General features: G+C 61.5%; 55 protein-coding genes and 1 pseudogene (2 of these 56 running past the window's edge). 16 read left to right on the forward strand and 40 right to left on the reverse strand.

The annotated features are described in order from the left end of the window. Positions 1–1458 carry the 5' portion of a M13 family metallopeptidase gene (locus BLS51_RS24015; RefSeq protein WP_090190226.1) on the reverse strand. It extends 567 nt beyond the left edge of the window, so only the first 1458 of its 2025 coding nucleotides appear in the window; it begins with the start codon at positions 1456–1458; its stop codon lies off the left edge, out of view. A 155-nt stretch (positions 1459–1613) separates the two neighbouring features. Between BLS51_RS24015 and BLS51_RS24020 the strand changes: the two genes are divergently transcribed. Continuing rightward, positions 1614–2558, forward strand: a complete 945-nt coding sequence (locus BLS51_RS24020; RefSeq protein ID WP_090190228.1) for a dihydrodipicolinate synthase family protein — start codon at positions 1614–1616, stop codon at positions 2556–2558. After that, the gene (locus BLS51_RS24025; protein WP_090190230.1) at positions 2555–3223 is read left to right on the forward strand and encodes a GntR family transcriptional regulator; all 669 of its coding nucleotides are present in this window, start codon (positions 2555–2557) and stop codon (positions 3221–3223) included. Before BLS51_RS24020 ends, BLS51_RS24025 begins: the two co-directional genes overlap by 4 nt. On the opposite strand, the gene BLS51_RS24030 is transcribed toward BLS51_RS24025, so the two are convergent. Both BLS51_RS24030 and BLS51_RS24035 read right to left on the reverse strand, forming a co-directional pair. After that, positions 3220–5142 (reverse strand): hypothetical protein, encoded by a 1923-nt coding sequence (locus tag BLS51_RS24030; RefSeq protein WP_090190232.1) that lies wholly within the window; start codon positions 5140–5142, stop codon positions 3220–3222. The two genes, BLS51_RS24025 and BLS51_RS24030, sit on opposite strands and share 4 nt — an antisense overlap. A 52-nt stretch (positions 5143–5194) precedes the next feature. Then, positions 5195–5404: a hypothetical protein gene (locus BLS51_RS24035; protein ID WP_090190234.1), complete on the reverse strand. Its 210-nt coding sequence runs from the start codon at positions 5402–5404 to the stop codon at positions 5195–5197. Between BLS51_RS24035 and BLS51_RS30675 the strand changes: the two are divergent. After that, positions 5391–5639 (forward strand): annotated as a pseudogene (locus BLS51_RS30675) (SEL1-like repeat protein); the annotation flags it as partial. The gene BLS51_RS24035 and the pseudogene BLS51_RS30675 overlap by 14 nt on opposite strands. 44 nt (positions 5640–5683) lie before the next feature. Then, positions 5684–5836 carry a hypothetical protein gene (locus BLS51_RS29830; RefSeq protein WP_175472674.1) on the forward strand — a complete coding sequence of 51 codons (153 nt, stop codon included), beginning with the start codon at positions 5684–5686 and terminating at the stop codon, positions 5834–5836. Positions 5837–5870: 34 nt separating this feature from the next. Here the strand turns inward: BLS51_RS29830 and BLS51_RS24040 are convergent, their stop codons facing one another. From BLS51_RS24040 to BLS51_RS24105, 14 genes are all read right to left on the reverse strand, one after another. Continuing rightward, positions 5871–6644, reverse strand: coding sequence for an enoyl-CoA hydratase (locus tag BLS51_RS24040; protein WP_090190236.1), 774 nt, complete (start codon positions 6642–6644; stop codon positions 5871–5873). A 56-nt stretch (positions 6645–6700) separates the two neighbouring features. Continuing rightward, the gene (locus BLS51_RS24045) at positions 6701–7897 is read right to left on the reverse strand and encodes an acetyl-CoA C-acyltransferase (RefSeq protein ID WP_090190238.1); all 1197 of its coding nucleotides are present in this window, start codon (positions 7895–7897) and stop codon (positions 6701–6703) included. A gap of 11 nt (positions 7898–7908) precedes the next feature. Beyond that, the gene (locus BLS51_RS24050) at positions 7909–10311 is read right to left on the reverse strand and encodes a 3-hydroxyacyl-CoA dehydrogenase/enoyl-CoA hydratase family protein (protein ID WP_090190241.1); all 2403 of its coding nucleotides are present in this window, start codon (positions 10309–10311) and stop codon (positions 7909–7911) included. A gap of 12 nt (positions 10312–10323) precedes the next feature. After that, entirely contained in the window at positions 10324–12114 is a 1791-nt protein-coding gene (locus tag BLS51_RS24055; protein WP_090190244.1) for an acyl-CoA dehydrogenase C-terminal domain-containing protein, read from the reverse strand. A gap of 35 nt (positions 12115–12149) precedes the next feature. Further along, positions 12150–12752 (reverse strand): TetR/AcrR family transcriptional regulator, encoded by a 603-nt coding sequence (locus BLS51_RS24060; protein ID WP_090190246.1) that lies wholly within the window; start codon positions 12750–12752, stop codon positions 12150–12152. Positions 12753–12960: 208 nt separating this feature from the next. Further along, positions 12961–13332: an RNA-binding S4 domain-containing protein gene (locus BLS51_RS24065; RefSeq protein WP_090190248.1), complete on the reverse strand. Its 372-nt coding sequence runs from the start codon at positions 13330–13332 to the stop codon at positions 12961–12963. After that, positions 13329–14492, reverse strand: a complete 1164-nt coding sequence (gene clsB / locus BLS51_RS24070; protein WP_090190250.1) for a cardiolipin synthase ClsB — start codon at positions 14490–14492, stop codon at positions 13329–13331. Before clsB ends, BLS51_RS24065 begins: the two co-directional genes overlap by 4 nt. A 9-nt stretch (positions 14493–14501) precedes the next feature. Further along, positions 14502–15320, reverse strand: coding sequence for an endonuclease/exonuclease/phosphatase family protein (locus tag BLS51_RS24075; protein WP_090190252.1), 819 nt, complete (start codon positions 15318–15320; stop codon positions 14502–14504). Between the two features lie 63 nt (positions 15321–15383). Further along, positions 15384–15656: a DUF2442 domain-containing protein gene (locus BLS51_RS24080; RefSeq protein WP_090190255.1), complete on the reverse strand. Its 273-nt coding sequence runs from the start codon at positions 15654–15656 to the stop codon at positions 15384–15386. Further along, entirely contained in the window at positions 15634–15873 is a 240-nt protein-coding gene (locus tag BLS51_RS30680; RefSeq protein ID WP_090190258.1) for a DUF4160 domain-containing protein, read from the reverse strand. Before BLS51_RS30680 ends, BLS51_RS24080 begins: the two co-directional genes overlap by 23 nt. A gap of 74 nt (positions 15874–15947) precedes the next feature. Next, positions 15948–16400, reverse strand: a complete 453-nt coding sequence (nudB, locus tag BLS51_RS24090) for a dihydroneopterin triphosphate diphosphatase (protein ID WP_090190260.1) — start codon at positions 16398–16400, stop codon at positions 15948–15950. A 48-nt stretch (positions 16401–16448) separates the two neighbouring features. Next, entirely contained in the window at positions 16449–18248 is a 1800-nt protein-coding gene (gene aspS, locus BLS51_RS24095) for an aspartate--tRNA ligase (protein ID WP_175472677.1), read from the reverse strand. A gap of 37 nt (positions 18249–18285) precedes the next feature. Next, complete coding sequence (locus BLS51_RS24100) at positions 18286–18918, reverse strand: DUF502 domain-containing protein (RefSeq protein WP_090190265.1); 633 nt, start codon at positions 18916–18918, stop codon at positions 18286–18288. 28 nt (positions 18919–18946) lie between these two features. After that, complete coding sequence (locus tag BLS51_RS24105; protein ID WP_090190267.1) at positions 18947–19231, reverse strand: FmdB family zinc ribbon protein; 285 nt, start codon at positions 19229–19231, stop codon at positions 18947–18949. Between the two features lie 244 nt (positions 19232–19475). Between BLS51_RS24105 and BLS51_RS24110 the strand changes: the two genes are divergently transcribed. Both BLS51_RS24110 and BLS51_RS24115 read left to right on the forward strand, forming a co-directional pair. After that, positions 19476–19682: a hypothetical protein gene (locus BLS51_RS24110; RefSeq protein ID WP_090190269.1), complete on the forward strand. Its 207-nt coding sequence runs from the start codon at positions 19476–19478 to the stop codon at positions 19680–19682. A 20-nt stretch (positions 19683–19702) separates the two neighbouring features. Continuing rightward, positions 19703–20065 carry a PEP-CTERM sorting domain-containing protein gene (locus BLS51_RS24115; protein ID WP_090190271.1) on the forward strand — a complete coding sequence of 121 codons (363 nt, stop codon included), beginning with the start codon at positions 19703–19705 and terminating at the stop codon, positions 20063–20065. On the opposite strand, the gene BLS51_RS24120 is transcribed toward BLS51_RS24115, so the two are convergent. From BLS51_RS24120 to BLS51_RS24155, 8 genes are all read right to left on the reverse strand, one after another. Then, the gene (locus tag BLS51_RS24120; protein ID WP_090190273.1) at positions 20060–20653 is read right to left on the reverse strand and encodes a methyltransferase domain-containing protein; all 594 of its coding nucleotides are present in this window, start codon (positions 20651–20653) and stop codon (positions 20060–20062) included. The genes BLS51_RS24115 and BLS51_RS24120 overlap by 6 nt on opposite strands. Positions 20654–20658: 5 nt before the next feature. Continuing rightward, entirely contained in the window at positions 20659–22227 is a 1569-nt protein-coding gene (gene ubiB, locus BLS51_RS24125) for a ubiquinone biosynthesis regulatory protein kinase UbiB (RefSeq protein WP_090190275.1), read from the reverse strand. Next, complete coding sequence (locus BLS51_RS24130; protein WP_090190277.1) at positions 22224–22832, reverse strand: ubiquinone biosynthesis accessory factor UbiJ; 609 nt, start codon at positions 22830–22832, stop codon at positions 22224–22226. The genes ubiB and BLS51_RS24130 overlap by 4 nt, the downstream gene beginning before the upstream one ends. A gap of 80 nt (positions 22833–22912) precedes the next feature. Continuing rightward, positions 22913–23818 carry a Tim44 domain-containing protein gene (locus BLS51_RS24135; protein ID WP_090190279.1) on the reverse strand — a complete coding sequence of 302 codons (906 nt, stop codon included), beginning with the start codon at positions 23816–23818 and terminating at the stop codon, positions 22913–22915. A gap of 23 nt (positions 23819–23841) precedes the next feature. After that, on the reverse strand, positions 23842–24576 hold the full coding sequence (gene ubiE, locus BLS51_RS24140; RefSeq protein WP_090190281.1) for a bifunctional demethylmenaquinone methyltransferase/2-methoxy-6-polyprenyl-1,4-benzoquinol methylase UbiE: 735 nt from the start codon (positions 24574–24576) through the stop codon (positions 23842–23844). 63 nt (positions 24577–24639) lie between these two features. After that, entirely contained in the window at positions 24640–25977 is a 1338-nt protein-coding gene (locus BLS51_RS24145; protein ID WP_090190283.1) for an alpha/beta hydrolase family protein, read from the reverse strand. Between the two features lie 8 nt (positions 25978–25985). Continuing rightward, a complete protein-coding gene (locus BLS51_RS24150) occupies positions 25986–27251 on the reverse strand; it encodes an LLM class flavin-dependent oxidoreductase (protein WP_090190285.1) in 1266 nt (421 codons plus the stop codon). After that, positions 27251–29485, reverse strand: coding sequence for a TonB-dependent receptor (locus BLS51_RS24155; RefSeq protein WP_090190287.1), 2235 nt, complete (start codon positions 29483–29485; stop codon positions 27251–27253). The genes BLS51_RS24150 and BLS51_RS24155 overlap by 1 nt, the downstream gene beginning before the upstream one ends. A gap of 201 nt (positions 29486–29686) precedes the next feature. On the opposite strand from BLS51_RS24155, the gene BLS51_RS24160 reads away from it, so the two are divergent. From BLS51_RS24160 to BLS51_RS24170, 4 genes are all read left to right on the forward strand, one after another. Further along, a complete protein-coding gene (locus tag BLS51_RS24160; RefSeq protein WP_090190289.1) occupies positions 29687–30739 on the forward strand; it encodes a LacI family DNA-binding transcriptional regulator in 1053 nt (350 codons plus the stop codon). A gap of 8 nt (positions 30740–30747) precedes the next feature. Continuing rightward, positions 30748–31653, forward strand: a complete 906-nt coding sequence (locus BLS51_RS24165) for a sulfonate ABC transporter substrate-binding protein (protein WP_090190394.1) — start codon at positions 30748–30750, stop codon at positions 31651–31653. A 67-nt stretch (positions 31654–31720) separates the two neighbouring features. After that, positions 31721–32245 (forward strand): PIN domain-containing protein, encoded by a 525-nt coding sequence (locus BLS51_RS29560; protein WP_139168781.1) that lies wholly within the window; start codon positions 31721–31723, stop codon positions 32243–32245. A gap of 13 nt (positions 32246–32258) precedes the next feature. Beyond that, entirely contained in the window at positions 32259–32483 is a 225-nt protein-coding gene (locus tag BLS51_RS24170) for a hypothetical protein (RefSeq protein ID WP_139168782.1), read from the forward strand. Here BLS51_RS24170 and BLS51_RS24175 read toward each other — a convergent pair. The 4 genes from BLS51_RS24175 to BLS51_RS24190 all read right to left on the reverse strand — a co-directional run bounded on the left by BLS51_RS24175 (position 32480) and on the right by BLS51_RS24190 (position 38101). Further along, the gene (locus BLS51_RS24175; protein WP_090190293.1) at positions 32480–32935 is read right to left on the reverse strand and encodes a gamma-butyrobetaine hydroxylase family protein; all 456 of its coding nucleotides are present in this window, start codon (positions 32933–32935) and stop codon (positions 32480–32482) included. The two genes, BLS51_RS24170 and BLS51_RS24175, sit on opposite strands and share 4 nt — an antisense overlap. Then, the gene (locus BLS51_RS24180) at positions 32932–33375 is read right to left on the reverse strand and encodes an HIT family protein (protein ID WP_090190295.1); all 444 of its coding nucleotides are present in this window, start codon (positions 33373–33375) and stop codon (positions 32932–32934) included. Before BLS51_RS24180 ends, BLS51_RS24175 begins: the two co-directional genes overlap by 4 nt. 2 nt (positions 33376–33377) lie before the next feature. Beyond that, positions 33378–37388 carry a DUF3683 domain-containing protein gene (locus BLS51_RS24185; RefSeq protein ID WP_090190297.1) on the reverse strand — a complete coding sequence of 1337 codons (4011 nt, stop codon included), beginning with the start codon at positions 37386–37388 and terminating at the stop codon, positions 33378–33380. A 221-nt stretch (positions 37389–37609) separates the two neighbouring features. Next, the gene (locus tag BLS51_RS24190) at positions 37610–38101 is read right to left on the reverse strand and encodes a YqaA family protein (RefSeq protein WP_090190397.1); all 492 of its coding nucleotides are present in this window, start codon (positions 38099–38101) and stop codon (positions 37610–37612) included. A 163-nt stretch (positions 38102–38264) separates the two neighbouring features. Between BLS51_RS24190 and ilvA the strand changes: the two genes are divergently transcribed. From ilvA to rapZ, 5 genes are all read left to right on the forward strand, one after another. Next, a complete protein-coding gene (gene ilvA / locus BLS51_RS24195; RefSeq protein ID WP_090190299.1) occupies positions 38265–39800 on the forward strand; it encodes a threonine ammonia-lyase, biosynthetic in 1536 nt (511 codons plus the stop codon). Between the two features lie 63 nt (positions 39801–39863). Then, positions 39864–40697: an NADPH-dependent 7-cyano-7-deazaguanine reductase QueF gene (gene queF / locus BLS51_RS24200; RefSeq protein WP_090190302.1), complete on the forward strand. Its 834-nt coding sequence runs from the start codon at positions 39864–39866 to the stop codon at positions 40695–40697. 304 nt (positions 40698–41001) lie between these two features. After that, a complete protein-coding gene (locus BLS51_RS24205; protein WP_090190304.1) occupies positions 41002–41484 on the forward strand; it encodes a PTS sugar transporter subunit IIA in 483 nt (160 codons plus the stop codon). Between the two features lie 21 nt (positions 41485–41505). Further along, positions 41506–42441 carry an HPr(Ser) kinase/phosphatase gene (gene hprK, locus BLS51_RS24210; protein ID WP_090190307.1) on the forward strand — a complete coding sequence of 312 codons (936 nt, stop codon included), beginning with the start codon at positions 41506–41508 and terminating at the stop codon, positions 42439–42441. A gap of 150 nt (positions 42442–42591) precedes the next feature. After that, on the forward strand, positions 42592–43452 hold the full coding sequence (rapZ, locus tag BLS51_RS24215; protein WP_090190309.1) for an RNase adapter RapZ: 861 nt from the start codon (positions 42592–42594) through the stop codon (positions 43450–43452). Here rapZ and BLS51_RS24220 read toward each other — a convergent pair whose 3' ends face one another. From BLS51_RS24220 to BLS51_RS24265, 10 genes are all read right to left on the reverse strand, one after another. Further along, complete coding sequence (locus BLS51_RS24220; RefSeq protein WP_090190311.1) at positions 43453–44514, reverse strand: enoyl-CoA hydratase/isomerase family protein; 1062 nt, start codon at positions 44512–44514, stop codon at positions 43453–43455. Between the two features lie 9 nt (positions 44515–44523). Then, positions 44524–45423, reverse strand: a complete 900-nt coding sequence (locus BLS51_RS24225) for an alginate lyase family protein (RefSeq protein ID WP_090190313.1) — start codon at positions 45421–45423, stop codon at positions 44524–44526. A 10-nt stretch (positions 45424–45433) separates the two neighbouring features. Next, positions 45434–48328, reverse strand: a complete 2895-nt coding sequence (locus BLS51_RS24230; protein ID WP_090190315.1) for a TonB-dependent receptor — start codon at positions 48326–48328, stop codon at positions 45434–45436. Between the two features lie 201 nt (positions 48329–48529). Then, on the reverse strand, positions 48530–48886 hold the full coding sequence (hpf, locus tag BLS51_RS24235; protein ID WP_090190317.1) for a ribosome hibernation-promoting factor, HPF/YfiA family: 357 nt from the start codon (positions 48884–48886) through the stop codon (positions 48530–48532). 76 nt (positions 48887–48962) lie between these two features. Next, the gene (locus tag BLS51_RS24240; protein WP_090190319.1) at positions 48963–50438 is read right to left on the reverse strand and encodes an RNA polymerase factor sigma-54; all 1476 of its coding nucleotides are present in this window, start codon (positions 50436–50438) and stop codon (positions 48963–48965) included. A gap of 7 nt (positions 50439–50445) precedes the next feature. Continuing rightward, positions 50446–51198, reverse strand: a complete 753-nt coding sequence (lptB, locus tag BLS51_RS24245) for an LPS export ABC transporter ATP-binding protein (RefSeq protein WP_090190322.1) — start codon at positions 51196–51198, stop codon at positions 50446–50448. 1 nt (position 51199) lies between these two features. After that, positions 51200–51784 (reverse strand): lipopolysaccharide transport periplasmic protein LptA, encoded by a 585-nt coding sequence (gene lptA, locus BLS51_RS24250; protein ID WP_090190399.1) that lies wholly within the window; start codon positions 51782–51784, stop codon positions 51200–51202. A gap of 17 nt (positions 51785–51801) precedes the next feature. Continuing rightward, a complete protein-coding gene (lptC, locus tag BLS51_RS24255; protein WP_090190325.1) occupies positions 51802–52395 on the reverse strand; it encodes an LPS export ABC transporter periplasmic protein LptC in 594 nt (197 codons plus the stop codon). 13 nt (positions 52396–52408) lie between these two features. Next, positions 52409–52936, reverse strand: coding sequence for a KdsC family phosphatase (locus tag BLS51_RS24260; RefSeq protein WP_175472675.1), 528 nt, complete (start codon positions 52934–52936; stop codon positions 52409–52411). Then, positions 52936–53925, reverse strand: coding sequence for a KpsF/GutQ family sugar-phosphate isomerase (locus BLS51_RS24265; protein WP_090190330.1), 990 nt, complete (start codon positions 53923–53925; stop codon positions 52936–52938). Before BLS51_RS24265 ends, BLS51_RS24260 begins: the two co-directional genes overlap by 1 nt. Before the next feature lie 126 nt (positions 53926–54051). On the opposite strand from BLS51_RS24265, the gene BLS51_RS24270 reads away from it, so the two are divergent. Further along, positions 54052–56034: a monovalent cation:proton antiporter family protein gene (locus BLS51_RS24270; RefSeq protein WP_090190332.1), complete on the forward strand. Its 1983-nt coding sequence runs from the start codon at positions 54052–54054 to the stop codon at positions 56032–56034. Here the strand turns inward: BLS51_RS24270 and BLS51_RS24275 are convergent, their stop codons facing one another. Then, on the reverse strand, positions 56035–56431 hold the 3' portion of the coding sequence (locus BLS51_RS24275; protein WP_090190335.1) for an L-dopachrome tautomerase-related protein. 707 nt of this gene lie beyond the right edge of the window; 397 of the gene's 1104 nt are visible here — the last part of the coding sequence; the start codon falls outside the window, past its right edge; the stop codon is at positions 56035–56037.

A 56431-nucleotide genomic window follows, 5' to 3' on the forward strand; every position in this document is an offset into this window, starting at 1 on the left:
GATCGCGGCTGGAATGGTGATCGCATTCAGCAGCGGGCTATAGCTGGCGTTGACGGTTTGCGGCGTCATCGACCACTCGTCGCGGTCGACCGGCTTGCCCAGCTTGTCCAGGTTGTTCTGACGGCTCCACGCACGCGCTGCCTTGACGTTGACGATCAGGTCATGCGGGCTGGTTTTCATCGCGCTGTAGTCGCGCCATTTTTCCGGATAGGCGATCTTCGGTTTCAGCGCCGCCAGCTTGGCTTGCGCTTCCTTCCTGGTTTCCGCTCCCATCCAGTCCAGCTTGTCGATGCCGTCCTTGAACGAGGCGACGAAGTTGTTGAACATGGCCATCACGCGCGGCTTGGTTTCCGGCGGCAGGTAGGTCTGCACATACAGCTTGCCGACCGCGTCGCTCAGCGAGGCGTCGGTGAAGCGCAGCGCCAGTTGCCACTGCGGTTCGCTTTGCGGCACACCGCGCAGCACTGTGCCTTCAAAGGCAAAGCGCTCTTTCACGCTGGCGCTGTCCAGGAACGACGCGTAGCTTTCGATGATGCGCCAGTTGAAGTAGCTCTTCCACGCATCCAGCGGCACATCGGCCAGGTTCTGCGACAGGCCGCTCAGGAAGCTCGGCTGGCGCACCACGGCCGACGCGGCTTTGGGCGCGAAGCCGGCGGCAGCAAAGTAAGCGTTCCAGTCGAATGCCGGTGCCAGCTCGCTGAACCTGGCAAATTCAACGCGGTTGTACGACTTGACCGGATCGCGCATCTGCACGCGGGTCCATTGGGCGGCGGCCAGGCGGGTTTCGATGTCCAGCACTTGCGCGGCGTGGGTGGCGCTGTCCTTGTCGCCGCTCATCGCCAGCATGGTGGCGATGTGCTGCTGGTACTTGGCGCGCACGCCTTTCAGCTTGACGTCATCGTCCTTCAGATAATAATCGCGGTCAGGCAAACCCAGACCGGACTGGTTGATGCTGACGGTGTACTGTTCCGGGTCCTGCGCATCCGGCGACACGCCGGCCGAGAACGGCGTCTGCACGCCGTTGCGTTGCAGGTAGGCGAACAGCGCTGGCAGCTCCTGCTTGTCCTTCAGCGACGCGACGCGGGCCAGGTCGGCGCGTAGCGGCTTGAAACCGGCGGCATTGCGTGCCTTCTCGTTCAGGAAGCTGGTGTAGAGGTCGGCGATCTTGTGCGTTTCGCTGCCTGCCTTGCCAGGATGCTTGACGGCGGACTCCATCACGGAGCGCAACTGGCCCTGGGCGATTTCACGCAATTCGATATATGTGCCCCAGGTCGACTTGTCGGCCGGGATCTCGGTGTTGCGCACCCAGATGCCATTTACATAGCCATAGAAATCGTCCTGCGGACGCACCGCGGTATCCAGGGTTTTCAGATCGATACCGGACAGCTGCTGCGCATGCGACGGGGCGGAGAAGACCAGCAAGGCGCAGCAGGCGGCGCTGATGAGCGAACGTTTCACAGGAACTCCCTTATAGGAAAAACAATTACTTATTAAAAATCAGCATGTTACATGACTAAATCTGCACACCACAACTTTATATTGTATAAAATATCCAAAGATAACGTATGATCGCCGTGCCTCCTCTCCACCCATCCACCGATTAAGGACACACCATGAGCGACAATATTTTCACCGGCACCATCCCGGCCCTGATGACGCCTTGCAAGGCAGACCGCACCCCTGACTTCGATGCGCTGGTCAAAAAAGGCCGTGAGCTGATCGATGCCGGCATGAGCGCCGTGGTGTATTGCGGTTCGATGGGCGACTGGCCGCTGCTGACCGAAGCGCAGCGCCAGGAAGGCGTGGCGCGCCTGGTGGCGGCCGGCGTGCCGGTGATCGTCGGCACCGGCGCGGTGAACTCAAAAGAAGCCGTGTCGCACGCGGCGCACGCCGCCAAGGTTGGCGCGCACGGCCTGATGGTGATTCCACGCGTACTGTCGCGCGGCTCGTCGCCTGCGGCGCAAAAAGCGCACTTCTCGGCTATCCTGGCAGCGGCGCCCAAGCTGCCGGCAGTGATCTACAACAGCCCATATTACGGTTTCGCCACCCGCGCCGACCTGTTCTTCGAGCTGCGCGCCAAGCATGCCAACCTGATCGGCTTCAAGGAATTCGGCGGTGCCGCCGACCTGCGCTATGCGGCGGAGCACATCACCAGCCAGGACGACAATGTCACGTTGATGGTGGGCGTGGATACCCAGGTGTTCCACGGCTTCGTCAACTGCGGCGCGACCGGTGCCATCACCGGCATCGGCAATGCGCTGCCGCGCGAGGTGCTGCAACTGGTGTCGCTGTCGCGCAAAGCCGCCGCCGGCGATGCGGTGGCGCGTCGTCAGGCACGCGAGCTGGAAGCCGCGCTGCTGGTGCTGTCGTCGTTCGACGAAGGCACCGACCTGGTGCTGTTCTACAAATACCTGATGGTGCTGAACGGCGATACCGAATACACGCTGCACTTCTACGAAACCGATGAGCTGAGCGCCAGCCAGCGCCGCTATGCCGAAACCCAGTACGCGCTGTTCCGCACCTGGTACGCGAACTGGTCGAAAGACGTGGCTGCGTGAAAGGCTTTGCAGTCACCACCGTTGCGGAGCAGGCGGCAGACGCCCTGCGCCGCAAGATCATGTCGGGCGAACTGCTGGAAGGCGTTTCGCTGCGACAGGATGCGCTCGCCGCCGAATTCGGCATCAGCCGGATACCGGTGCGCGAGGCGCTGGTGCAGCTGGAAGGCGAGGGATTGGTGAAAATCATCCCGCACAAGGGCGCGGTGGTGTCCGGGCTGTCGATCGATGAGATCAGCGAGCTGTTCATGCTGCGCAGCCTGCTGGAGCCGCTGCTTCTGAAAAAGTCCGCGCCCCGGCTGACGGCGGAAGACTACGCCGAGCTGGACGCCATTCTGGCCGAATACAAGGTCGAGCTGCATGCCCAGCATACGACCCGCTGGGGCGAGTTCAACACCCGCCTGCACGACGTGCTGCTGTCGCGCGCGGAACAGCCGCGCACCGCCGCCATCGTCGCCACGCTGCTGCAACAAACCGACCGCTACACGCGCATGCAATTATCGCTGAGCGCCGACAGCATCCGGCAGGCGCAACAGGAACACGAAGAACTGGTAAACCTGTGCCGCACCGGCGACGTGCGCGCCGCCGCAGCACTGCTGAAACGCCACATCGAACACGCCTGCAAGGACCTGGAACGTTTCATCCTGTCGCAGCGCCGTCCGGCTTAATCGCGGAACGTAACGCCGCGCACGAACAGACCCAATACCCGGCTGTCAGGCCCAAGGCCGAGCGCGACCGGCGAGACGGCGTCCGGCATGTCGAGCCGGATCTCGACCTCATCGTCGCCGGTATCGCGCAGTGGCAGCGTGACGATCTGATGCTGGCTGCCGGCGTACACCGCCTGTTGCGGCGGCAGGCCATCCGCACTCAGCGTCACGCGCTGGCGCGACAGGTCGGCGCGGAAAGCCAGCGCCTTCAGCTCCAGATGGCGCGGCGCCTTGCCATGGACCTTGAGGCGCGGACAACGGATCTGCGCTTCGCGCACATAGGTCCAGGCGCCCCCCTGCTCCTGGCCACTGAAGCCGGTCAGCACACAGCTGAGGAATTTATTGGCGTCGGTGAAGTCGATATACGGACTGGACGCGCCATAACGGCGCAGGCAGGCGCCGTCCAGCGCCACCAGCCCGTTGTGCCCCGCACCCACCCTGCAGGCCGGCACCACGTCGTAGCGACCATTCTCCGCCGTGATCAGGCGGGCGACGGTCGACCAGTTCTCGATACGATGCTCGAACAGCAGGCTGGCCGCGTTGGAATTTTCCATCCGCGACGCGTGCAGGCCCGCGATCGAATACATGTATTCGATCACACCGGGCAGATCGCCCACCCCCATCATGTAATCGTCCTTGTGCGGCCCGGCGGGTCCAAGCCGCTCCTTCAAGGCCAGCACCGACTGCTCCACCGCCACCAGCGCGCTGGTCTGGAAACGCGCCGGCTGCCATGCCACCGCCAGACAGGCGACCGTCGTCAGCAACGCCGGCAGCAGGCAGTACTGCAACCTTGCCGGCCAGTCACGGCCGGGGTCCGCCTGGCGCCGGCGAAACAGCAACAAACCCGGCAACACAGCCAGCTCCAGCAGCGCCACCGTATTCAGTGCATACGCATATTTGCGCAATGCGTATTCCGAGGCGAAGCCCAGCTTGAGCGACACGCATTGCAGCAGCGCCAGGCCGCACACCGCCAGGCTATACAGCGCAACGAATTTCAGCGGCAGCCAGGCGTGGTCATCGCGCCGGCGCTGCCAGGCGGCCAGCATGCCCACCGCCGCCGCCGCCAGTAGCACGCAGAGCCATGGCATGACAGCGGCATTGAAATAAGCCAGCTCGATCCAGCCATTGTTACGGCTGATGTCGCGCATGGTGGCGAAACCGGGGTGACTGATCAGCGCGCCCAAGGCGCATAGCAGCAGGCCAGCGCCGGCCGCGCCGTGCGCCAGCAGGCCGGGTTGCCGCGCGCGCCACAGCACCAGACTATCCGTCACGACCATCCAACCCATCAACATCAACAAGATCAGGGCCGGCAGCAAATGCACACCGGCCAGCACATAGACCGCCGGTATCAGCACGGCATAGCGCAACCAGGGGGCGACACCCTGGCGCTCCAGATACATACTGGCCAGCACCATGGCAACGGCCAGCGCTTGCCCCACGATCTGCGGATAGAAGAAACTCTTGATCAACTCATCGCCGTGCAGCGGCAATCCCCAGCGATAGTGGTTGAGCGCCAGCAGCGCGATGATCACGACCGCCGCCACGGCGGCGATGCGTCGCGGCAGCGTGGCGACCAGCCACATCAGCCCGCCCCACAGCCCCACCTGCGCCAGCACCGCCAGCACCTGCATGCCCATCAGGGGCGAGCCGAACCAGGTTCCCGCCAGCGCCGCCATCTGGTGGCTCAGGCGCGGATAGGTATTCATTTCGCCCAGACTGGGATCGGCAGGGAAAGGGCCATTCTGGAATTCCGTCAGGCGCACCACCAGCGCATAGTGGTGCGCCATGTCGACAGACTCGCTCCGGATACCGTCAACGAAGATGCCGGTCAGGATAGCCAGCACCAGCAACAGCAGTCCGGCGCGGAGCAGACGTAACAAAAGAGGAGAGGATGGAGCCATGCAGCGCATTATAACAAAGACAATCTTGCGTTCACGCCGCGAAAACGGAACCCGACACGGCAACCCCGGTCGTCAAGATCACCGGCACCACGCCGACGCCCACCGGCGAAAGCCCGCGCGTGTTCGCCGCCAAGCAGAGCGCCTTGCGCGGCACGCTGGCATTCAACTGCGGCATGGACAGCGCGTACTTCTCGGAATACGACGAGGCCGACATGATGCTGCAGCAGATGGAAACCGACAAGATCGGTTATCCGGAAGCGGCGGTGCTGCCGGCCAAGCTGAGTCTCAATGGCCTCGGCATGCCGCGCAACACCAGGGAGGCGCTGGACTGGCTCGACAAGGCCACGCTGGTGCGCTACGACACCGGGCGCGATACGCTGCATTTCAATCCGAAAAATCCGGACGCGGTGAATGGCCGGATCGAAGCCGCCATGCTGCTGGCCGAGCTGAAGCGGGGCGGCGCCGACGGCGTCCAGAAAGATCCGTCAGCTGCGCGCAAGTGGTACGTTGACGCCGCCGAATGGGGCTATGTGCCGGCGCTCATACGCTGGGGCTGGCGAGCCAGGAAGGCAGCTTCGGCCCCAAGGATATCAGGCAGGCGCTGGCCTACTTCACGGAGGCGGCGCAAGCCGGCTATGCGCCGGCGCACTGTACTTCTGCGAAGGCGGCTTGATTATCGCTGCTCTGCGCTACCTGCCACACTAAACTCAAGCGAACTGGGTGAAGTCCGGTTTGCGTTTCTGGAAGAAGGCCATGAAGGCTTCCTTGGCTTCCGGCGCGGTCAGCATGTTGCCGAAGTGGATGTTTTCAGCGGCAATGGCTGCACTGGTTGGCGCTTTGCGGGCGGCTTTCATCAGTTCTTTCGTGACGCGGATCGAGCTGGCTGGCAAGGCGACCAGTTTGGCGGCCTGGCCTTCGGCGAAGACGCGCAGTTCGTCGACTGGCAACACTTTCGAGATCAGGCCCATCTCCAGTGCTTCCTGTGCGCCGAAGGCTTCGCCCAGCATCAGCTTCTCGGCCGCGCGTGGGTAGCCGGCGATCTGCGTCAGCAGCAGGCTGGAGGCGAACTCGGGGCACAGGCCCAGCTGCACGAATGGCATCGAGAACTTGGCGTTGTCGGCGGCGTAGACCAGGTCGCAGTGCATCAGCAGCGTGGTGCCGATGCCGACCGCGTTGCCGGCCACCGCAGCCACCACCGGCTTGGTGGCGCCGCTCAGCGCCATCATGAATTTGTAGACGGAACGGTCTTCAATCGCGCCGCCAGCCGGGGCGGTTTTCATGAAGTCTTCCAGGTCGTTGCCGGCGGTGAAAATCTCTGGCTTGCCAACCAGCAGGATGGCGCGCACGGCGGTGTCGGTTTCGGCGGCGGTCAGCGCATCGGCCATGGTTTGATACATGGCGGCGGTGATCGCGTTCTTGCGTTCAGGACGGTTGAATTCCAGCGTCAGGATGCCGTTTTCAATGCTGCTTAAAATTTCCATGTGTGTCTCCAAATGACAAGGGCGCCGCAGCGCCCTTGATTATCGCGGTGTCGTGATTACACGCGCTCGATGATGCCGGCTGCGCCCATGCCTGCGCCTACGCACATGGTGACCATGCCGTATTTCAGGTTGTTGCGACGCAGTGCGTGCACCACGGTCGCAGCGCGGATCGCGCCGGTGGCGCCCAGCGGGTGACCCAGCGCGATCGCGCCGCCCATCGGGTTGACCTTGGCTGGGTCCAGGCCCAGATCGCGGATCACGGCCAGCGCCTGCGCGGCAAACGCTTCGTTCAGCTCGATCCAGTCCAGCTGGTCCTGGGTGATGCCGGCAGCTTTCAGCGCATCCGGAATCGCGAACTTCGGACCGATGCCCATGATCTCTGGCGGCACGCCTTTGACAGCGAACGACGAGAACTTGGCCAGCGGCGTCAGGTTGTGTTCTTTCAGGATTTTCTCGGAGACCACCAGCAGCGCACCAGCGCCGTCGGACATCTGCGAGCTGTTACCAGCAGTCACGGAGCCTTTGGCGGCGAACACCGGCTTCAGCTTGCCCAGGGTTTCCAGGCTGGTTTCCGGACGCGCGCCTTCGTCGGTATCGACGGTGCGGGTTTTCACCTTGATCTCGCCGGTAGCCAGGTCTGGCGTGCGGGTGATGATCTCGACTGGCGTGGTTTCATCCTTGAAGAAACCGGCTTGCTGCGCGGCGACAGCACGGCGGTGCGATTCAACCGAGAACGCATCCTGGTCTTCACGCGACACCTTCCACTGCTCGGCCACTTTTTCAGCGGTCAGGCCCATGCCGTATGCCATGCCGACGTTTTCGTCGGTGAACATATTCAGGTTCATCGATGGGTGATGGCCCATCATTGGTACCATCGACATCGACTCCACGCCGCCAGCCAGCATCACGTCGGCTTCGCCAACGCGGATGCGGTCAGCCGCCATCGCCAGGGCGGTGATGCCCGAAGCGCAGTAACGGTTGATGGTGACGCCGCCGACAGTCTTCGGCAGGCCGGCCAGCAGCACCGATTGACGGGCGATGTTGAAGCCCTGCTCCGCTTCCGGGAACGAGCAGCCGATGATGGCGTCGGTGATCAGCGCCGGGTCCAGGCCAGGCGCCTGTGCCAGTGCCGACTGGATCACGCGCACCAGCAGATCGTCCGGGCGGGTTTTGTTGAACATGCCGCGCGGCGCCTTGCCGATCGGGGTGCGGGTCGCGGCGACGATGTATGCGTCTTGAACTTGTTTGCTCATTGTCTTATTCCTTAGTTGCGGACTGGCTTACCGGTTTGCAGCATGCCCATGATGCGCTCCTGGGTTTTCGGATGGTTCAGCAGCTCCAGGAAGGCTTTGCGTTCCATGTCCAGCAGCCACTGTTCGCTCACGAACGAACCCTGATCGATATCGCCACCACTGACGATTTGCGCGATCATGTCGCCCAGCTTGAAGTCGTGGGCGGAGATGAAGCCGCCGTCACGCATATTCACCAGTTGCGCCTTGATGGTGCCCCAGCCGTAGCGGCCGGTCACCTGGATCGGCGCTTTCAGCGGCGCGCGGTAGCCCTTGTCGAACATGGCGCGCGCTTCGGTCTTGGCCACGTACAGCAGTTCGTACGGGTTGAAGACGATGACGTCGTCTTCTTTCAGGTAACCCATCGCTTGCGCTTCCAGTGCCGATTTCGACACGTTCGCGGTGGCCGCGTTGGTGAAGCCGGTTTTCAGGAATTGCAGGATGTCGGTGCCCTTGGCTTCCTTGTAGGCGCGCTGCGCCGCTTCTTTCAGGCCGCCGCCGGCAGGGATCAGGCCCACGCCCACTTCCACCAGGCCGATGTACGATTCGATCGAGGCCACGCGTTTCGACGCGTGCAGCGCCATTTCGCAGCCGCCGCCCAGTGCGATGCCGGCTACCGCCGCCACCACTGGCACGTTCGAATATTTCATCGCCATGAAGGTGTCTTGCAGTTCCTTGATGATCGGATCGACTGCCTTGGCGCCGCCGCTCATAAAGGCTGGCAGTGCCGATTGCAGGTCGGCGCCGGCCGAGAAGGCGCCGCCGTCGGCTGCGTCCGCGCTCCAGATCACCAGGCCCTTGAAGTTTTTCTCGGCTTCGGCCAATGCTTTCCTGAAGCCGGCGATGACGCCTGGGCTGATCACGTGCAGCTTGGTTTTCAGCGAGATGACCAGGATGTCGTCGCCCGAGTGCCACAGGCGCACATCGTCGTCTTCATGCACGGTGGTGCCGGCCTTGCGGCCGTCGATTTCACCCGAGCCCAGTACCGGCGCACGGAATTCCTGACGCTTGTACACCGCCAGTTCCGAACGCGGCACGAACGATTTCGAGACGGCCGACCACGAACCTTCCGGCGTGTGGACGCCGCCTTTTTCAGCGACCGGGCCTTCGAACACCCATGCCGGCAGCGGCGCCGAGCACAGTGCCTGGCCAGCGTCGATGTCTTCTTTCACCCACTGGGCGACTTGCGTCCAGCCCGATGCCTGCCAGGTTTCGAACGGACCAACGGTCCAGCCGAAGCCCCAGCGCATGGCGAAGTCGATATCGCGCGCGTTGTCGGCAATGCTTTCCAGGTGCACGGCGATGTAGTGGAAGGCGTCGCGGAAGATCGCCCACAGGAACTGCGCCTGTGGGTTGGTCGATTCGCGCATCGCTTTCATTTTCTTGACCGGATCTTTTTCCTTCAGGATGCGGGCGACGATGTCGGCTGCCTTGGCGCCACCAGCGACGTATTCACCGGTGGCGAAGTCCAGGCGTTGAATCTCTTTGCCTACTTTTTTGTAGAAGCCGGCGCCGGTCTTCTGACCCAGCGCGCCCTTCTCGACCAGCTTGGCCAGCACTTCAGGCGTTTTGTAGACGGCTGCGAACGGATCGTTCGGCAGGTAGTCCTGCATGGTCTTGATCACGTGACCCATGGTGTCCAGGCCGACCACGTCAGCGGTGCGGAAGGTACCCGACTTGGCGCGGCCCAGCTTGGCGCCGGTCAGGTCATCGACCACGTCGACCGACAGGCCGAATTTTTCAGCTTCGTGAACGATGGCCAGGATGCCGAACACGCCAACACGGTTGGCGATGAAGTTCGGGGTGTCCTTGGCGCGGACCACGCCCTTGCCCAGGGTCGAGGTCAGGAAGCCTTCCAGCTGGTCGGCGATCTCTGGCTTGGTGTCCGGGGTCGGGATGATTTCCACCAGGTGCATATAGCGCGGCGGGTTGAAGAAGTGCACGCCGCAGAAACGCGCTTTCAGTTCCGCGTCGAAGCCTTCGGCCAGCTTGCCGATCGACAGGCCCGAGGTGTTCGAGGCGAAGATGGCGTTAGGTGCAATGTGCGGTGCAACTTTCTTGTACAGGTCATGTTTCCAGTCCAGGCGCTCGGCGATCGCTTCGATGATCAGGTCGCACTCGGCCAGCTTGGCCAGGTCGTCTTCATAGTTGGCGACTTCGATCAGTGCAGCGTGGTCCTTGTTGCCCAGCGGCGCAGGCGACAGCTTCTTCAGGCCTTCAATGGCTTTCAGCACGATGCCGTTCTTCGGCGTCCCCTCTTTTCCTGGCAAATCAAACAGCACCACAGGCACTTTGGCGTTGACGCAATGCGCGGCGATCTGCGCACCCATCACGCCGGCACCCAGCACGGCTACTTTTTTAACGATGAAATTGGTCATTGTCGTTTCCTCTTAAAACAGGTCGGCGTCGAGTGCCATCAGGTTGGCGGAGCCCGAGCGTGCCTGGCGGATCAGGGTTGCGGTTTCTGGTTGCAGGCGGGCGAAGTAGAAGCGCGCGGTCGCCAGCTTGGTTTTGTAGAAGGTGTCGCTGCTATCCTGTTTTTCCAGCGCGATCTTCGCCATTTGCGCGAAGAAGTAGCTGTACACCAGGTGGCCAACCACGCGCAGATAAGGCACGGCGGCGGCGCCCACTTCGTCGGCGTTCTGGAAGGCCTTCATGCCGATTTCCATGGTCAGCTTGGTGACTTTGTCGCCCAGGTCGCCCAGCGGGGTGATGAATTCGCTCAGGTTTTCATCCAGGCCGTTCTCTTCCACGAAGGCTTTGATCTTCTCGCCGAACTTGCGCAGCTTGGCGCCGTTGTCACCCAGGATCTTGCGGCCCAGCAGGTCCAGCGACTGGATGGTGTTGGTGCCTTCGTAGATCAGGTTGATACGCGCGTCACGCACGTACTGCTCCATGCCCCACTCGCTGATGTAGCCGTGGCCGCCGTACACTTGCATCGCTTCCGAAGTGGCGATCCAGGCGTTGTCGGTGATGAAGGCCTTGATGATCGGGGTCAGCAGCGCGACTTCGTCGCCGGCTTCCTTGCGCACATCTTCGTCAGGGTGATGCAGTTCGCGGTCGATCTGCAGCGCCACGTACGAGGTGAAAGCGCGTGCACCTTCAGCGTAGGCACGGCCGGTCAGCAGCATGCGGCGCACGTCGGCATGGACGATGATCGGATCGGCTGGCTTCTCCGGATTTTTCGGGCCGGTCAGCGAGCGCATCTGGATGCGGTCCTTGGCATACACCACGGCGTTCTGGTACGCCACTTCGGTCAGGCCCAGCGACTGCATGCCCACGCCCAGACGGGCAGCGTTCATGAACACGAACATCGCGTTCAGGCCTTTGTTCGGCTGGCCGATGATCCAGCCCTTGGCGCCGTCCAGATTCATCTGGCAGGTCGAGTTGCCGTGGATGCCCATTTTTTCTTCGATCGCGCCGCAGGTGATCGGGTTGCGTTCGCCAACCGAACCGTCAGCGTTCGGCAGAAACTTCGGCACCAGGAACAGCGAAATGCCTTTCGAGCCTTCCGGTGCATCTGGAACACGTGCCAGCACCAGGTGCAGGATGTTTTCCGACATATCGTGTTCGCCGGCCGAGATGAAGATCTTGTTGCCGGTGATCAGCCACGAGCCGTCAGCCTGTGGCAGCGCTTTCGAGCGCAGCATGCCCAGGTCGGTGCCGCAGTGCGGTTCGGTCAGGCACATGGTGCCGGTCCACTCGCCCGATACCAGTTTCGGCAGATAGGTTTTCTTTTGTTCGTCGGTGCCGTGTTCTTTCAGGCACTCGTAGGCGCCGTGCGACAGGCCAGGATACATGGTCCAGGCCTGGTTGGCCGAGTTCAGCATCTCGTAGAACGAGTTGTTCATCACCACCGGCAGGCCCTGGCCGCCGTATTCAGGATCGCAGGCCAGCGCTGCCCAGCCGCCGTCAACGTATTGCTTGTAGGCTTCCTTGAAGCCCTTAGGAGTGGTCACCGACTTGGTCGCGCCATCGTAGTGGCAGCCTTCGCGGTCGCCGCTGTGGTTCAGCGGGAACAGCACTTCGGAGGTGAATTTGCCGCCTTCTTCCAGCACCTGGTTGATGATGTCGGCATCGATTTCCGAGTAGTTAGGCAGCGTTTTCAGTTCATCTTCCACCTTCAGCAGCTCGTGCAGAACGAATTGCATATCCCGGATTGGCGCGACGTATTGACCCATGGTTTTCTCCTGATGACTACTGTAGTTTGATTTGATTAATTCAATGTGACTGCGTTGCGATACGTTTCCAGCACGCGCTCAAAGCCCTTGCCAGCCCGCTCCAGGCTGCCAGGGATGCGCATGAAGCGGCCGTCGTGATGCAGGGCCAGGATCAGGCCGTACATCTCGTAGACCAGCTGCTGCGGGTCGGTGTCCTGCTTCAGGTCGCCGCATTCGACGCACTGCTGCACGCAGCGCAGCAGCGCACCCTGCCAGGCGCCGACCATGGCCATCAGCTCTTCGCGGATCGGGCCCGGGCGGTCGTCATATTCAACCGCGCCGCTGATATAGATGCAGCCCGACGCTACTTCCACGCTGACCCGCTTGACCCAGCGCGCAAACATCGCCTGCAGGCGCTGGATGCCGCGCGGCTCTTTCACGCTGGGGAAGAACACTTCCTGCTCGAAACGGTGGTGATACAGCTTCAGCACTTCCAACTGCAAATCTTCACGCGATCCGAAGTGCGCAAACACACCGGATTTGCTCATGTTCATCTTATCTGCCAACAATCCAATGGTCAGACCTTCCAGACCATCACGGCTGGCCAGATCCAGCGCCATATCCAGGATCGCTGCGCGGGTTAACTCGCCTTTGCGCATAAATTTAGTTGAGGTATTAATAAGATGTCATCCCGAAGTAAGTTTTATTAAAATCTTGGAGAAGGATTATTCTCCTCCAGATAAATTTACTCCGTGTGAAAAGAATTGCGAACGCTCGTACTATTATCCACTTGCGGGTGAATGTCAAACAGTACCTTTAGAGGTGAGGTTCTATTGCTGCGACGCAGCATGCGGATGAGAAACTAAGTTAGAGCTTGTCCAATTCGCGGCGGTCGCGTTTGGTGGGGCGGCCCTTGATGGTGGTGCCTGGTTCGCGGTACAAACGGCGGTTTTCCGCCTGGGCGGCGCGGCGGGCGACGCTGACGTCGGTTTCTTCGTAGAGATTGCGGGCGACCGGTGCCGGGCCGCGCACATCGGACAGGCCCATGACGTCGACTTCCCACTGGTCGGCGCCGTTGTCGATTTCCAGCACATCGCCCAGCTTGACGTTGCGCGCCGGCTTGGCGCGGTCGCCGTTGACGATCACCCGGCCCAGCGAGATGGCGTCGGTGGCCAGCGAACGGGTTTTAAAGAAGCGCGCTGCCCACAGCCATTTATCCAGTCGTACACCTTCGCTCACGCGTATTTCCCCACTGCGAACACCCGCATTAATAACTTGTACAACACAAACGCAATCTCGTAGCCGATGCGGCGCACGTGGCCGACGTGCTCGAAGTCATCATAGGTGATGACCTTGCCGTCGGCAATCGCCGCCTCGATATGCTGGCGCAGGCTCTGCGCGAACGCCGCATCCTTGATCACCACATTGGCTTCCTGGTTGAGGAACAGGCTCAGCCCATCTACATTGCTGGAGCCGACCGTGGCCCAGTCGTCGTCGATGACGGCGACCTTGGCATGCAACTGCGTCTTGTGATATTCCACCACTTTGACGCCGGCCGCAAGCAGCTTCGGGTAGAAAGAGTGCGCCACCGCATCCTGCAGCCAGATTTCGCCGACGCCGATCAGCAGCACCACCTCGACGCCGCGCTCGGCGGCCGAGGTCAGCGCGCGGCGGAATTTGCGGCTGGGGGCGAAATACGGATTGGCCAGCAGCACGCTCTTGCGCGCCTGGCCCAGCGCCTTCAGATAGGCGCGCTGGATCGTATGCCGGTTGCGCAGGTTGTCGCGCACCACGAAGCCGGCCTGCACCGCATGGGCGGCGGCGATCTTCTCGACCTTGCGCATGTCGCGATACAGGCCGATACGCTTGATCAGGCTGAGCTTGCCGAGGCGACGCCATTGGGTGACGGCCTCCAGCTGGATCTCGGCCACCAGCGGGCCGCGCACTTGCACCGCGAAATCCCAGCGCGGCGCCGACAATGCCTTGCTGTGATCGTAATCGCAGAACATATCGTCGTTGATGTTGATGCCGCCGACGTAGGCCACAGCACGGTCCACCACGCAGATTTTGCGATGCGTGCGCGTGACACCACGCTTGAACCAGGGATTGAAGCGGCGATGCTCGACGCCGCCGGCGGTCAGCTCGTCGTGCATGCTGTTGATCTGGCGGCGGCCGGTGCCCCACCAGTCGGTGATCACACGCACCTGGACACCCCGCTGGGCGGCGCGGATCAGCGCGGCGACGACACTCTTGCCGGTCTCGTCGCCAGCGAAGATATAAGTCTCGAAATAGACTTCATATTGCGCAGCATCGATGGCAGCGATCAGCGCCGGGAAATAATCGGTGCCGGTGTGAAGCAGCGTGACGTCGTTATCGGCAATAAAATTGACTGGGCGCATAGTTGGCGCTCACGCCAGCGTCAGCGAGGCGACGATGGGAGCGTGGTCTGATAGCTTGGCCCAGAGACTACCATGCATTACCTCGGCCGTGTCCACCTTGAAGCCGCGCACATAGATGCGGTCCAGGCGGAAGAACGGCAGCGCGGCCGGGAAGGTGCGGGCCGGAATGATGCTGCTCTTGCGGCGCAGCTTGCGCATGATCTCGCCCAGCGCGGTATTCGAGCCTTCGATCTCATCGAATGCCTCGACCACGCCCAGCGCGTTGTACAGCTCATTGCTGAGGGTGTTGCGCCAGTCGTTGAAATCGCCGGCGATCACCACCGGCTCACCGTTCGGCGCGGTTTCCTTGACCGCGTTGATCAGCGCCTGGGTCTGGCGCCGGCGGCCGCTCTCGAACAGGCCCAGGTGGACCACATAGCAATGCACCGGCCCATGCGGCGTATCCAGCACACAGTGCAGGATGCCGCGCTGTTCATAGGCATGATCGGAAACATCGCGATTCAACTGGCTGGCGATCGGGAAGGCGCTGAGCAGCGCATTGCCGTGGTGGCCATGATCGTAGATCGCATTCATGCCATAGGCGGCATGCAAGTGGCGCGACTCGCCGGCAAAATATTCATGCTGCGCTGCAGCGGGCCAATGCTTGTGGCCGAGGTGCTCGGCGCCGTACTTGGCCGCCTTCATATCATGCTTGCCCTGCACTTCTTGCAAAAAAACCACATCGGCATCAAACATGCCGATGGCCTGTTTCAGCGCCAGCACACGCGGTTCCGCACGAATGCTGGAAACGCCCTTGTGGATGTTATAGGTAGCAACACGGATCTTCATGCGACATATTCTACCCCCACCGCAGCAAACGCGACGTGCGCAGCCGCACATAGCAAAAGCCGCCTATGAACGCGCGTTAGTGCGATAACCCGTTGCCGGCAGCCCGCGCAACATGCCTTCCACGCTTAAATCCTCGTCTAACTGCTCCCAATGCACACCATAGCCCGCACCGCTAATTTCCCAAGCCAGCAACTGCTGGGGCTGTGCGTTGCTTAATCTGGGATACCAAGCCAAAGGCGTGCTAATTCGGCGCCCGTCCATCAGGTGCACGGTAATGTCGAAGGTATCGAACGAGACGTGCTTGATGCGTTCGTCAGGGGGCATTGAAATATTCATTCCACCTCCTCAGAAATTCCAATCGGTATGCAGAAATAATACGCGCAATTTCACGCAACTCAAGCGATGTGAAGTGATGATTTCTCACTACCGTAATGCTCTCCAACCAAAACTTTGCAGAACATCCATTCTTATCTACATGCACATGTGGCGGCTCGCCCAATTCGTGGCTGTAGAAATAAAATCGGTATCCCTTGAGTTTCAGCAACTGCGGCATGACACCACCCGAAAATCGAACGCAATAACCGAGTATGTGACTGTCCACAGTGCTGCAACTTGATACGAATCAGGCTAACGGATCTGCTGTGGGAGCCGGAGGATGGCTTCAGCGTTGGAGGATGAGAAGCATTTGTCGGCGGCTTCCAGATGCGGCAGCCAGAGGTGGTTCAGGTGTTCGCGCGGGCTGAGCGTGATGGCGATGTCGCGCGGGACTTCGACGCTGAAAACGTGCTCGGTGTTTTGCGTGACGCCAGGCGCGTAGCGGTGCCGCCAGACAGGGTAGATTTCGTAGATGTTGGACAGCCGCCAGTCGCGCAGCACGATGGTCTTGCCATCGGCGACGATGCCGGTTTCTTCAAACAACTCGCGCGCGGCGGTTTCCAGCAGCGGTTCGTCGACGGCGTCCAGCGAGCCGGTCACCGATTGCCAATAGCCCGGCCTGTCGGCGCGCTCGATCAGCAGCACTTGCAGGTCGGCCGTGTGGATCACCACCAGCACCGATACGGGTATCTTGTAAGGCTTCATGGGCACGATAAAAGAAAAGGCGCCGCAGCGCCTTTCCCATGTGACTGCTTAGCCGGCAACTTTCGGCTCGGCAGTGCGCAGACGGATGTGCAGCTCTTTCAGCTGCTTCTCGTCGACTTCCGAAGGGGCTTGCGTCAGCAGATCCTGCGCACGCTGGGTTTTCGGGAAGGCGATCACGTCGCGGATCGAGTCCGACTTGGTCATCAGCGTGACGATACGGTCCAGGCCGAATGCCAGGCCGCCGTGCGGTGGCGCGCCGTATTGCAGCGCGTCCAGCAGGAAGCCGAACTTCAGGCGGGCTTCGTCAGCGTCGATCTTCAGCGCGCGGAACACTTTCGACTGCACTTCTTCGCGGTGGATACGGATCGAACCGCCGCCCAGTTCCCAGCCGTTCAGCACCATGTCGTAGGCCTTGGCGATGCAAGCGCCCGGATTGGTTTCCAGCCAGTCTTCGTGGCCGTCTTTTGGCGCGGTGAACGGGTGGTGGGTTGCGGTCCAGCGATCCGACTCTTCGTCGTATTCGAACATCGGGAAGTCGATCACCCACAGCGGTGCCCAGACGTCGTCGAACAGGCCGGCGTTCTTGCCGAATTCCGAGTGGCCGATCTTCACGCGCAGCGCGCCGATGGCGTCGTTGACTACCTTGGCCTTGTCCGCACCGAAGAAGATCAGGTCGCCGTCTTCGGCGCCGGTCAGTTCCAGGATCTTGGCCAGGGTTGCATCGTCGATGGTTTTGACGATCGGCGATTGCAGACCGTCACGGCCTTTGGCTTTTTCGTTGACCTTGATGTAAGCCAGGCCGCGCGCGCCGTAGATGGCGACGAACTGGGTGTAGGCATCGATTTCCGAACGCGGCATCGACGCGCCTTTTGGCACGCGCAGGCCGACCACGCGGCCGTTCGGCAGGTTGGCGGCGCTATTGAAGATCTTGAACTCGACGTTTTTGACCACGTCGGTCAGTTCGGTGAACTGCAGCTTGACGCGCATGTCCGGCTTGTCCGAACCGTAGCTGCCCATGGCTTCGGCGAAGTCCATCACCGGGAATGGGTTAGGCAGGTCGACGTCCATGGTGTTCTTGAACGTTTTGCGTATCATGTCTTCGAACAGGTCGCGGATTTCCTGTTCGGTCAGGAACGAGGTTTCGCAGTCGATCTGGGTGAATTCCGGCTGGCGGTCAGCGCGCAGGTCTTCGTCGCGGAAGCACTTGGTGATCTGGTAGTAACGGTCGAAGTTGGCCACCATCAGCAGCTGCTTGAACAGCTGTGGCGATTGCGGCAGCGCGAAGAAGTTGCCGGCGTTGACACGCGATGGCACCAGGTAGTCGCGCGCGCCTTCCGGGGTCGACTTGGTCAGCATCGGGGTTTCGATGTCGATGAAGCCCAGATCGTCCAGGTACTTGCGCACTTCCATGGTCACCTTGTAGCGCAGGCGCAGATTGTTCTGCATCTGCGGACGGCGCAGGTCCAGCACGCGGTGGGTCAGGCGGGTGGTTTCCGACAGGTTGTCGTCGTCCAGCTGGAACGGCACGGCCACCGAGGCGTTCAGCACTTCCAGCTCGGAGCAGATCACTTCGATCTTGCCGGATTTCAGGTTGTTGTTGACGGTGCCGGCCAGGCGGTCCTTGACCACGCCGGTGACGCGCAGGCAGAACTCGTTACGCACGGCTTCGGCGGCCTTGAATACTTCAGCCTGTTCCGGATTGCAAACGATCTGCACCAGGCCTTCGCGGTCGCGCAGGTCGATGAAGATCACGCCGCCGTGGTCACGGCGACGATGTACCCAGCCGCACAGGCTGACAGTTTGGCCAAGCAGCGCTTCAGTGGTGAGGCCGCAGTAGTGAGTACGCATTGAGGACATGTTTATTTCTCGGTTCAGGTTAGGTTACTCAGTTAATCTTGGTGTCGTTCAGGACGATGGTTTTCGGCGCGGCGTCTTCCGGCGCCACCACTCCCATCGACACGATGTACTTCAGGGCCGCATCGACCGTCATGTCGAGTTCGACCACATCCTTCTTGGCCATCATCAGGAAAAAGCCCGAGGTGGGATTCGGCGTGGTCGGCACATACACGCTGACGTATTCACCGACCAGGTGGTTCTTTACATCCCCGCCCGGCGCGCCGGTCAGGAAGGCGATGGTCCACGAGTTCTGATGCGGATACGGCACCAGCACCGCCTTGCGGAAGGCGTTGCCGGACGACGAGAACAGCGTGTCCGACACCTGCTTGACGCTCGAATACAGCGAGCTGACGATCGGAATCCGGGTCAGCAGTTTTTCCCACAGACGTACCACATAGTTGCCGACCAGGTTGTTGGTCAGCAGGCCGGTCAGGAACACGATGATGATGGTCAGCAAAGTGCCCAGGCCAGGGATATCGAAGCCGATCAGGGTACGCGGCTGCCAGCGCTCCGGCACAAACAGCAGCGACTGATCCATGGTGCTGATCACCAGGTTCAGCACCCAGGCGGTAATCGCCAGCGGCACCAGGATCAGCAAGCCGGTGATGAAATATTTACGCATCGATGTCCTTCGTGATGGATGGAGTCCTTCAGGTGTCGCTGGAGCCGCCGGATGGCGATGGCGTCGGCGCCGGTGTGGGCGCGGCCGCCTCCGACTTCGGCGTGGTCGACGTGCCGGTGGCCGGCGGCGTGCCGCCACGGAAATCGGTCACATACCAGCCCGAGCCCTTCAGCTGGAAACCAGCCGCAGTCAGTTGCTTCTTGAACGACTCCTTGCCGCACGAAGGGCAAACCGTCAACTGCGGATCGGAAATCTTTTGCAAGACATCCTTGGCAAAACCGCATGCTTCGCAGCGGTACGCGTAGATCGGCATCTCTATTACTCCGCAAAAATCATCAAAACCCTGAATTATAAAGCCTTTTGCGCGGCTTCTGACTGTTTCCTGAGGCTAAGGCTGTTCAACAAATCGATTTCATAGCAAAAATCTATTCGCCTATTGGTTTCGGGCATGATTAAATATCACCTACCAAGCGCTGATTTCCCAAAACCTGAATCTACGCCTCGTTTGACGTCCTGGACTTACGACGCTCTAACTCTTTGATTCTTTGGGAAATGCCATGAAAAAATATCTCTACGCCGGTCTGCTGACCGCCTGCCTGGCCGCACCGGCCTTTGCCGCCAACACCAAATTTGCACCAACCTCGCCGGAAGAACCGTTGCATCGCCGCGCCATTTTGCTGGGCGTCGCCATCATTGTGGCGTTGCATGCACTGCGCTACGCGCCACCTCTGCCAGCCAGCCGTCCGCACCGTCAAGATCAATGATGTTCCCGTCGGGGGACGCCATGAAACGGCTGGCCTTGCTGATCTTGAGCGCTGCCCTGCTGGGCGCCAGCCCAGCCTGGGCCATGCGCGCCCGTGACTATATCGACGCCGACCAGCGCGCCAAGGTAACGCTGGCGGGTGAGCGGAAAGCGCTGGTGTTGACAGTGGCACAGCAGCCGCAGGCGGCCGCCACCTCCGATGCCGCGCTGCTGGCGACGCCGGAACAGGCCCGGAACCTTGCCGCCAAACCGGTGCTCAGCCCGGTGCCGGAACCGTCCGGATACGCCATGCTGGGCCTCGGTTTGCTGCTGCTATTGCTCAAGCCTTCGGTGCGCCAGGGTGAAGCCATTCCGCGCGATCCGGACAAGCACTATTCGCTATAGACGCTGCCACACCATCCAGCGCTCCTTACCGGCAAATACCGGTATCGAGCCGCTGACAGCTTCATCGGCCATGCAGGTGAAATCCGCACCCAGCAACTCTTCCAGCTGCACGCGGCTGATGCCAAACGGCGGCCCCTTGGGCGCCTCATCGAAAAAGAAATAACCAGCCAGCAACCCTCCCGGCGACAGCAGCTGCGCCCAGCGCGCCGCCACCTGCGGCCACATGGCGCGCGGCATGGCGCACAGGAAGGCACGTTCGTAGACCAGTTGCAGCGGCTGTGCCGCCTGCCATGCGAAGAAATCCGCCTCCACCACGCGTGACGCATGCGCACCGGCGACCGCCTTGCCCTGCGCTACGGCGGCGGGAGAGAAATCAATGGCGGTGGCGTCCCAGCCCTGCTCGGCCAGCCAGGCCAGTTCGTAGGCCGAGCCGCAACCCGGAATCAGCGTCACCAGCGGTGCGCTGGCGGCGGCGAAATCACGCAGGGCCTGCGGCACGCCGCCCTGGTCCCACGGTGTGAACTGGCGCTCGAAGCGCTCGTCCCAGAACGCCGGCAAGCCTGGATCTCGCTGCAGGAAATCCGCCATCGCTGTCAGACCAGATGATGGAAGCGCTGGTACAACTCGTAAGCTGCCGCGCCCAGCGCGATAGCGACCGCGCTGTAAATCACCACGCCCAGCAGGCGGTTGGTGCGCTGCTGCTCCATCACCAATGCGCGCATCAGTTCGGTGTTGTCGTTGGGTCTTTCCGAATGGCGCTCCAGCGCCTGATGCATCAGGCGTGGCAGTTGCGGGAAGATGTGGGCGTAGCGCGGCGCCTCGGCCTTCAGACGCTGCATGAAGCCTTTGATGCCGACCTGGTCGGCCATCCAGTTTTCCAGGTAGGGCTTGGCGGTCTTCCACAGATCGAGGTCGGGATCGAGCTGGCGGCCCAGGCCTTCGATGTTCAGCAGCGTTTTCTGCAGCAGCACCAGCTGCGGCTGTACTTCGACATTGAAACGGCGCGAGGTCTGGAACAAACGCAGCAGGATCTGGCCGAAGGAGATGTCTTTCAGCGGACGGTCGAAGATCGGTTCGCAGCAGGCGCGCACTGCCGATTCCAGCTCGTCGACGCGGGTTTCCTTCGGCGCCCAGCCGGATTCAATGTGCGCCTCGGCCACGCGCTTGTAGTCGCGGCGGAAGAAGGCCAGGAAGTTTTGCGACAGGTAATCCTTGTCGAAATCGGTCAGCGTGCCGACGATGCCGAAGTCCAGCGCGATGTAGCGGCCAAAGGTTTCAGGTTCGATCGACACCAGGATGTTCCCAGGGTGCATATCGGCGTGGAAGAAGCCATCGCGGAACACCTGCGTAAAGAAGATTTCCACGCCATCGCTGGACAGCTTTTTCAAGTCGACGCCAGCCGCTTCCAGACGGTCGATCTGCGACACCGGAATGCCGTGCATGCGCTCCATGACAATCACGCTCGACGAGCAATAGTCCCAGTGCATCTCCGGCACCAGCAGCAGATTCGAATCGGCAAAATTGCGGCGCAGCTGGCTGGCGTTGGCGGCTTCGCGCATCAGGTCCAGCTCGTCGTGCAGGTATTTGTCGAACTCGGCCACCACTTCGCGCGGCTTGAGGCGCTTGCTGTCGGCCCAGAGGTTGCTGATCCATTCGGCCGCCACGTGCATCAGCGCGACGTCGTCATCGATGGTTTTCTTCATGCCCGGACGCAGCACCTTGACCGCCACCTGGCGGCCATCCTTCAGCGTCGCAAAGTGCACTTGGGCAATCGACGCCGAGGCCACCGGATTGCGCTCAAAAGTGGCAAACAGCTGGTCCGGATGCGCGCCCAGCGATTTGCGGATCTGCGCGATGGCCAGGTCCGGATCGAACGGCGGCACGCGGTCCTGCAAACGTGCCAGTTCAATTTGCAGGTCGGGCGGGATCAGGTCGCTACGGGTGGACAGCACCTGGCCGAACTTGACGAAGATCGGGCCCAGCTCTTCCAGCGCCATGCGCAGCCGCACGCCGCGCGGCGAAGACAGGTCGCGCCAGAAAAATACCGTGTCGATCAGTTTGGTGACGCGCGGCTTTTTCAGGCCGGAAATGGCGATTTCATCCAGGCCATAGCGCACCGATACCCGCAGAATTTTCAGCAGGCGCAAGAATTTCAGCATCATTGAGGTCCCAGTTTCTGTTCCAGTCTGGCCAGGCGTTTGGCCGCGCGTTCAACGTCGTCACGCAGGCGGGTGACATCGGCCGAGTACGCTTCTACCGTTTGCGGGCGCACCAGCACCTGTTTTTCGTCGAGCAGGAATTCGGCGAGGTTTTCGGCCAGCTTCTGGTGGCCGTTCTTCACCGCCTCAAACGCGGCCTTGGCACCGGAGACGGCGCGCACGGCGGCGATCGGGCCGATCACTTTTTCCAGGTCGTGCTCGGCTTCCCAGCGCAGCGATTGGCTCAGGCTGGAAATGGTGTTGGCGAATTCGGCGTCACCTTCGATTTGCACGTAGGAGAAGGCGCGCTCGCGGTTTTGCGCGATCAGCGGCAGGTCTGACAGCTTGACACGGATGGTGACGCGGGCGGCCTCATCGGCTGGCGCCGGTTCCAGGTAGCCGTCGGCGGTCACGCGCAGGCGCAGCGCGACCGAGCCGGCGTCGATGGCGGCGGTCTTGCCGGCGTGACGTTGCAGCGTCTGGCGCGCCCAAGGCTCCTGCGCCAGCAAATGGTTGATGGCGGCGCTGGCCGGCGCCGCGGAAAAACTGCCTGGATTAAGTGAAATCATGTTTTAGCTGTAGAAAAACAAAACCGCCCGAGAACGGGCGGCCTTGATCTTACCAGTTTTACCAGCAGAAGCTGTTTTGCTTATGCCAGCTGTTGAATACCGCCCAGCAGCCAGCCGCTCGAACCGTTGACCGGCTTCACCAGGTTCCACACTTCGTGGTACGGCTCGGCCAGCGCATCCGGCGCCGGCTTGATCATGCCGGTGAACTTGACGCTCGCCAGGTATTCGGTATCGGTGGTTTCAATGCCCAGCAGTTCGGCATCGATGCTGATCACGTCGGTGTAGTCCGCCTGGGTACGTTCGCTGATCTGCATCTTCATTTCAGCAAACACTTCCGGCGTGGTGAATTCACGGATATCGGCCACGTCGCCTTTATCCCAGGCCGCTTGCAGGCGGATGAAGTTGCTCTTGGCAACGCGCAGGAAGCTGGCCTGGTCGAAATCGCCCGGCACGCCCCACTGGGTGTGCGCCTGCTGCACCGGCGCGGCGGCAGGTTGCAGGCGCGAACCGATGTCCGGCGTGGCAGAACCGCTTTGCTGCGGCATCGAATACACGTTCTGATTGCCATTGCCGCTGAAGGCAGCCGGACGCGCCTGTGGCTGCGACTTGCTGCGGATCAGGCGGAAGATGAAGTACACCACGCCAGCCAGCAGCGCGATCATGATGATCGAACCGATGGCGCCACCCAGCGCGCCACCCAGGCCGAAGTGCGAGAACAGTGCGCCCAGGCCGAGGCCCAGCAGCGCGCCGCCCAGAATACCCTTCCATGGGCTAGGCTTCGGTGCGGCAGCCGGCGGCGTGTTTGGCGCCTGGTTAGGTTGCGCCTGGCGTGGCGCCTGCTGCGGCGCTTGCTGCGCCGGCATGCGGTTGACGTTTTGCGACTGGCGGCCGATCGATTTGCCGCCGCCTGCCGGGCGCGCCTCGACCAGGGTCGACACCGCCATGGTGGCGATCAGTGCGCCAACCAGAATTTTTTTCAGATTCATTGTTTTATCTCTCTCTTCCGTGATTACATTTTGATACCGGTGTGCAAAGCGGCCACACCTGCCGTCAGGTTGTAATACGTTACCCGTTCCAGGCCCGCATCTTCCAGCATGGTCTTCAGCGTTTCCTGGTCAGGGTGCATGCGGATCGACTCCGCCAGGTAACGGTAGCTTTCTGCATCGTTGGCGATTTTTTCGCCCATCCAAGGCAGTACCTTGAAAGAATAAATATCGTAAGGTTTTTGCAACGGTGCGGCCACCTTGGAGAATTCCAGCACCAGCAGTTTGCCGCCCGGCTTCAGCACGCGCTGCATTTCTTTCAGCGCCTGGTCCTTGTGCGTCATATTACGCAGGCCGAAGGCGACGCTGACGCGGTCAAAGTAATTGTCTGGGAATGGCAGTTTTTCTGCGTCACACAACAAAGTTGGGGTCATCAGGCCGCGATTCAAGAGGCGGTCACGGCCCACGCGCAACATCGATTCGTTGATGTCGGTCAGCCACACTTCCCCGGTCGGGCCGGCCTGCTTGGCAAACGCCTTGGCCAGGTCGCCCGTGCCGCCAGCGATGTCCAGGCACTTGAAGCCCGGACGCACGGCCGCGTTGGCGATGGTAAAGATCTTCCACACGCGGTGCAGGCCAGCCGACATGACGTCGTTCATGATGTCGTACTTGGCGGCGACAGAATGGAAAACCTTGGCAACTTCGCGGACTTTATCGTCTTCCGCGACGGTTTTGTAACCGAAGTGAGTGGTATTGGTCATGTTATGCGGGCCTGTTAGTTTGCCAGCATTATACAAGCTGAAAGTCTTAGAAGGCCCTTAAGTCTACTGCGGCGGCAAGTGACGCCATTCCAGTCCCACAGCATTGCGTTTGGAGAATCCTTTCCACTCGTCATTGGATTGCGGTGTGAGCTGTAAATAGCCCTGCAAAGGCTGCTGTTTCAGCTCGACGCCAAGGAAGGCCGTCACAAAATGCTGGTTGATATTGTTGATGCGACGGCTGTCCCAGACCGGCTCGGAATAGGACTGGAAGTCGTCGGCATTGCTGTAGTGTGCCGGCGAGGGTGGATTCGGCGCGGAATTATGACGGCCGCCGATGTAGGTCAACAGGTAGCGGTTCGCATTGACAGTCTTTTGAAAGATTTGCAACACGCCTTCTTTGTATCCGGCAACGTCATCCTGGTCGCCGGTGATGAACAGCGTCGGCGTGCGGACACCGGCCAGGCCTGCATCATCCCAAACCTTGTAATTGGCGCCCCACGGGGCGAAAGCCACCACGGCCTTGATGCGCGGGTCGCGGGCGGTTTCGTATTCCTGATTGCCTTGCTGGTTGATTGCCAGTTTGCCACCAGGAACGAATGCTGCGGCAGCCGCACCGACGCCGGCGCCGACGGTATTCAGCGCGCCGTAGCCGCCCATCGAGTAGCCAATCAGCGCGGTATTGTCGGCGTCGACCACGCCGGCCAGGAAGTTGCCGCTGCCTGGTTTCGCCCAGCCAGCGACGGTATTCAGCACGAACAGATCGTCCAGACGGCGGTTCAGCAGCGTGCTGGCGAAGCCGGCCTTGTCGGCACGCGTGGATTCCGGATGGTCGATGGCGACGACAACGTAGCCCTTCGACGCCAGGTTCTCGGTCAGATAGCTCATCTGCAAACGCGATCCCGGATAACCGTGCGAGACGATCACCAGCGGATAGCGGCCGCTTGGCGCCGCAGCGGCCTGGGCCGGCACGGCGCCGTTTGCGCCCGCTGCGCCGGGCCTGGACGCGGCTTGCGCGGCCTGCTGCGCCGGCAGCAGCGGTGCGGCATCGCGCGCGGCGCGGCCGTTGAACTGGAATGGCGTGTTGGGCCGCTTCGGATCATTCGGCCCGGAGCCCAGCACGTCGCTGTAGACGGTGTGCTCCTTCTGACCCTCCGCCAGCCGCGCCGGATACCACACCTCCAGCGTCAGCTTGCGCGTGTAGCGCGGATTAGGCTGCTCGGCGCTGTAGCGCAAGATGTCGAGTTGGTCCTTGTTCTCTGCCACCAGCGTGCGTACGCCGACCTGCAACGCGCCACGCGCCGCCAGCTCCGGCGCATCCGGCCGCAAGTCACCGTAATACTCCTGCGCGCCCACACCGCCGGCGACCAGCGCCGCAACCAACACCAACATCCTGCCCAGCATACGCTCTCCTATAAGCCCAAGTGTGAACGCAAGGTGTTCCCTGCGTAAGCGGTGCGGAACAAACCGCGCCGCTGCAACTCGGGTATCACCAGCGTCAGAAAATCATCCAGTCCACCAGGCAGCGCCGGCGACATGAAGTTGAAGCCGTCCGCTCCGCCCTGCTCAAACCATTCCTGCATCTGATCCGCCACCACCTCCGCCGTGCCGACCACGGTAAAGTGGCCACGGCCGCCGGCGATACGCTCGTACAGCTGGCGTATCGACAAATTCTCGCCCTGCGCCAGCGCCGTCAGCAACTGCTGGCGGCTGCGCTGGCCATCCTGCGTCTCCGGCAATTCCGGTAGCGGACCATCGAGCGGATAGCCGGACAAATCGAAGTTACCGATCATACGCCCCAGCAGCGCCAGGCCGGCCTTCGGTTCGATCAGCGACTGCAACTGCGCGAACTTCTCATCCGCCTCCGCCTGCGTGCGGCCCACCACCGCGAACAGCCCCGGCAAAATCTTCAGCGACTCCGGCTTGCGGCCCTTGTCGGCCAAGCGCTGCTTCACATCGCGATAGAAGTCCTGCGCCTTCGCCAGCGATGGCTGCGCGGTGAACACCATCTCCGCTGTCGCCGCCGCCAGATCGCGCCCCGTCTCGGAACTGCCGGCTTGCACCACCACTGGCCGGCCCTGCGGACTGCGCACCACATTCAGCGGCCCCTTTACCGCGAAATGATCGCCGCGATGGTTCAGCGTGTGCAGCTTGGCCGGATCGTAAGGCAGTTCGCCGCTTTTATCGTCCAGCAGCGCATCGGGATCCCAACTATTCCACAGTCCTGTGACAACCTGATGAAATTCCCGCGCCCGCGCATAGCGGTCGGCATGGGCGACATGCTGCTCGCGGCCAAAATTGGCCGCCTCCGCCGCATTGTCCGACGTGACCAGGTTCCAGCCAGCCCGCCCATCCGACAGCAGGTCCAGCGAGGCAAACTGGCGCGCCACCGTGTACGGTTCGTTGTAGGTCGTGGTGGCGGTGCCGATCAAACCGATCTTCTCGGTTGATGCGGCCAGCGCCGACAGCAACGTCAACGGCTCCAGCGATGGCGCGCCGGTGAGCGCCACGCTGTCTGCAAAGAACACCGCATCCAGGCAGGCGCGTTCCGCTGCCCGCACCTGCTCGCGGAATACCTTGAAAGGATTCGACAGCAGATCGGTGTCCGGATGCCGCCACGCCGCGACGTGGTGGCCATAGCGCATCATGAATGCGCCGATACTCATTTGCCGCGACATTAAAACTCCTTGCGCGCGGTGATGCCGAAGTAGCGCTCATCGTCACGCGGCACGGCGCGGGTGACGTAGCCGGTCGACGTCACCAGATTGGTGGCATACGATTTGTTGGCCAGGTTTTTCCCCACCAGCGCCACGCGCCAGCCACCAATCGGCGACGACAGCGCAATGCCCGCATTGACCACGCCGTACGCACCCTGGATCGCATCCGGCGACTGGAACAGATCGTACTGCGTTTTCGCTTGCCAGCTATAGTCAGCCGACAGATCGACAATCAGGCCATTCTCCAGCGGCAGCGCGTAGTTGGCGCGGGTGAAGGACTTCCACTTCGGCGAGAACGGCAGCGGCTTGCCATTCAGGTTGCACGAGGCAGCAGCGGCAGGCGGGCAATTGAAGCTGTCGATGGTGGCATCGGTGTAGGCCAGCGAAGCAGTCAATGTCAGCGCACGCGTTGGACGCGCATTGATGTCCAGCTCCACGCCCTTGGTCGATACATCGCCGGCGTTGATCAAACGCGTGACCACGGCGCCAGCCACAGTGTCGTAGAAGTTGGCCTGGTAGTTATCGTACTTGGTGCTGAACACCGCCAGGTTGGCGGTCAGCTTGCGATCGAAGGCGCTGGCTTTCAGGCCCAGTTCAAACGAATCCGATGTCTCCGGCTTCAGCGCCAGCGTATCGCGGCTCAGCATGTTGAAGAACACATTGTAGGCCGGGCCTTTGTAACCACGCGAATAGGTGGCGTAGGTGTTCACGTCACGCGAGATATCGTATTGCAGGCCGACGCGGCCCGAGTAGCCCTCTTCATTGGCCGATCCGGCATTCTGCACCGCCGGCTGCACGCCAGCGAAGGCCACGGCCTGCGTCGAGGTACGCTTATGGTCATAGGATAGTTCATCCTTGGTCCAGCGCGCGCCAGCGATGGCGCGCCACACTGGCGAGAAGTTCAGCGTGCTCTCGCCGAACAGCGAGTAGCTGTCGCTCTTCACGCCATAGTCCGCACGGCCGGAGTTGATCGCCGTGCCGTTGTTGACGATGCGCTGATAGGTTTCGCGATCCTTGCCGTGCAGGTAGTAGGCGCCGACCACATAATCGGCGAAATCACCTTTCGGCGACGCGAGGCGCAGCTCTTGCGACGCCTGGCTGAATTCCACCGTGCCGATATCGCGCGTGGCTGGGAAGGCAGCCGTAATGCGCGCCACTTCCGCCGCGTTGCCAATGGCCGAGGTACTGGTGTACTGCGTATTGTCCCAATCGCGCACGGCGGTGATCGAGGTCAGCGTATAACCGTTGAAGCGGTAATCGACTTGCGCCGACAAACCTTTGTTCTTGTCGCGGATATCGCTAGGAATGTCGGCATTGACCTGGCGGTTCTCGATACCCGCCACCACCGGCGCTATGCCGGCGTTGAACGCCGCAGCAGTCGATTTGTAGGCGGTGAAGGTTGGTGAGGAATTCGAACGCAGGTAATCAGCGATCAGCGCGATATCCAGATCCTTGTTCGGCGTGATGTCGACGCGGCCACGCACGCCTTTACGGTCATAGCCATTCAGGTCACCACCGCCGGCATGGACGTTTTTCACATTACCGTCATAGTCCGCATACAGCGCGGTGACGGACGCCGCCACCACACCTGGATTGATCGCACCGGAGACACCGGCGCGCACGCGCTTCTCATTGCCTTCGTACCAGGACGCATCGACAAAGCCGGTCGTCTCCTGCGACGATTTTCGGCCAATCACATTCAGCACGCCGGACGAGGCATTCTTGCCGAACAGCGTGCCTTGCGGGCCACGCAGAATTTCAATGTGCTCGATATCCAGCAGGTCCAGCGTCGCCTGGCCCGGACGCGCATACACCACGCCATCCACCACTGTCGACACGGTCGGCTCGACGCCCGGCGAGGTGGAGATGGTACCGATACCACGTACAAAGATGGTCGTATCCTTGTTACCGCCCTGCTGGCGGAACGTCACGCTTGGCACTTCCTGCACGATGGTGTCGATGCTGGTGCGATTGGCGTTGTTCAGTGCGTCGCCATCCAGCACCGATACCGCGACTGGCACGGATTGCAGCGAGGCGTTGCGGCGCGTGGCGTTGACCGTCACGCTCGGCACGGACGCGCTTTCATCGCGGTTGGCGATTGGCGTTGGCTCAGCATCCGCAGCGCTGGCAAAAGCGCTTGCGACCAGCAAAGCGCCGGTGGTCAGCGCGCCAAAAATCTTCTTGTTGCTCTTCATGTTCTGATCCCTTGATTTGAAAGCGCTCTTTGCGCCATATGCGGAAATCCTGCTTTGATCGTCGAAGAACCAGCTTAGTGACCGCCAGGTGCTTCGCTACAATTCAGTGGTACCGGTACCCTTTTTTTAGTGTCGTGGCGACCCGGATTGAAGTCAAAGAATTAAAAAAATCATCGATATGTCTTTTCAGAATATGCATTCATGAGCGAACCAACAGCACCACGCAAACGCCGGGGATCGGGCCGCGCCACCATTCACGATGTGGCCCGCCTGGCGGAGGTGGGATCGATTACCGTATCGCGTTATTTCACCGAGCCGGGTCGCGTGGCGGCCGCGCGCAGCGCGCGCATTGCGGCAGCGGTGAAGGAGCTTGGCTATGTGCCCAATATGGCGGCCAGCGGCCTCGCCTCCGCGCATGGCCGCGTGGTCGGCATGGTGATACCGAATATCTCCGGGCCGATCTTCGCCAACACCATCCAGACCTTCAGCGACACCCTGAACAGCCACGGCTACCAGCTGTTGCTGGCATCGAGCTATTTTTCGGCGGAAAAGGAAGAAAGTGCGGTACGGGCTTTCCTCGGCTGGAAGCCGGCCGCGCTGGCGGTGGTGGGCCGCTTCCACAATCGCGCGACCGAGAAGCTGCTGACCACCGCCGGCATCCCGGTGGTGGAGACGTGGGACTATCAACCGAAGCGCAAGCCGATACAGGTTGGCTACTCCAACAACGCAGTCGGCGAACAGGCAGCGCGCTATCTGTATGCCAAAGGCTATCGCCGCATCGCCTTCGTGCAGAACAGCCTTGCCGGCGACTTGAGCGCGGTGGATCGCAGCGATGGCTATGAGGCGGTGATGCGCGAGCATGGCCTGCAACCGATCATCTACGTACCCACCGCCGAGGCGCCGTTCGACGCCGGCAAGCAGGCGATTGAGGCGTTGGCGCTGGTTCCGCCAAAGCGCAGCAAGCCGGTCGAGGCGATCGTCTTCGCCAACGACAACCTGGCCGCCGGCGCGCTGCTGGCTGGCCATCGGGCCGGCTTGAAGATACCGCAGCAATGCGCGATTGTCGGCTTTGGCGACTATGCGTTTTCGCAGCTACTGCTCCCCAGCCTGACAACGATACGCCCGCCGGGCCGCGAAATCGGCGAGATCGCCGCGCTGCGCATTCTTGAACAACTGGGCGTGCTGCCCTCCTCCGGCCAGGACACGCGTCTGAACCTGCTGGCCTGCGAATTGATAGAGCGCGAGAGCGCATAAGGATGAAGATGAAGAATTGGATTTTCCTGCTACTGGCGCTGCCCCTGTTCGCGCAGGCGGACGAAATCAAGATCGGCTTCCAGAAGAGCGCCGGCCTGCTTAGCATGATGAAGACGCAGGGTGTATCGCTGCCTGGCCACACCATCAAATGGATCGAGTTCCCGGCCGGCCCGCAGATGCTGGAGGCACTGAATGCCGGCAGTATCGATTTCGGCAGCACGGGCGCGCCACCGCCGGTGTTCGCGCAGGCGGCTGGTGTCGATCTGCTGTACGTGGGTGCGGAGCCGGCGCCAGTCAACAGCGAGGCGATCATCGTGCCGAAGGATTCAAAGATACGCACGGTCGCTGAGTTGAAGGGCAAGCGCGTAGCGTTCCACAAGGGTTCCGGCTCGCACTTCCTGCTGGCTTCCGCCTTGCAGAAAGCCGGCTTGAAGATCAGCGACATCACGTCGATTTATCTGTCTCCATCAGATGCGCGGGCGGCATTTGTCAGCGGCGGGATTGATGCATGGGTGGTATGGGACCCGTATCTGGCCTCGGCACAGAAGGCGTATCAGGCGCGCTTGCTGGCTGACTATACCGGCCTGCCGCTGGCGAACGGCTTCTATCTGGCGTCGAGCAAGTTTGTGAAGGCGTCGCCGCAGCTGGTGTCGGCGTTGCTGGAGCAGGTGAAGCTGACCGGCAAGTGGGCCAGCGAGCACCAGAAGGAAGTCAGCACTTTGCTGACGCAGCAGACCGGTGTGCCGGCCGATATCGTCACCACCTGGATGGGCCGATCGCGCTTCGGCGCCACGCCGGTAACACCAGAGATCGTCGCCAACCAGCAGCGCGTGGCCGACCTGTTCTACCAGCAGAAACTGATCCCAAAATCAGTCGACATCGCCAGCCGCGTGTGGACCTGGCAAGCGAAGTAAGTTTGATCCATCTAAAGCCCCCGCCCGCTGAGCCGCCTACGCTGGCAGTTCAGCCAGCGAGGGCATCATGCAAACCATCTACCTGGAAACATCGGTCATCTGTCACCTGACAGACCCACCAAGCAACAACCCCATCACCCGCGCCTGCCAGCAACTCACCCAACTCTGGTGGCACACCCGCTGCGATCCGCAATACCTGTTCGTCTCCGATTATGTTCATAATGAGATTCACGCTAGCGATCCACTACGCGTAGCGCAGAGAATTGGCGCCATTCAACACATTGCACGGCATCCCTCTCACCCGGGAATGGAAAGTGCCAGGGAACTTCTCATTAGCGGCGGTGGTCTAAACGCCAAAGCACGTAGAGCAGCTGAGCATATTACCTGCGCGACGCTTAGCAACTCCGAGATATTGCTTACCTGGGATTGTGCAAACATTGCAAACGCGAACAAGCTCAGGCTATTGCGTATGTTGATGAACGACGGCATCTATACGCTGCCGGAGTTGGTAACACCTTTTGAACTAATGGAGAACAGTTATGAAACTTTGTGGCGTAGAGATTCCCTCGGATATCTATATTCCAGAAATTGATCCTGAGAGCAAGGTGGAGCTGGACGAATTTCGGGCGGCGACTATTGTCGAACGAGAGGAAAGAAAGCGTCGTCTTGCAGAATCACCTGTGGCCGACATCATAGCGAAGATGAAAACCATGCCTATTCCGCCTGATTTCGACAAGCCGCTAACTTTTAACGTCGAAAAGCTGCGGCTATTATCACCTTGGGCGCGGGCGCGGGTGTTGTATGTGATGCGGGATCAGGTGACGGATTAGCTCTTGCAGCCGCAGCCACCGCTGCCACAACCGCCGCCGCTTTTCGCAGGCGCGGCGGTCGAGGGACCAGTGAGGGACATGCCAGTCTCGCGGCCGCTGTCGCCCTCAAAACCGGAAGCATGCAGGCGGTCCATATAGCCCGCCCACAGCACATCTTTCTGGCTGCCCAGCTTGTACAGGTATTCCCAGGTAAAGATGCCGGTGTTGTGCCCATCGCTGAAGGTCGGCTGCACCGCATAGTTGCCGACCGGCTCAATGCCAGCGATGCCCACTTCGCGCTTGCCGACCTGTAGCACTTCCTGCCCAGGACCATGGCCCATCACCTCCGCCGACGGCGAATACACGCGCAGCAGCTCGAACGGAATCGAAAACGACGCACCGTCGTCAAATTCAACATCCAGTACGCGGGATTTGTTATGGACCGTCAGGCCGGTAGGGACAGGTTTGCTCATAATGCTTTCACTTTCTCGACGATGGCCGCGTGCAATGCCGGCAACAGCGCGCGACGCGCCGCCAACACCTCCGCCGACGATGCACGCTGTGCCACAGCCCAGGTCGGGTTGGGGAAATGTGCATCATCGCGGTAACGCGGGATAACGTGCCAATGCACGTGCGGCGTCATATTACCAAAACTGGCCAGATTGATTTTTTCCGGCGCCAGAATCTCCCGCTGCGCCGCTTCCACCGCCCACACCACATCCATCACGCGCGAGCGGTCGGCAGCCGGCAGATCGGTCATCTCCTTGACGTGGGCATTCCACACCACGCGCGTGTAGCCTGGATATTCGGCCTCATCCACAGCGACCACCGACAAACGGTCATCGCCCCAGATCAAGGCCGCGCCCGAATTCAGCTTAACCTCAGCCAGCAAATTGCACAGATCACACGCCATGATTACACCAGCACCCGTTCAATGCCGCCATCATTGGCGCGCTTCACATAATCCGGCATCCAGTTATCGCCCAGCAAATGCTTGGCAATCTCCACCACGATGTAATCGGCGGTGGTGCCGGCATCTTCGCTGTAGCGCGAGACACCGCCCAGGCAGGCCGGGCAGCTGGTCAGGATCTTCACTTCGCCGTCGAAGCCATCGGCGCGCAGCTTGTCGGCGCCCTTGATGACTTCCTCTTCCTTGCGGAAGCGCACCTGCGTCGAGATGTCCGGACGCGCCACCATCAGCGTGCCCGAGTCGCCGCAGCAACGGTCGTTCTTTTCGATCTTGACGTTGTCGTGGGTGGCGATCAGGCCGTTGACGGTCTTGGTCGCTTCCTGCAACTTCATCGGCGTGTGGCAAGGCTCGTGATACATATAACGTGTACCAGTCACGCCTTCCAGCCTGACGCCCTTCTCCAGCAGATACTCGTGAATGTCCATGATGCGGCAGCCAGGGAAGATCTTGTCGAACTCATAGGTTGCCAGCTGGTCGTAGCAGGTGCCGCACGACACCAGCACCGTCTTGATGTCCAGATAGTTCAGCGTGTTGGCCATGCGATGGAACAGCACGCGGTTGTCCGTCATCATCTTGTCGGCCTTGTCGTACTGGCCCGAGCCGCGCTGCGGATAACCACAGCACAGATAACCCGGCGGCAGCACGGTCTGTACGCCCACTTCCCACAGCATCGCCTGCGTTGCCAGGCCCACTTGCGAGAACAGGCGCTCCGAACCACAGCCCGGGAAGTAGAACACCGCTTCCGTATCGGCATTGGTGCTCTTCGGATTGCGGATGATCGGGATGACCTTGTCGTCTTCGATATCCAGCAATGCGCGCGCGGTTTTCTTCGGCAGATTGCCCGGCATCTTCTTGTTGATGAAGTGGATCACCTGCTCGCGCACCGGCGGCTTGCCGACGGTTGGCGGCGGCGCCTTGGTCTGCTTCTTGGCGAATTTCTTCAAGAGGTCGTTGCCCAGGCGCTGCGCCTTGTAGCCCAGACCGATCATCGCCGCACGGGTGGCGTTGATCGTGGCCGGATCAGTGGCGTTCAGGAAGAACATCGACGCGGCCTTGCCCGGATTGAAGGTCTTCTTGTCCATCTTGCGCAGCAGATTGCGCATATTCATCGACACGTCACCGAAGTCGATGTTGACCGGACAGGGCGTCACGCACTTGTGACAGACGGTGCAGTGATCCGCCACGTCCTCGAATTCTTCCCAGTGCTTGATCGAGATGCCACGGCGGGTCTGCTCTTCGTACAGGAAGGCTTCGATCAGCGACGAGGTCGCCAGGATCTTGTCGCGCGGCGAGTACAGCAGGTTGGCGCGCGGAACATGCGTAGAGCAAACAGGCTTGCACTTGCCGCAGCGCAGGCAATCCTTGACGCTGTTGGCAATCGCGCCGATATCGCTCTGCTGCATGATCAGCGATTCGTGCCCCATCAGGCCGAACGATGGCGTGTAGGCGTTGCGCAGGTCGGCTTCCATGCCATCCAGGTTCAGCAGCTTGCCCTTGTTGAAGCGGCCTTCCGGATCGACGCGCAGCTTGTATTCGCGGAACGGGCCGATCTCGTCCTCGTTCAGGAACTCCAGCTTGGTGATGCCAATGCCGTGCTCGCCCGAAATCACGCCATTCAGCGAGCGCGCCAGTGTCATGATGCGTGCGACGGCCTGGTGCGCCAGTTGCAGCATCTCGTAGTGGTCCGAGTTGACCGGCAGGTTGGTGTGGACGTTGCCGTCGCCTGCGTGCATGTGCAGCGCAACGAACACGCGGCCGCGCAGCACGCGCTTGTGGATGGCGGTGGCTTCGTCGAGGATCAGCTTGTAGGCGGCGCCGTTGAAGATCTGGCGCAGTTGCGCGCGGATTTCCTGCTTCCACGTCACGCGGATGGTGCGGTCTTGCACCACATCGAACAGCGTGGCGTTCGGCTGGGTCTTCAGGCGTTCTTCGAAGACTGGCAGCAGACGGTCAAGGCCATGCGCGGCCAATTCGCCGGTGATGGCGGCCAGTGGCTGGTCCAGTTCGGCCAGCAGATAGGTCCAGCGCGCATGAACTTGCACCAGCAGCGCTTCGGCTTGCTGTTGGCGGTCGCCCAGCATTTCAGCATCACCAACACTGTCGTCGGCATCGTCGCTCTTGCCGATCGGCAGATTGCCGGCGGCGAAGAAGTCCTGCAGTTCCTCCACCAGTTGCAGCTTGTTCTTGATCGACAGCTCGACGTTGATGCGCTCGATGCCATCGGTGTACTCGCCCATGCGGTTCAGCGGAATCACCACGTCTTCGTTGATCTTGAAGGCGTTGGTGTGCTTGGCAATGGCGGCGGTACGGGCACGGTCCAGCCAGAATTTCTTGCGCGACTCCGGGCTGACGGCGACAAAGCCTTCGCCGACGCGGGTGTTCGCCAGGCGCACCACTTCCGAGGCGGCCAGCGCGACGGCGTTTTCATCATCGCCAACGATGTCGCCGAACAGCGCCATCTTCGGCAGCACACCGCGTTTCGATTTGGTGGCGTAGCCGACCGCGCGCAGGTAGCGCTCGTCCAGGTGCTCCAGGCCGGCGAGGCGCAGCGTCGAGAACTCTGCGCCCCTGGCCGGCAAACCATCGAGGTAATCCTTGATTTCGACGATCGACGGAATCGCATCGCGCGCCTGGCCGAAGAACTCCAGGCAGACGGTGCGGGTGAACTTCGGCATCTTGTGCAAAATCCAGCGGCCCGACGTGATCAGGCCGTCGGTGCCCTCTTTCTGGATGCCAGGCAGGCCGGCCAGGAATTTGTCGGTGACGTCCTTGCCCAGGCCTTCCTTGCGGAACACGCGGCCGGCGATTTCCAGGATCTCGGTCTTGAACGGCGCGCCCTTGGCTTCGCCTTTCGCGGTCGGATGCGTCCATTCCAGCTTGAAGCGGGCCAATGGCGTATCGTGGATCTTGGACAGGTTGTGATCCAGGCGCGTGACTTCCAGCCAGTCGCCCTGCGGATCGACCATGCGCCACGACGCCAGGTTGTCCAGCGCCGTGCCCCACAGCACGGCCTTCTTGCCGCCCGCATTCATGGCGATATTGCCGCCAATGCAGGAGGCATGCGCCGAGGTCGGGTCGACCGCGAACACGAAGCCGGCTTTCTCGGCAGCCTCGGACACCTTGTTCGTGATGACGCCGGCGCCGGTGTAGATGGTGGCGTATTCTTTTTCCAGGCCAGGCAACACCTTCATCTCGACCGCGCCCATGTTCAACAGCTTCTCGGTGTTGATGACGGCCGACATCGGCGTCAGCGGAATCGCGCCGCCGGTATAGCCGGTGCCGCCGCCGCGCGGGATGATGGTCAGGCCAAGTTCGATACAGCCTTTGACCAGGCCGGCCATTTCCTCTTCCGTGTCCGGCGTCAGCACCACGAACGGATACTCGACGCGCCAGTCGGTGGCATCGGTCACGTGGCTGATGCGCTTCATGCCGTCGAAGCAGATATTGTGCTTGTCGGTATAGCGGCCCAGCACCTTGTAGGTGCGCTTGCGCAGGTCGTAGACCTGCTTGAATTCCTCGCCGAAGTCGGCCACGGCCTTGCCGGCGGCACGCAGCAGCTTGACCACGTTGGCGCTGCGCTGGCCGGCGGACTCATCCTTCTCCGCTTCATCAACACTGAGGCGGCGCTTGTCGACTTCCGCCAGACGGTGATGCAGCGCGTTAATCAGTTCCTGGCGGCGCTTCGGGTTATCCAGCAGGTCATCCTGCAGATACGGATTGCGGCGCACCGCCCAGATATCGCCCAGCACCTCATACAGCATGCGGGCCGAACGGCCGGTCTGACGCGCGCCACGCAGCGTATCCAGCAGCGACCACGACTCCTCACCCAGCAGACGAATGACGATCTCGCGATCGGAAAACGACGTGTAGTTGTAAGGAATTTCCCGCAGGCGCTTGGCCTCCGGACCGTGGGGCGTTTCCGCCAGCAGAGCTTGAATTTGTGCAGGGGCGTTCATTATGCAGAGACTATAGACAGACACCGGGAGGGTCATTCTAGCCTATTGCGGCGCACCACGCGGGAACAGCCTTAGCTGGCCTAAGGACTCTCCGAGTGTATCAAAACCGTCAAAAATTCGAAATTACCCACGCTGGCGAGCAATAACATGCCAATCACGGCGCCCGGAGTGAATGAAATTTACGCATAAGCTTATGCGACGATATGATAAGTTGCACCAAATTAGCCCATCATTTGCCCGATCCGGTGCCACACACCGTCCGGCACGTACAACAGCAAGGTGGTCATGGTCAGGTAGCGCAGAAATTTGCCGACCGCCATATAGGCGATGCTGGGCCAGAATGGCAGCTTGAGCCAGCCGCCCAGCGTGCACAGCGGATCGCCGATGCCGGGCAGCCAGGCCAGCAGCATGGTTTTGGCGCCGTAGCGCTCCAGCCAGTGAAACCAGCGGCTCTTGCGCTCCTTGGCGAAGCTCTGCTTGGCTTGCCAGCCGATGTAGTAATCGATGGCGCCGCCGATGGTATTGCCGACCGTGCCGACGAAGATGGCGCTCCAGAACAGTTCGGGATTGGCCTTAATCACCGCAAACACCGCCGGCTCCGAGCCCAGCGGCACCAGCGTGGCCGAAATCAGGCTGATGATAAAGACCGAAGTCAGCCCTACCTCGGGTGCGGCGATCAGGTGCAGCAGCCAGGTAATTGCGGATTCGATCATGGTTTGTTGGGCGGAAAAGAAAGCAGCCATTATAATGAGTCCACACCGCACGATTGAACAGTCCGATCCGAGCCCACCCGCCACGATCAGCGCCCCTGCTTCACCCGGTCACCCGCCGGATAGTTAGCATCGTTACTTGCCCGATTCACTTTGTTTGCAGACTATGACTACCGACTATCTGAAGAAAGTACTGACCGCCCGCGTCTATGACGTGGCTGATGAAACCCCGCTGGAGCTCGCGCCGACCTTGTCGCAGCGCTTCGAGAACCGAATTTACTTCAAGCGCGAGGACATGCAGAGCGTGTTCAGCTTCAAGATTCGCGGCGCCTATAACAAGATGGCCCACTTGAGCGACGCGCAACGCAAGCGCGGCGTCATTTGCGCCTCGGCCGGCAACCATGCGCAGGGCGTGGCGCTGTCCGCCGCCCGCATGGGCTGCCGCGCGGTGATCGTGATGCCGACCACCACGCCGCAAGTGAAAGTCGACGCGGTCAAGGCGCGCGGTGGCGCCGACGTCGAAGTGGTGCTGCATGGCGAGTCCTACACCGATGCCTACAACCACGCGCTGACGCTGGAGCAGGAACAAAAGCTGACCTTCGTCCACCCGTTCGATGATCCGGATGTGATCGCCGGCCAGGGCACGATCGGCATGGAAATCCTGCGCCAGCACTCCGGCCCGATCCACGCCATCTTCGTGCCGATCGGCGGCGGCGGCCTGATCGCCGGCATTGCCGCCTACGTCAAGCAGATCCGCCCGGACATCAAGATCATCGGCGTGCAGTCGCTTGATTCGGATGCGATGGCGCGCAGCCTGAAAGCCGGCGAACGCGTGACGCTGTCGGATGTCGGCCTGTTCGCCGACGGCACCGCCGTGCGCCTGGCCGGCGAGGAAACCTTCCGCCTGGCGCAGCTGTATGTCGACGATGTGATCCTGGTCGATACCGACGCCGTCAGCGCCGCCATCAAGGACGTGTTCACCGATACGCGCTCGATTCTGGAACCGTCCGGCGCACTGTCGATCGCCGGCGCCAAGGCGTATGTCGAGCGTGCCGCGCTGACCAAAGAACCGATCAGGAACGAAACGCTGATCACCATCGCCAGCGGCGCCAATATGAACTTCGACCGGCTGCGCTTTGTGGCCGAGCGCGCCGAGCTGGGCGAAGCGCGCGAGGCGCTGTTTGCCGTCACGCTGCCGGAGCAGCGCGGCAGCTTCAAGCGCCTGTGCAAGCTGGTCGGCGCGCGCAACGTCACCGAGTTCACCTATCGCATCTCCGACAAGGATGATGCGCACGTGTTCTGCGGCGTGCAGATCGCCGACCGCAACGAATCCGGCGCCTTGACGCGCCGCTTCGAGGAGCACGGCTTCAAGGCGCTGGACCTGACCCACGACGAACTGGCCAAGACCCACTTGCGCCACCTGGTCGGCGGCAAGAGCGCGCTGGCCAACAACGAGCTGCTGTACCGCTTCGAGTTCCCTGAACGTCCGGGCGCGCTGATGCGTTTCCTCGACTCGATGGCGCCGAACTGGAATATCTCGCTGTGCCACTACCGCAGCCAGGGCGGCGACGTCGGCCGCATCGTCATCGGCCTGCAGGTGCCGCCGGAGGAAATGAGCGACTTCGCGCAATTCCTGGCGACGCTGGGCTACCGCTACTGGGATGAGAGCGCGAATCCTGTCTACAAACTGTTCCTGGGCTAATCCAGGGCAGGACGGCGTGGTTTGCGTTACCATGCCGTCCTTCACTGAAATACCGATATCGCCATGACCAATACCGCCGACCAGTCCCCGCTGGGGAAAACCTCCGCCTACCGCACCGATTACGCGCCGGAACTGCTGTTCCCGATTCCGCGCCAGGGCAAGCGCGACGAGCTGGGCTTGTCGGGCACGCTGCCGTTCTTCGGCGTCGATATCTGGAACGCGTATGAAATCTCCTGGCTGAACCAGCGCGGCAAGCCGCAGGTGGCGATCGCCCGCGTCACCTTCCCGTCCGATTCGCCCAACATCATCGAATCGAAATCCTTCAAGCTGTACCTGAACTCGTTCAACCAGACCCGGCTGGACAGTGTAGTCGCGCTGAAAACCCTGCTGCAGCAGGACTTGTCGGATGCGGCCGGCGCCAGCGTGCACGTCATCGTCACCCAGCCGGAAGAATTCGGCATGATCGAGATGGGCGAGCTGGACGGCCTGCTGCTGGACCGCCTCGACATTGAAGTCGACAATTACAGCCCATCGCCGGACATCCTCAAGGCAGCCCACGACGAGGAACCGGTCGAGGAAAAACTGGTTTCGCACCTGCTGAAATCCAACTGCCTGGTCACCGGCCAGCCGGACTGGGCCAGCGTGCAGATCCACTACAGCGGCCCGCAAATCGAGCAGGAAAGCCTGTTGAAATACCTGATCGGTTTCCGCGAGCACAACGAATTCCACGAGCAATGCGTGGAGCGCATCTTTGTCGACATCCTGCGCCAGTGCCAGCCGGCCCAGTTGGCCGTGTACGCGCGCTACACCCGCCGTGGCGGGCTGGACATCAATCCATGGCGCAGCAACTTCAGCACGGCACAGAAACCGCCGAATCTGCGTGGCGCACGTCAATAACTGTCATTATTTTTTCAATCACAGATCAAAAAACCGGCGTATGATGTGTTCAACGTGGCGAACACGTCATACGGCTTACGGGGCCGCAAACGCGTAGAAAAACGGAAAAAACCGTCCGCTTCCAAGCATTCATTGGGCATTTTCCAGCTTTCCTGTCCAGAAATAGCGATTCTTTCTGGAATGCATTTTAAGCAGCGTGCCTGCCCGTCGCGGCACATGCGATTTCATGTTACACGGCGCAGAAACAAGCCTATAATTCTGCTCGCATGCCAACCTTGTGCGTTGCAACATTTGACGTCGTACTATGAACAACCTGAGCAAAATACTTTCACTCGACAATGTGCAGTTGGACCTGGAAGTCTCCAGTAAAAAACGCGCGTTCGAGCAAGCTGGCCTGATATTCGAAAACAACTGCGGTATCGCCCGCTCCACCGTCTCGGACAATCTGTTCGCGCGCGAGCGCCTCGGTTCGACCGGCCTGGGTCATGGCGTCGCCGTGCCGCACGGCCGCATCAAGGGCATGAAAAGCCTGAAGACGCCGCTGGCCGCCTTCGTGCGCCTGGCCGAGCCGATTCCGTTCGAATCGCCGGACGGCAAGCCGGTCAACCTGCTGTTCTTCCTGCTGATTCCGGATCACGTGACTCAGCAGCACCTGGAGATCCTGTCGGAAATCGCCGAGATGTTCTCCGACGACGCCTTCCGTACCGCGTTGAGCACGGACACCGATCCGCAATCGGTGCACTCGCGCATTATCAACTGGCTGCCCAGCCTTCAAGCTGCCGGTTAAGCAGCCACTATAAAGACGCCCATGCTGCAAACCCCGCTGACGATACAAAGGCTGTACGACGACAATCGCGAAAGTTTGCAGCTCGGCTGGTTTGCCGGCTTCCCCGGCGGCGAGCGCCTGATCTCCGGCGACGTGGCTTCGGCTGCCGACCAGGTGGGCCACCTGAACACCATTCACCCGGGCCGTATCCAGGTCTTCGGGCACCAGGAAATCAACTACTACCAGCGCCTGAAGTCGCTGACGCGCGCCCACGTCATCGGCGAGCTGATCGCCGGCAGCCCGCCGGCGCTGATCGTCGCGCAGGGCCTGGAAACGCCGCCGGACATTCTGGCAATCTGCGACGAAAAAAATATCCCGCTGTTCTCGACGCCGCTGCCGGCGGCGCAGGTGATCGACTTCCTGCGCGTCTACCTGTCGAAAAAGCTGGCGCAGCGCATCATCATGCACGGCGTGTTCATGGACGTGCTGGGCGTGGGCGTGCTGATTACCGGCGATTCCGGCCTCGGCAAGAGCGAGCTGGGCCTGGAGCTGATTTCGCGCTCGCACGGCCTGGTGGCGGACGATGCGGTGGAATTCTCGCGCATCGCGCCGAACATGATTGAAGGCCGCTGCCCGGCGCTGCTGCAAAACCTGCTGGAAGTGCGCGGCCTGGGCCTGCTGGACATCAAGGCCATCTTCGGCGAGACAGCGGTGCGCCGCAAGATGCGCCTGAAGCTGATCGTGCACCTGGTGCGCCGTGGCGCCGCCGATGAGGAAGTGGAGCGCCTGCCGTTCCAGTTCCCGACCGAAGACGTGCTGGGCCTGCCTATCCGCAAGGTGGTGATTCCGGTGGCGGCCGGCCGCAACATCGCGGTACTGCTGGAAGCCGCCGTGCGCAACACCATCCTGCAACTGCGCGGCATCGACACGTTGCAAGAATTCATGGAACGGCAACGACAGGCGATGAGCGGGGACTGACGCCCCGCCCACCGCCTTCATGTTGCCAAGGAGTCGTGCCTTGCAGGGCACGACCGTTCCGCAGGCGCGGAGCTGCGCTCCACGAATTCCCTGCGTCACCAGAGACAGGCGATGAGCGGCGACTAATTGACGATGGTATCATCGTGAATTATGCGCATCGTACTTATTACCGGCATTTCCGGTTCCGGCAAATCCGTCGCCCTCAACGTCCTGGAAGACACGGGACACTACTGCGTCGACAACCTGCCCCCCGCCCTGCTCTCCCACCTGGTCGCAACCCTGGCCGACGAGGGCCTGCAAGCCTTGGCCGTCGCCGTTGACGCACGCAGCGCCGAATCGCTGGCCTCGCTGCCCGGCGACGTGCATCGCCTGCGCGAAGCCGGCCACGATGTCAAAGTGATGTTCCTGACCGCGAACACGCATTCGCTGGTGGCGCGTTTCTCGGAAACCCGCCGCAGCCACCCGCTATCGCACGAACTGCGTCCAGGCCAGAATCCCACCGCCCGTCGCACGCTGATCGAATGCATCATGGAAGAACGCGAGCGCTTGTCGGCGATCGAGCAGCTGGGCCATGTGATCGACACGTCAGAGCTTAGTGCCAACAAGCTGCGCGCCTGGGTCAAGGACCTGGTGCTGACCGACCATGCGCCGCTGACGCTGTTCTTCGAATCGTTCGCCTTCAAGCTGGGCGTGCCGATGGATGCCGATTTCGTGTTCGATGTGCGGGCATTGCCGAATCCCTACTACGACCTGGCGCTGCGCCCGCTGACCGGTCGCGACGCCCCGGTAATCGACTTTCTCGACGCCCAGCCCAGCGCTGGCGAGATGATGAACGACATCCGGACGTTTGTGGAGAAATGGCTGCCGTCCTTCAAATGCGACAACCGCAGCTACCTGACGGTGGCGCTGGGCTGCACCGGCGGCCAGCACCGCTCGGTCTACATGGCAGAAAAACTCGCCGCTTACTTCAACGCCAATGAACGCGTCGTGCTGCGGCACCGCGAGCAGTAATCACAGGTGGCGCAGCGGATGGGCGTAATCCGGCCAGACCGGCTGGAACATTGCTTGCACCATTTCCGCAGTGACGTCTTCCAGCGCTGAAGGCCGCCATTGCGGCGCGTTGTCCTTGTCGATCACCAGCGCGCGTACGCCTTCGATGACTTCGCCGTTTTCAAAGTTGCGGCGAACGAGCGCGCGTTCCATGCGCAGGCAGCCGGCGACGTCTAAAGCGGCGCCGCGTTGTATCAGTTCGTGGGTGACGCACATCATCAGGGGCGAACGCGTGGCGATCACCGCCAGGGTCTTTTGCGCGAAGTCACCGCCATCCGCCTGCAATGAGGCGACGATGGCGGGCACCGAGCCGGCGCTGAAGTGGCGGTCAATCGCATCGCGATGCGCGGCCAAGGTGCTGTCGCCGGCGCTGTAGGTGGCGTAGGCGGCCAGCGCGGCAGGAAGCTCGGCGCCCGGCGTGGACGCGAGCAATGCGTCCAGCGCAGGGCGATCGGCCAGCGGCGCGTAGTGGTCGGCCAGGCCGGCGTACAAGGCATCGGCGGCGCCGATGGTCACGCCGGTGACGCCGAGGTAGTAGCCCAGTGCCCCCGGCGCGCGCGACAGGAAATAGCTGCCTCCGACGTCCGGGAACAGGCCGATATTCACCTCCGGCATTGCCATCTTTGTTTTATCCGTGACGATGCGGATGCCGCCCTGCGCCACGCCCATGCCGCCGCCCATCACCACGCCATCCATCAGCGCAATATAGGGCTTGGGAAAAAAGTGAATCAGGTGATTCAGCGAATACTCCTCGGTGAAGAAATCCTCCACCAGCGCGCTGCCGCCTTGCGGCGTGCTGCGGCCCGCTTCGTAAAAGAAGCGGATATCGCCGCCAGCGCAGAAGGCTTTCTCGCTGCTGCTGCGGATCACCACAGCTGCCACGCCATCATCTTCGCGCCACGCCAGCAGCGCTTGCGTGATCGCGCGCACCATGTCGAGGGACAGGGAGTTGAGGGCCTGGGGCCGGTCCAGCACGATCAAGCCAGTGCCGTTGCTAACGCTGGTATGGATGTATTCGCTCATGCAAACATTCTACTTCAGATGCTCCAGCGGGTTCGGCACTTCAAGCGAACCACCGAGACGCGGCTGCCACAGCGCCTTGCCGGCTGGCGGAGGCGCTTTGCCGACCTGGCGGTTGTAGATGGTCGTCACCTCGCGGCTGCCGACCGGTTCCTGCGTAAAGCCGGTCCGCTTGGCGATGCCGGATGGATCGGCCGAACCGGCCACCGTGAACGCCACCAGCGTGTCCAGGCGTGGATCACGCACATTCAGTATCGAGGCGATCATCACCAGCGGTGTGGCCGCGTAGACTTGGTAGTGCAAGGCCTTGACGGCGCGCTCCATCTCCGCCGGCAGCGCGCCGTCCGGCTCCATCTGCCCCAATGCATGCTCCAGCACCTTGCGGCCCCAGTCCAGATAGCGAGCGTCGCCGGTGACGCCGCCCACAGCCGTCACCGCCAGCCCTTCCCAGTAGTAGTGATTATTGCGCGTGCCCTTCTTCGCATCCGCATGCGCCATGGTGGCATCCGCCAGCGTCTTGAACCAGCCTTCGATGGTGGCGCGCTGCGCCGGCGTGGCCTGCGGCTTGATGCGCGCATAGTTGAGCGCCATGCCGCTCAGCGTCCATTTGCGCACGTAGTAGGCCTGCTCGCTGGACAGCTTGCCCAGCATGGCCTTCTGCTCGCCCCAGCTGGCCAGCCAGGTCAGCGCGCAGGCGGCATCGCGGCCGTTGGCGTCCTGTGCCACGTGCGACAGGAAGTCCTCGATCGGTTTGGTATTGGCGATGTTCTGCGCACGCTTCACCGGATCGATCACCGAATGATTCTTGTCGGAGTAATAGCTATTGGCTTCGATATCGATGCGTGCAGGTGGCGGCGCTTCGCAGGCCTGCGCCAGTGGAACAGCCAGCAATAACGGTATAAATAATTTCATGATGCTCCTGTCAGAAAGTGGTGCTCAGCTTGACCTGATACGTGCGTCCGTCGACATCCAGGCGACGCGGCTTCAGGTACGAGGCTTCGTATTCTTCGCGCATCGAGTTGCTCATGTTGAAGGCGTCGAAGGAAAGCTTGATATTGTTCTCAAAGGTGTAGCTGGCCGACATATCCAGCTGGCCGCGCGCCTTGACCGAACGCGCCGCGCCGTTGAAGGTGCCGCCGGCCGCCAGGTCGTAATCATCGCGATAGTTGTACACCGCGCGCACGCCCCACTGCCTGGTCTCGTAGTAAGCGATCAGGTTGTAATTATTGCGGGAAACGCCAGGCAGCGTCGCCGCCGAGCCATCGTCGTTCTTGCCCTTGATGGTGGTGTAAGCGTAGTTGAAGGCGCCGCCCAGATTGTTCCAGGGCGCCGGCAGCCAATCCAGATTCTGCTGCACGTTAAATTCCACGCCTTGCACCTTGATCTTTTGCTGGTTGGTCTGGCCGGTGATGACCACGCGCGCCGGCTGCAGCGATGGCGCCTCCGCCGTGCCGACGTTGACCAGGATATCGCTCATGCAGTTGCTGCCGACGATGCTCAGATGGCCGAGGCCCAGCGCTGTCGCATCGGCCGGGCACAGGCGGTTCACATCGCGCACCGGGCCGACCAGCCCTTTGACATCCTTCTGGAACACGGTCAGCGCCACCAGGCCATTTGGACGGTTGTACCACTCCAGCGCCAGGTCGAAGGAATTGGCAGTGTACGGCTTCAGGTCGGCGCTGCCCAGCACCACGTTATAGGTCGGCGTGGCTGAAGACGCTGCCGGCTCGGTCACCACCGTGGACGGCGTGATGTCGCGCGGCTGTGGCCGCACAAAGGTGCGGTAGGCGGCGCCACGCAGCGCGATCTTTTCGCTCAGGTCGGCCTTGGCCACCAACGATGGCAGGAAGTTGCGATAACTCTGCTCGAAGGTACGCGGTGTCCTGGTAGTGACGACCTTGGTGCCACCGGGAATGGCGACGGTGACGTTGCTGGTGTCGACCGAATCGACCGTCTCACGCGTGGTTTCATAGCGCGCGCCGAGATTGCCTTTCAGCGGCACGCCCCAGACACTGGTGCCCCAGATGCTCGACACATAGGCCGAAGCAATCTTGTTCTTCACCGAGAAGTTGTATGAGGAGAAGCCAGGGTCGGCGTCGTTGTTGACCAGGCCGTAGGGCGTCAGCGTCTGCCCCGGCAGCACCGTCACCGGCTTGACCGCATTCAGCACCGCCGGAATATCCACCGCTACCCAGTTCTTGGTATAGCCCGGAATGTAGCCGCCGCCGAAAGTCGACAGGTAAGGATTGGCGATCGCCAGCGACGGCGTGATGGCGGCGAAGTTGATGCCCTGCGCGGTGTTGCGCGTGCCGGTCGAGACGAAGTCATTTTTCTCCGCGCGCACGCCGGCTTTCACCGACTTGAAGAAGCCGTCCTCGAAACTGCGCTCGGCAAACGCCTGGATCGCATCCACCGAAGTCAGCGCGCGGCCATTGGTGCCGGTGACGCCAAAGCGGTCGTTGCCGTTGTTGCGCGCCTGCGTGACCGAGGTGCCGGGACGCTGGTCATACGGGCCGGGATTGATATGGCCGACAGTCGGCGTGAACAAGGTCAGCACCGAATCTCTCAGATCCTCGCCGCCAGAATAGTAATGGCCGTAAGTGCCATTCGAGCCAGGCAGCGTGCGGGCCGATTGCACGATGTCGATCGACAACTGGTCCTGGCGGTTTTCCGCGCGCGAACTGTGCACCGCGCCGTTGAAGTGCCATGCATCGTTTTCCCAATCGACATCAGCAGTCAGGCCATGCGTGCGCTGGCGTTGCGGCGCCGAGCGCAGCGAGTCGGTGATGCTGGCATTGGCGTAATCGTAGGAGTTGATCATCGCCTGCTTGCCGGTCGGCGTGTCGATGAAAAACACCGGTCCCAGATTGGTGATCGGCGAATTGGCGGTCGGATCGATATAGTTCAGGTATTGGTTGGACGAGTCCAGCTTGCGGTCGCTGAAGTAGCCGGTCAGGTTGAACCGCGTCTCGCTGTTCATGCGCCAGCCGACGCCGGCCGCACCGCTGTGCGTGGCACCGGTGTTGGCGGTCACGGTCTGGCGGATCTGGCCGGGGAAGAGGATGCCCTTGGCGTATTCCGATTTCGGATAGCGGGCATCGAACTGCGCCTGCGTGATGCCGAGGTTGGCGGCGCTCAGCTGGTCGTAATCTTGCACTTGCGTCGAGTCGCGGCGGAAGTCTTCCTTCTTGTACGCGTAGACGCCGAACACCGCGAGATCCTTGCCGAAGTGCTGGTTCCACGAGGCGCTGGCATTAGGCGTGGTCAGGTGGCCCAGTTCATCGTACTCATCGCCGATGGAAATGCTGCCGCCATCCTTGCGCGCCAGCGCCGACGTGATGCGCAAATCGATGTTGCCGCTGAGGCCGCCCGGCTGCTCGGCTGCGGTCGGACTTTTCAGCACCGTCACCGCACTGAAGATGTCCGAGTTGAACGCGCCCAGCGGTGTCGAGCCGTTCAGCACCGGCTGGGCGAACGACATGCCGTTAATCGTGGTCAGCGCAAACGTGCCTGGCAGGCCGCGCAGGTTGATGGTGGCGTTGCGCGAGCCGGCCTCGCGGTTCAGTTGCACGCCGGGAATACGCTGGATGGCTTCGCCGACGTTGAGATCAGGAAAGCGGCCCAGGCCGTCGGACGAAATGCTGTCGGTGATTTCCAGCGTGTCGCGCTTCATGTTGACCGCGTCGGCGTAGGATTTGCGGATGCCGGACACCACCACGGTGTTGGCATCGGCGGGCGATGCTTCCTGCGCCCAGGCGTTGGACAGGCACAGCAAGGCAATGGCCGCGCTCAGCGGCCGGATGGTCAGCTTGTTCATCGTGTGGTCTCTCTTTATAGTTTTTGGTAAAACGTTTACCTAATTTATTAAAACATTTTTACCAACAGAACACTATATGGATTTACCGCACGTTGCGTAAACGCCAACGCAGCTTGCCAAGTATTAGGAAATCGTTTATCAAGACAGGCACAAAAAAAGGGCGTCCTTTTCGCGCCCTTTAGTTGGTGCCGGGACCGTGTATCAGACGGCGGCAGCGGGTTCGTAGCTATCCGGCATGTGCTTGATCGCGTCGCGATCATGGCCCTGGACTTTGGCTTTGTATTTCATGACCTGGCGATCCAGCTTGTCGATCAGCGTATCGATGGCGGCGTACAGGTCTTGCGAGAGGCTTTCCACGTAGACGGTTTTACCGGACAGACGCAGATTGATTTCAGCCTTCTGGCGTTTCTCTTTCTCTTTAAGGTTATCGACCGTCAGGATGACGGCAATATCAATCACTTGATCAAAGTGGCGGGTGACACGTTCCAGTTTATTCTGCACGTATTCGCGAATAGCTGCGGTCACTTCGAGATGATGTCCACTGATGGTGAGATTCATACACACTCCTAAAGATAAGTCGCTTCTGACGGTTAGTGCGTTGCCCCTTGCTGCCGGGCGCGCAGGAACCAAGTAACTACAAAGACTTGCGGAGGCTGACTGGCGGGATTTTGAGAGCTTCGCGATATTTGGCAACAGTGCGTCGCGCAATCACCATGCCCTGTTCTCCCAGCATGTCCGCAATCTTACTGTCGGATAAAGGATTTTTCGGGTCTTCAGCTCCTGTTAGTTGCACGATCAATGCGCGTATCGCCGTCGAACTTGCTTCCCCGCCAGCTTCGGTGGCGACATGGCTACCAAAGAAATATTTCAACTCAAACATGCCGTGCGGGGTCAGCATATATTTTTGAGTTGTTACGCGAGAAATTGTGCTCTCGTGTAAACCCAGTGTATCAGCAATTTCGCGAAGCACAAGGGGGCGCATCGCCACCGCGCCGTGCGAGAAAAAGTTCTTTTGTCTTTCTACTATCGCTTGCGCCACGCGCAGGATGGTGTCGAAACGCTGGCGCATATTCTTGATCAGCCACTTGGCTTCCTGCAGCTGCGCGCCCATCGCGCTTTCGCCCTTGCCCTGCTTCAGCAGGTTGGCGTACATGGCGTTGACGCGCAGGCGCGGCATGACGTCGTTGTTCAGGCTGACCTGCCAGCCATTGCGCGACTTCTTGACGATCACGTCCGGCACCACGTAGTCCGACACGTCCGACGCGAAGGCAGCGCCCGGATGCGGGTTGCACTGGCGGATCACGGCCTGCGCTTCGCGCAAGTCTTCATCGTCGCACAGCAGCGCTTTTTTCAGCTTGTTGAAGTCGCGCTGCGCGAACCAGGCGAGGTGATTCTCGACAATGGCCAGCGCCATGCGCCGCGTCACCATGGGCACGCCAGGCAAGCGCTTGATCTGCAGCGCCAGACATTCGGCGGCATTGCGCGCACCCACTCCCATCGGATCGAAACTTTGCAGCAGGCTCAGCGCCGTCTGCAGTTCCTCGATTTCCACTTCCAGCTCTTCCGGCAGACGCGCGTGGATTTCCTCCAGCGATTCTTCCAGATAGCCGTTCTCATCGAGCGCGTCGATCATCAGCTCGACCAGTGCGCGGTCACGCATTTCCAGCACAGTGACGCGCATCTGTTCCATCAGGTGTTCGCGCAGCGTGCAGTGGTGCGCTTCCAGTTGCGGACGTGCTTCCTCGTCGTCGCTGTTCTTGCTGCGGCCGGAATCGCCCCAGTCCATGTCGGCGTCGGGCGTGGTGCTTTCAGTATCGGCGGCCGGGCCGTCATAGTTGTCGGCTTCGGCTGCTGGCGCATCGCCTTGCGGCGGGCCTTCGGCCGGCGCTTCGCCAGCCGGCGCCTGCTGGCTGATGGCGCCATCGGCCAGCAGGCGCAGCGAGTGATCGAGCGGATCGTCAAGGCGCTCCAGCAGCGGGTTATCGGTCAGCAGCTGTTCGAGTTCCTGGTGCAGCTCCAGCGTCGACAGTTGCAGCAGCCGGATCGACTGTTGCAGTTGTGGCGTCAACGCGAGGTGCTGCGACGTGCGCAGTTGCAGAGACTGTTTCATGTAAGGCTTACATACGGAAATGTTCACCCAGGTAGACGCGACGCACCGACTCGTTGGCGATGATGTCGTCCGGACGGCCTGATGCCAGCACCGAGCCCTGGTTGATGATATATGCGCGGTCGCAGATGCCCAGCGTCTCGCGCACATTGTGATCGGTAATGAGGACGCCGATATTGCGTTCCTTGAGGAAGCGCACAATGCGCTGGATCTCAATCACGGCAATCGGGTCGACCCCGGCGAAAGGTTCATCGAGCAGCACGAAGCGCGGATTGGTGGCCAGTGCGCGCGCGATCTCGACGCGGCGGCGCTCGCCACCGGACAGCGATAGCGCCTGGTTCTCGCGCAGCTTTTCGATTTGCAAATCGGCCAACAGGGTATTCAGCCGTTCATCAATGTCAGCCTTGGGTAAAGGCTTGCCGTCGACTTTCTGGATTTCGAGGACGGCGCGGATATTCTCTTCCACAGTCAGCTTGCGGAATACCGACGCTTCCTGCGGCAGATAGGACAAGCCCATGGTCGCACGGCGGTGGATCGGCAGCGAGGAAATATCGGTGCCGCTGATATCGATGGTGCCGGCATCCGACGGCACCAGGCCGACGATCATGTAGAACGAGGTGGTCTTGCCGGCGCCGTTCGGGCCCAGCAGGCCGACCACTTCGCCGCACTCCACTTGCAGCGAAACGTCATGCACCACCTGGCGCTTGCCGTAGGTCTTCTGCAAGCCTTTGACGATCAGGGTGCTACCGCAGCTTGGTTCCATCTTATTTCCCCGGTGCAGGCTGATTGGTCGGCGCCGGCGTGGCAGACGGCGTCGCCAGCTTGTTCGACGGCTGGATCACCATCGTGCTGCGGCCGCCGCCGGCCTGGCTCTCGCCGCTCGGGGTGTTCTTCACCGCAAAGAATTCCTTGCGGCTGTCGTAGGAAATGAATTCGCCGTCCACCTGGCTGGCGGTCTTCGGCCCTTCCAGCTTCTTGATCTGCGCCTTGGCGAACAGCTTGACCAGCTCGGTCTTGTTGTCGTATTCGATGCGGTCGGCCTTGCCCTCGACCCACTGGTCGCCGGGACCATCCATCTTCTGACGGAAGGTCGCCTGCACGCCCGGGCCGCTGTGCAGGACGACAAACTGATAGCCTTCCGGATCTTCGGTCACCACCGCTTTCGGCGACTTCATCAGCAGTGTGCCGCGTGTCAGCACAACGTTGCCGGTGAAGGTCTTGACCTGCTTGACGTCGTCAGCGTCCAGCTGGTCAAAGGTGATCTGGGTCGGCTTGGTGGAATCGGCCTTTTCCGCCTGCGCCACACAGGCCACCAGCGCCAGCACGGCGGAGAATAACAGTTTGTTCATGTTCATCATTCGTTCCTTCATTTTGCCGCGCGTGGCGGCGTCGTAATCGTTCCGCGGCCGCCCAGTTCGATCTGGCGGCTGGCGTTATTGGCCTTCATGCCAGTGCCGGTGGCGGTCGATGTGCCGGCCAGCATCTCGACTTTGGCGTCGGTTTCCATGCGTTCTTCATCCGGATACACGGTCAGCGTACTGGTCTTCAGGCGCAGCTCCTGCGCCTGCTTGTTGGCGGGCCGGACCACGTCCACATTACCACTCAGCCGCACGCGCGTATTGTTCTGATCCACATAAGCGGTCTGCGCGTGGATATTCATCGGCGGCTGGCCGGACGACAGGCTGTGCACCAAAGGCTTGTCGATCACCGACAGGTCGCCGACCGGGTGATGGGTCAGCCGGTCGCCGGACACGATGTAGGCCGGCTGGCCGTTCTTGTTCATGCGTACCGTGCTGAAGCGATCGATGATGTAGTCCGGTTCCTCGCGGAATTTGTCGGCGCCCGCTCCCTGGCCGGACTGGTTGACCACCTGCACCAGCCAGAAGCTGCCGACGGCGACAAACACGCCACTGATCATGATCAGCGTCAGCTGCCAGCGGTGTGCTGTTCTTTTACGCATGATTAATCCTTGTTCAAACCAGGAATTGTGCCATCACGCGCGCATAGCTGCCTTGCGCATGCATCAGCAGTTCGCACACTTCGCGCACCGCGCCCTTGCCGCCGAAGGCGACGGTGGTGTGGTGGGCGCGTTCCAGCACTTCCTTGCGGCCATTTGGCACCGCCACGGCAAAGCCGACGCGCGCCAGGATCGGCAGATCGACTACGTCGTCGCCGATGAAGCCGACCTGCTCGGCCGTCAGGCCGGTCTTTTCCAGCAGCGCGTTAAACGGCGTCAGCTTGTCATGGCCGCCCTGGTGCAGATGGCTGATGCCGAGGTCGGCGGCGCGCTTGATCACCTGCGGCGAAGTGCGTGCGCTGATGATGGCGGTCTGAATGCCGGCTTCCTGGATCAGCTTGATGCCCAGGCCGTCCTGGACGTTGAAGGTCTTCAGCGCTTCGCCGTCGGCACCATAGTGCAGGCTGCCGTCGGTCAGCACGCCGTCGACGTCGAAAATCATCAGCTTGACGCGCGCGGCGCGTTCCAGATAAGTCATCGTCATCAGATCACCTTTGCGCGGGTCAGGTCATGGATGTGCAGCGCGCCGACCAGTTTGCCTTCGGCATCGGTCACCAGCATCTGGTTGATGCGGTATTGCTCCATGATGGCCACCGCATCCACCGCCATTTTTTCCGGCGAGATGCTGCGCGGATTGGCGTGCATGACATCACCGATGACGACCTTGCTGAAGTCCTGAACTTTCTCGATCATGCGGCGCAGGTCGCCGTCGGTGAACACGCCAACCGGCTTGTTGCCGGCATCGACAATGGCGGTCATGCCCATGCCCTTCTGGGTGATTTCCAGCAGCGCATCGGTCAGCCTGACGTCGGCGGTGACGCTTGGCACGGCATCGCCGCTGCGCATCACGTCTTTCACATGGGTCAGCAGGCGGCGGCCCAGCGCGCCGCCAGGGTGCGAGCGGGCGAAATCTTCTTCCTTGAAGCCACGCAGGTCCAGCAGCGCCACGGCCAATGCATCGCCCAGCGCCAGCGTCACGGTGGTCGAGGTGGTCGGCGCCAGGTTCATCGGGCAGGCTTCCTTGGCCACCGCCACGTTCAGGTGGACATCGGCGATGGTGGCCAGGCTGGAGCCCGGCTTGCCGGTCATGGCGATGACCTTGCTGCCCATGCGCTTGACCACCGGCAGGATGGTCATCAGTTCCGCGCTTTCGCCGGAATAGGAAATGGCAATAAAGGCATCCTCGGCGGTGACCATGCCGAGGTCGCCATGCGCGGCTTCGGCCGGATGGACGAACAGCGCCGGCGTGCCGGTGGACGCCAGCGTCGCAGCGATCTTGCGGCCGATATGGCCGGACTTGCCGATGCCGGACACCACCACGCGCCCCTTGCAATTCAGCAACAGGGAAATCGCCTGGACCAGGCTATCGTCATTTTCCAGGCGCGCATTCAGCGCATTGATGGCATCCGCTTCGTTCTGCAGGGTGTCTCGGGCAAGACGCAGTGCCGTTTTTGCATCAAAAACTTTCAGCATTGTTTTTTCATGGGTTACACTCATGCCCAAGTATAGCCGAATTGAGAAAGCAAAAAACTTGCCAGTCACAACATAACGCGCTAGCACACCGCAAACAACGAACTTTTTTTTACTGGCGATGTTGAAATGACGTTTTCACCTCTGGAATTAACCCTGTTGTTGCTGGGAAGCGCCGTCCTCGGCGTGGTGGCTTTCCGCATGATGCACCTGCCGCCGATGCTTGGCTACCTGACCGTCGGCATCCTGATCGGCCCGCACGCGCTGGGCCTGGCCGAGCAGAGCGAAACCACCCACGGCCTGGCCGAATTCGGCGTGGTGTTCCTGATGTTCTCGATCGGCCTCGAATTCTCGCTGCCCAAATTGAAGGCGATGCGCTCCATCGTGTTCGGGCTGGGGCTGGCGCAGGTAGTGCTCACTATCATTGCCACCATGATATTTGGCTGGGCACTGGCCACCCAGCTGCCGCCGCATCTGCAAATTTCGTGGCAAGCTTCGTTCGCCCTCGGCGGTGCGCTGGCCATGTCGTCCACCGCCATCGTGGTCAAGATGCTGACCGAGCGGCTGGAGCTGGAATCCGAACATGGGCGCAAAATCATCGGCATCCTGCTGTTCCAGGATCTGGCGGTGGTGCCGCTGCTGATCCTGATCCCGTCGCTGGGCGAGCGTCCGGAAGCGCTGGCCGAAACGCTGGCCTGGGCCAGCCTGAAGGCGGTGGTGGTGCTGGCCCTGCTGTTCGTGGTCGGCCACAAGGTCACGCGCGGCTGGTTCACCATCGTGGTCAAGCGCCGCTCGCAGGAACTGTTCATGCTGAACCTGTTGCTGGTGGTGATGGCGGCCGCCTGGATCACCGAGCGCGCCGGCCTGTCGCTCGCGCTGGGCGCCTTCGTGGCCGGCATGCTGATCTCCGAAACCGAGTTCCGCCACCAGGTGGAAGAAGACATCAAGCCGTTCCGCGACGTGCTGCTGGGGCTGTTCTTCATCACCATCGGCATGCTGCTGAACCTGCGCCTGGTGCTGGAAAACTGGTGGCTGGTGCTGCTGTTGCTGTTGCTGCCGGTGGTGATGAAATTCGCGCTGATCGCCGGCCTGGCCAAGCTGTTCGGCTCGTCGGATGGCGTGTCGATGCGCACCGGCCTGGCGCTGGCGCAGGCCGGCGAGTTCGGCTTCGTGCTGCTGAACCTGGCGGCCGACCATCACCTGATGGAATCGTATGTGGTGCAGGTGGTGCTGGCGTCGATGGTGCTGTCGATGCTGCTGGCGCCGTTCATCATTGCGCAATCGGACCGCATCGTCATGAAATTCTCCAGCAACGAATGGATGATGCAGTCGCTGGCGCTGACCAAGATCGCCAGCCGCACCATGAAGAGCAACAAGCACGTGCTGGTGTGCGGCTTCGGCCGCAGCGGCCAGAGCCTGGCGACCCTGCTGTCCGAGGAAAAGATCGATTACCACGCGCTGGACCTCGATCCCGAACGGGTGCAGGTGGCGCAGACCGCCGGCGCCCACGTCTCGTATGGCGACGCCGCCCGGCGCGAAAGCCTGGTGGCGGCCGGCATCTACCGCGCCTCGGCCGTGGTCATCACCTACGCCGACACGCGCTCGGCGCTGAAAGTGCTGCACCAGGTGCATGAGCTGACGCCGACCTTGCCGGTGATCGTCCGCTCGCACGACGATACCGATCTCGACAAGCTGAAAGAAGCCGGGGCCGCCGAAGTGGTGCCGGAGCTGATGGAGGGCAGCCTGATGCTGGCCTCGCACGCACTGGTGATGCTGGGCGTGCCGCTGCGCCGCGTGGTGCACCGCGTGCAGGCGGCGCGTGAGGAGCGTTACGCCTCGCTGCGCGGCTACTTCCACGGCATGAGCGACGTCGAAGAAGAAGCCGACCTGGAGCGCCTGCACACCGTCACGCTGACCGGCAGCGCCGGCAGCATCGGCCGCACGCTGGGATCGCTGGACGTGGCAAGTTCAGGCGCCGAAGTCGCCAGCATCCGCCGCGGCATGAGCGGCGTCGAAGTCACTGCCGACACCGTGCTGCAAGCCGGCGACGTGGTGGTCGTACGCGGCGTTGCCGAAGCCGTCAGCCGCGCCGAACAACGCCTGCTCCGCTAGCTAGTAGGCTGGTTTGGCGTTGATTTTTACGCGGTACAGGCCGTAGGGCTTTTCACGCTGGTCTTTGCCGCCATGGAAGCCGGCCTGGCGGTGCAGCTGGTTGGCGGTGAAGTACAGATAGTCATCCGGTCCGATCGACAGCGTATCCGGCCACAGCAGACGGCTATCGCTGGCCAGCGTGCTCCAGCTGCCGTCCGGCGCGCGCTTGCGGATGCTGTTGTGCTCGTAATCGCTGGCGTACACCGCGCCATCCGCATCCGCTTCGAGGCCATCCGACGCGCCCTTCTCGCCCAGGTCTTTCACCGCCGCCGCCAGTTGTGTTTCGCTGACCGCCGGGTCGCGCAGCAAAGCGGTGGGCACCGAATACAAATGCCGGCTGGACAAGGGGCTGTAATAC

It is taken from the genome of Duganella sp. OV510 (assembly GCF_900100205.1).
In the GTDB taxonomy this organism is placed as follows: Bacteria; Pseudomonadota; Gammaproteobacteria; order Burkholderiales; family Burkholderiaceae_D; genus Rugamonas.

Coding starts and splice junctions, on each gene's coding strand:
- BLS51_RS24105 (WP_090190267.1), bottom strand. CDS start 19,231: ATGCCGATCTACGCGTACCGCTGCGAAGCATGCGGTTTTGCCAAGGAT.
- ilvA (WP_090190299.1), top strand. CDS start 38,265: ATGACTACCGACTATCTGAAGAAAGTACTGACCGCCCGCGTCTATGAC.
- rapZ (WP_090190309.1), top strand. CDS start 42,592: ATGCGCATCGTACTTATTACCGGCATTTCCGGTTCCGGCAAATCCGTC.
- lptB (WP_090190322.1), bottom strand. CDS start 51,198: ATGGAACCAAGCTGCGGTAGCACCCTGATCGTCAAAGGCTTGCAGAAG.
- queF (WP_090190302.1), top strand. CDS start 39,864: ATGACCAATACCGCCGACCAGTCCCCGCTGGGGAAAACCTCCGCCTAC.
- hpf (WP_090190317.1), bottom strand. CDS start 48,886: ATGAATCTCACCATCAGTGGACATCATCTCGAAGTGACCGCAGCTATT.
- BLS51_RS29560 (WP_139168781.1), top strand. CDS start 31,721: ATGCAAACCATCTACCTGGAAACATCGGTCATCTGTCACCTGACAGAC.
- lptC (WP_090190325.1), bottom strand. CDS start 52,395: ATGCGTAAAAGAACAGCACACCGCTGGCAGCTGACGCTGATCATGATC.
- BLS51_RS24115 (WP_090190271.1), top strand. CDS start 19,703: ATGAAACGGCTGGCCTTGCTGATCTTGAGCGCTGCCCTGCTGGGCGCC.
- hprK (WP_090190307.1), top strand. CDS start 41,506: ATGCTGCAAACCCCGCTGACGATACAAAGGCTGTACGACGACAATCGC.
- BLS51_RS24075 (WP_090190252.1), bottom strand. CDS start 15,320: ATGAAGATCCGTGTTGCTACCTATAACATCCACAAGGGCGTTTCCAGC.
- BLS51_RS24205 (WP_090190304.1), top strand. CDS start 41,002: ATGAACAACCTGAGCAAAATACTTTCACTCGACAATGTGCAGTTGGAC.
- BLS51_RS24040 (WP_090190236.1), bottom strand. CDS start 6,644: ATGGAAATTTTAAGCAGCATTGAAAACGGCATCCTGACGCTGGAATTC.
- BLS51_RS30680 (WP_090190258.1), bottom strand. CDS start 15,873: ATGCCGCAGTTGCTGAAACTCAAGGGATACCGATTTTATTTCTACAGC.
- BLS51_RS24100 (WP_090190265.1), bottom strand. CDS start 18,918: ATGCGTAAATATTTCATCACCGGCTTGCTGATCCTGGTGCCGCTGGCG.
- BLS51_RS24080 (WP_090190255.1), bottom strand. CDS start 15,656: ATGAATATTTCAATGCCCCCTGACGAACGCATCAAGCACGTCTCGTTC.
- BLS51_RS24150 (WP_090190285.1), bottom strand. CDS start 27,251: ATGTCGCGGCAAATGAGTATCGGCGCATTCATGATGCGCTATGGCCAC.
- BLS51_RS24130 (WP_090190277.1), bottom strand. CDS start 22,832: ATGATTTCACTTAATCCAGGCAGTTTTTCCGCGGCGCCGGCCAGCGCC.
- BLS51_RS24120 (WP_090190273.1), bottom strand. CDS start 20,653: ATGGCGGATTTCCTGCAGCGAGATCCAGGCTTGCCGGCGTTCTGGGAC.
- ubiB (WP_090190275.1), bottom strand. CDS start 22,227: ATGATGCTGAAATTCTTGCGCCTGCTGAAAATTCTGCGGGTATCGGTG.
- BLS51_RS24020 (WP_090190228.1), top strand. CDS start 1,614: ATGAGCGACAATATTTTCACCGGCACCATCCCGGCCCTGATGACGCCT.
- BLS51_RS24230 (WP_090190315.1), bottom strand. CDS start 48,328: ATGAACAAGCTGACCATCCGGCCGCTGAGCGCGGCCATTGCCTTGCTG.
- BLS51_RS24175 (WP_090190293.1), bottom strand. CDS start 32,935: ATGAGCAAACCTGTCCCTACCGGCCTGACGGTCCATAACAAATCCCGC.
- ubiE (WP_090190281.1), bottom strand. CDS start 24,576: ATGACCAATACCACTCACTTCGGTTACAAAACCGTCGCGGAAGACGAT.
- BLS51_RS24240 (WP_090190319.1), bottom strand. CDS start 50,438: ATGAAACAGTCTCTGCAACTGCGCACGTCGCAGCACCTCGCGTTGACG.
- BLS51_RS24185 (WP_090190297.1), bottom strand. CDS start 37,388: ATGAACGCCCCTGCACAAATTCAAGCTCTGCTGGCGGAAACGCCCCAC.
- BLS51_RS24135 (WP_090190279.1), bottom strand. CDS start 23,818: ATGAATCTGAAAAAAATTCTGGTTGGCGCACTGATCGCCACCATGGCG.
- BLS51_RS24160 (WP_090190289.1), top strand. CDS start 29,687: ATGAGCGAACCAACAGCACCACGCAAACGCCGGGGATCGGGCCGCGCC.
- aspS (WP_175472677.1), bottom strand. CDS start 18,248: ATGCGTACTCACTACTGCGGCCTCACCACTGAAGCGCTGCTTGGCCAA.
- BLS51_RS24225 (WP_090190313.1), bottom strand. CDS start 45,423: ATGAAATTATTTATACCGTTATTGCTGGCTGTTCCACTGGCGCAGGCC.
- BLS51_RS24165 (WP_090190394.1), top strand. CDS start 30,748: ATGAAGAATTGGATTTTCCTGCTACTGGCGCTGCCCCTGTTCGCGCAG.
- nudB (WP_090190260.1), bottom strand. CDS start 16,400: ATGAAGCCTTACAAGATACCCGTATCGGTGCTGGTGGTGATCCACACG.
- BLS51_RS24155 (WP_090190287.1), bottom strand. CDS start 29,485: ATGAAGAGCAACAAGAAGATTTTTGGCGCGCTGACCACCGGCGCTTTG.
- BLS51_RS29830 (WP_175472674.1), top strand. CDS start 5,684: ATGGGGCTATGTGCCGGCGCTCATACGCTGGGGCTGGCGAGCCAGGAA.
- BLS51_RS24110 (WP_090190269.1), top strand. CDS start 19,476: ATGAAAAAATATCTCTACGCCGGTCTGCTGACCGCCTGCCTGGCCGCA.
- BLS51_RS24050 (WP_090190241.1), bottom strand. CDS start 10,311: ATGACCAATTTCATCGTTAAAAAAGTAGCCGTGCTGGGTGCCGGCGTG.
- BLS51_RS24190 (WP_090190397.1), bottom strand. CDS start 38,101: ATGATCGAATCCGCAATTACCTGGCTGCTGCACCTGATCGCCGCACCC.
- BLS51_RS24055 (WP_090190244.1), bottom strand. CDS start 12,114: ATGGGTCAATACGTCGCGCCAATCCGGGATATGCAATTCGTTCTGCAC.
- BLS51_RS24045 (WP_090190238.1), bottom strand. CDS start 7,897: ATGAGCAAACAAGTTCAAGACGCATACATCGTCGCCGCGACCCGCACC.
- BLS51_RS24060 (WP_090190246.1), bottom strand. CDS start 12,752: ATGCGCAAAGGCGAGTTAACCCGCGCAGCGATCCTGGATATGGCGCTG.
- BLS51_RS24265 (WP_090190330.1), bottom strand. CDS start 53,925: ATGCTGAAAGTTTTTGATGCAAAAACGGCACTGCGTCTTGCCCGAGAC.
- BLS51_RS24270 (WP_090190332.1), top strand. CDS start 54,052: ATGACGTTTTCACCTCTGGAATTAACCCTGTTGTTGCTGGGAAGCGCC.
- lptA (WP_090190399.1), bottom strand. CDS start 51,784: ATGAACAAACTGTTATTCTCCGCCGTGCTGGCGCTGGTGGCCTGTGTG.
- clsB (WP_090190250.1), bottom strand. CDS start 14,492: ATGCGCCCAGTCAATTTTATTGCCGATAACGACGTCACGCTGCTTCAC.
- BLS51_RS24220 (WP_090190311.1), bottom strand. CDS start 44,514: ATGAGCGAATACATCCATACCAGCGTTAGCAACGGCACTGGCTTGATC.
- BLS51_RS24145 (WP_090190283.1), bottom strand. CDS start 25,977: ATGCTGGGCAGGATGTTGGTGTTGGTTGCGGCGCTGGTCGCCGGCGGT.
- BLS51_RS24180 (WP_090190295.1), bottom strand. CDS start 33,375: ATGGCGTGTGATCTGTGCAATTTGCTGGCTGAGGTTAAGCTGAATTCG.
- BLS51_RS24260 (WP_175472675.1), bottom strand. CDS start 52,936: ATGACGATGACTTATCTGGAACGCGCCGCGCGCGTCAAGCTGATGATT.